This is a genomic window from Phaeobacter sp. PT47_59, from assembly GCF_028890025.1.
In the GTDB taxonomy this organism is placed as follows: domain Bacteria; phylum Pseudomonadota; class Alphaproteobacteria; order Rhodobacterales; family Rhodobacteraceae; genus Phycobacter.
In genome coordinates this window covers 1-54781 of the sequence record NZ_JARCJL010000021.1, presented here as the reverse complement: position 1 = coordinate 54781, position 54781 = coordinate 1, and the positions used below count along the sequence as shown (strand labels likewise).

The following is a 54781-nucleotide window of genomic DNA, read 5'->3' as shown; positions in this document are numbered from 1 at the left end:
GCAGGTCGATGGTACGGGCGGTGCTGCCATGGGCAGCAATGTGATTCTCTTCCCCCTTCCGGCAAACAGGAGCAAGACGATCCGTTACGGCTGATGGGCCGCGCACTGGGGTCTATGGCGTGTTTGGCCCGGGGGGCGTCGAACCCGGAGTGACACTGAGGCAGGGGTGATACCAGGCCACAGGTGATGCGGTATAGAAAAAGGGCCGACCCGGGTGGGCGGCCCTTTTTGTGTTCTTGTCTGTTTTGCTTGCCCGCTCAGCACTGCAGGCTGCATGGGACCGGCGGTCAGCTGCCCCGCAGCAGGGCTGCAACGCCCGTGCGAGCAATCTCTGCCAGCCCAAGCGGACGCATCAGCTCGGCAAAGGCATCGATTTTTTCCGGCGCGCCGGTGATCTCGAAGATGAAGCTTTCCAGGGTGCTATCCACCACATTGGCGCGGAAGATATCTGCCAGGCGCAGCGCCTCGACCCGCTTGTCGCCGTCGCTCACCACCTTGAGGATGGCCAGTTCGCGTTCGACCGAGGGGCCTTCGACGGTCAGATCGTGGACCTCGCGCACGGAAATGATACGGCCCAGCTGCGCCTTGATCTGTTCGATCACCTGTGGCGTGCCGGTGGTGACAACGGTGATGCGGCTGAGGTGACCGGTGTGATCCACCTCGGCCACGGTCAGGCTTTCGATATTGTAGCCACGGCCCGAGAACAGGCCGATGACACGGGCCAGAACGCCCGGTTCGTTTTCAACCAGCAGCGCCAGGGTGTGGCGTTCCTGTACGTCGGAAAACGTGGGGCGCAGGTTATACGCCGAATGCTTGGAGGCGCCTTTTTTGATGTGTAGGGCAGACATGGGATTGTCCTTTTTCCTATCGGTCCGCGGCTCAGTCGTCGAACCCGTCAATTTCGTGAAAGGGGGCAGTGTGGATCAGACCAGCACCGCGCCACCTGCCTGAATGGCGCCCTGGGTCTCGGCGTCGCCCAGCAGCATTTCGTTATGGGGTTTGCCCGAGGGGATCATCGGGAAGCAGTTCTCGTGCTTCTCCACCAGGCAGTCAAAGACCACCGGACCGTCGTGGTTGATCATCTCCATGATGGCATCGTCCAGATCCTTGGGATCGGTGCAGAGGATGCCCTTGGCGCCAAAGGCCTCGGCGAGCTTCACGAAATCGGGCAGCGCTTCGGACCACGAATGACTGTAGCGTTCGCCATGCAGCAGCTCCTGCCACTGGCGTACCATGCCCAGGCGTTCGTTGTTGAGGATGAACTGTTTCACCGGCAGGCGGTATTGTGCTGCGGTGCCCAGCTCCTGCATGTTCATCAGCCATGACGCCTCGCCTGCCACGTTGATCACCAGCGCATCCGGATGTGCCATCTGCACGCCGATGGAGGCCGGGAAGCCATAGCCCATGGTGCCAAGCCCGCCCGAGGTCATCCAGCGGTTGGGATCCTCAAAGCCGAGGAACTGCGCGGCCCACATCTGGTGCTGGCCCACCTCGGTGCAGACATAGCGGTCGTGGCCCTTGGTCAGCTCTTCAAGGCGCTGCAGGGCATATTGCGGCTTGATGGTGCCTTCGGAGGGTTTGTAGGCAAGGCAGTTCACCTTGCGCCAATCGGCGATCTTGGCTTGCCATTTGGCCAACGCTTCCTTGTTGGTCTTGCGGCCGCGCGCCTTCCAGACCTTCAGAAGGTCTTCCAGCACATGGCCCACATCACCCACGATCGGGATGTCCACGCGGATCACCTTGTTGATCGAGGAGGGGTCGATATCGATGTGCGCCTTCAGGGATTTGGGGCTGAAGGCATCGATGCGGCCGGTGATCCGGTCATCGAACCGCGCGCCGATGTTGATCATCAGATCGCAGTCGTGCATCGCCATATTGGCCTCGTAAAGACCATGCATGCCCAGCATGCCCAGCCAGTTTTCGCCCGAGGCCGGATAGGCGCCCAGCCCCATCAAGGTGGAGGTCACCGGGAAGCCGGTTGCATCCACGAGTTCGCGCAGCAGCTGGCTGGCGCCGGGGCCGGAGTTGATGACGCCGCCACCAGTATAAAACACCGGGCGTTTGGCGGTTTCCATGGCGGCGACCAGCTCGGTGATCTCCTCCATGTCGCCCTTCACGGGCGGCTGGTAGTGCGAGGCGGCAGGCTTCGGCCCGCTATAGGGGCCGGTTGCAAACTGCACGTCCTTGGGGATGTCGATCAGAACCGGGCCGGGGCGGCCGGAGGTTGCCACGTGGAAGGCTTCATGCAGGGTCCCCGCGAGCTTGTCGGTGTCTTTCACCAGCCAGTTATGCTTGGTGCAGGGGCGGGTGATGCCGACGGTATCTGCCTCCTGAAAGGCGTCCGAGCCGATCATGAAGGTGGGTACCTGGCCGGTCAGAACCACCAGCGGAATGGAATCGAGCAGCGCATCCGTCAGGCCGGTCACCGCATTGGTGGCGCCGGGGCCCGAGGTCACCAGCACAACGCCGGGCTTCCCGGTCGAACGCGCATAGCCTTCGGCGGCATGTACCGCGCCTTGCTCGTGGCGGACCAGAATGTGCCGAATATCGTTCTGCAGGAAGATTTCGTCATAGATCGGAAGCACGGCGCCACCGGGGTATCCGAATACCGTGTCCACACCCTGATCCTTCAGAGCCTGGACAACCATTTTTGCGCCGGTCATTTCACGTTTCATCTGCTTTTGCTCCAGTTGGCGGCAACGTCCATTCCGCATAAAAAAAGCCCCCGATTTTCTGGTCGGAGGCGCATGGGTCAGATTATGGTCTACCGTTACCGGCCCATGCGCTTGGTTCCTACAATGACGACTAGGGAAGTCATTTGCCGTGAGGCTCCTCTTTTGCGTTGCAGCGCAGACTAGGACCGGCAGTACGGGGCGTCAACAGGCAAACCCATCAAAAATGCCCATCCGGAGACATTTTCTTGCGCCAAACCGGGGGAGTGGCGACATTTCCGTAAACATCGGGGCGGGTGGCAGGGCGGATAGCCATGCTGCAGTGCAACAGCGGCGCAGATGGCGGGCAGGGGGGCGGGCAGGCACAGGCGCTTAGGGCCAGTGGGTCAGAGCCCCACCCCAGTACCCTGAAGAACGCCATGTTGCAGGGCGTAGCGGGTCAGCCCGGCGGTGCTGGAGATCCCCAGCTTGCGCTTGATGTTCTTGCGGTGGGTTTCAACCGTGCGCACCGAGATATCCAGCGTCAGGGCGACCTCCTTGTTGGATTTGCCCTGGGCAAGTTCCAGCAGGATGGTCTGTTCGCGCCCGGTCAGTGCCTCGCGGGCCTCGTTGTCCTTGGGTTTAAGCGAGCCTTCGGCGCCGGTGCAGAGATAGCGCTCCCCGCGCATCACCGCATCGATGGCGTCCTTGATGGCTTCGGTGGGGACATCTTTCAGCACATAGCCCATGGCCCCATGGCTGAGCGCGGTCGAGATATACTCGGGGCTGTCATGCATCGACAGGATCAGGATGCGGGTGCCGGGGCTGCGTTCCAGAATGATCTCGGTGGCGCTGAGCCCGCCCAGGCGCGGCATGTTCAGATCCATCAGGATCACATCCGGTGTCAGATCGGTGATACGGGCGACGGCCTCTTCGCCGTCGGTCAGGGAGCCAACCACCTGGATGTCGTCATAGCTTTCCAGGATCGACTGAATGCCTTCGGCGACCATCGGGTGGTCATCGACGATCAGCACCCGGACCGGTTTGTCATGCATGTCTTGCAGCAAAAGCCATCCCCTAACAGCCTGTTTGTCGATCAGAGACGCCCGACGGATCGGATCCCCCGCGACACCGTTACGATACCCGTTTCGACGATGCCTCGTTGCCCGGCGGCAGCAGGTGGCTCAAAGGCAGTGTGGCCTCGATCACCGTGCCGCTTTGGGTTCCCCCTGATGACAGAATCCGCAAGCTGCCGTCAAGCTGATCGATCCGTTCCTGCATGTTGCGGAGCCCGATTCCCGGCCCCGATGACGGTTTCTTGAGGGGCAGGCCACGGCCATTGTCGCTGATCCGCATGGTGGCGCCGCGGGCATGGCCGCGCAGGTCAATGCTGACCCGGGTGGCCTCGGCATGGCGTTCGATATTGGTCAGCGCTTCCTGCGCGATGCGATAAAGGGCGATCTTGGCGTCCTGATCCAGCCGGTTGCGGAAGACCACGGTGGTGAATTCGGTTTCTATCCCGGTCCGGGTTGCAAAATCATCCGTGAGCGCCTTCAGCGCCGGGCCAAGGCCGAGATCATCCAGCACGCCGGGGCGCAGATCGCGGCTGATCCGTCGCACCTCGGCGATGGCGGTGCCAAGGTGTTCGATCCCCTTGTCCAGCGGATCGGAGGCGCCATCGTGATCGCCGCGCATCAGGCGGCGGCGGGCGTTGTCCAGCGCATAGCGCACGCCGACCAGGATCTGGCTGATCCCGTCATGGAGTTCTCGCGCGACGCGGCCGCGCTCTTCTTCCTGGGCGTCAAAGACCCGCTGGGTGAGTTCCTTCAGCTTGGCATCTGCCAGGCGGCGCTCGCGAATGTTCAGCCCCATGCCGGAGGCAAAGACAAAGAGCAGCGCCACCAGGGTAATGCCGCCGATATAGAGGAAGGTGCGCTGGACCCTGCTTTCCACCTCGGCACGGGCGGCGGCGACCGAAGCGAGGATATCGTCGATGAAGACGCCGGTGCCCACGGCCCATTGCCAGTCCTGCAGGCCGACCACATAGGTGATCATCTGCGCCTCTTTGCCGGTCGAGGGTTTTTCCCACATGAAACTGTGCCACCCGGCGCCCTGGCGGGCCTGGTCAATGAAGGTATCCACCACCGGCGTGCCCTGGCTGTCGGTCAATCCGCGCCAGTTCTGGTTGATGAAATCGGTCTGGCGCGGGCTGACCAGGTTGTTGCCGTCGTAGTCATAGACAAAGAAGAACCCGTCCTGCCCGTAGATCATCGCGCTGAGGATCTGGGTCACCTGTTCCTTGGCCTCTTCGTCGTCCGGGCTGGCCAGACCGTAGATATAGGAAAAGCCGTTGCGCGCCTGGGTCACATAGTTGCGCAACTCGGCCTTCTTGGCCTCGATCAACTGCTGTTCCAGCGCCTTGATCTCCCGCTCGGCCAGGGCCCGCGACTGATGGGCAACCAGCAGGGCGATCGCCGCCACGGCGAGCACCAGCGGTATCGCGGCCAGCAGGGACAGTTTTTGCGCGTAGTTTGGCCGAAAGAGGCGGTGAAGCAGGGGCATGAGGCTGTCCGGGCGTTGCAACGTGATGAGATGCGAATCGTTATGCAATCAAAAACCGAAAGCAAGGGCAGAGAGTGCCGGAAAACGCGCTTGCTTGCGTAACAAAAGAAGTCTCAGCCGGAATTTTGTGCAACATATGGATCTGAAAACACCAAAAAAGGTCCGGAACTACGCAGTACTAGGTATTCACAAGGCCGGTGGTCTGGCTAGGGTAGCTCCACTCGAACCGATCCGCCTGCGGCATGTCCGTGGGCAATCCATATACTTTGGGAGGAAAAAAACATGGATCGTCGTTCCTTTCTGAAAACCTCTGCGCTGGGCGGTACCGCCGCTGCAGCATCCACCCTGGCAGCCCCGGCCTATGCCCAGGGCAAGCGCACCCTGACCATGGTGACCACCTGGGGTCGTGGCCTGGCTGGCGTGTTTGACGCTGCACAGCGCGTTGCCGACAACATCACCGCAATGTCCGACGGCAACCTGACCGTCGACATCAAAGCGGCCGGCGAACTGGTTGGCGCCTTTGAAGTGTTTGACGCCGTTTCCTCGGGTCAGGCCGACATGTACCACGGTGCCGACTACTACTTCGTGGGTCAGCACCCGGGCTATGCCTTCTTCACCGCGGTTCCCTTCGGCATGACCGCGCAGGAACTGGCCAACTGGTACTACCAGGACGGCGGTATGGAGCTGCATGACGAGCTGGGTCAGATCTTCGGTCTGAAATCCTTCCTGGCGGGTAACACCGGTGCACAGGCAGGCGGCTGGTTCTCCAAAGAGATCAACAGCCCCGACGACTTCAACGGTCTGAAGTTCCGTATGCCGGGCCTGGGCGGCAAGGCTCTGGGCAAACTGGGCGCTTCCGTCCAGAACATTCCGGGCTCCGAAGTGTATCAGGCCCTGTCCTCCGGCGCCATCGACGGCACCGAGTGGATCGGTCCCTGGGCGGACGAAAAGGCCGGCTTCCAGGAAATCACCAAGACCTACTACACCGCTGGTTTCCACGAGCCGGGCGCAGGTCTGTCGGTCGCAACCAACCGTGACGTCTTCGAGAGCCTGAGCCCCGCGCATCAGAAGATCATCGAAATCGCCTCGGGTGAATGCCACCAGTGGAACCTGAGCCAGTTCCTGGCCAACAACGGTGCAGCTCTGCAGCGTCTGCAGGCCGGCGGCGTCAAGGTCATGGAATTCCCCGACAGCGTCTGGGATGCCTTCGGCCAGGCCTCCAAAGAGGTCATGGAAGAGAACATGGGCGACGACCTGTTCAAGAAGATCCACGACAGCGCAATGGCTTCCATGAAGTCCTCCTCGGCGTGGCTGAACCTGTCTTCCGGTTCCTACACCGCGCAGCGCGACCGCGTTCTGGGCTAAAGCGCCTCAATCGCATTCATCGGATCCTCCGCCACCCGTGCGGGGGATCCCTTTTCCGTTGCATCCGGGTGAAGAGCAAAACGCGGTAAGGAACGCGTGATGCCGTCTGACCCGTGGCAATCAATGATCCCGGGGGAAAAATGCAGGAAGAAACTGGCATTTCCGCTTTCGGCGCCATAGGGGGTGGTCTGCTCTGGCTAGGCCAGAACATCGCCGGCGCCTTTTACAATCTCGGCTATGCGCTCTCCAATACCAGCAGCTGGCTGGCCTGGACCGATGGGCTGAACTCCGTCGAGGACAAGCAGTCGCTGATGCGCTTTGTCTACTATGGCGGCTCGGTCGAGTTCTTCTTTGTTGTGTTCACCGCCTTCCTGGTGCTGACCGGGGTCGGTCTGTACCGACGTCAGGTCATGTGGGCCGTGGTGCGTGGTCTGGAAGGCTTTGCCAATGGCACCGGGCGTCTGTTCGCCTGGGCAGGCCTGTTGATGGTGATCCAGCAGATCATCATCGTGTTCATGCAGCGGGTTTTTGCCCGTCCGGACATGAGCTTCGGCCTTGGGATCGAATTGCAGATGGACATCTCCTGGTTCGCCGAGGAGCTGAAGCTCTATAATGCGCTCGTCGTCTGCATGTGCGTTGCCTACACATTCGTGCAGGGCGGTCACGTGCGCGTCGACCTGATCTATTCCGGCATCAGCTTCCGGGCCAAGCGCGTGGTCGACATGGTCGGATCGCTGATCTTCATGATGCCCGCCGCCGTGCTGACCTGGATGTATGGCTGGTTCTTCCTGTGGCGCCACCTGATCGTCCCGAAACCCTCGGCGTCGGACGCGCTGGATCGCCTGGTGATGAAAGCCCGTGCCCTGCGCTGGAACGTGGAAACCATCGGCTTCAGCCCCAACGGGTTCAACGGGTACTTCCTGTTCAAGATCCTGCTGGTCACCTTTGCCGGCATCGTCTTCCTGCATGCCATTGCCTTCTTCTACCGCTCCCTGCTGGAGTTCATCGAAGGCCCGGCAAGTGAAAACAAATACCTCGACAAGGATAGCCTTGGAGAGGGTGAAGAAGCCTATGAAGGCGCGCATTAACCTAAGGGACAGCTGACATGCTATTCGGTCTTGATGGCGTCGAAATCGGCCTGATCATCGTATTTCTCTGCCTTTTCGGAGGCATTCTCTCCGGCTTCCCGGTGGCCTTTGCCATCGGCGGTGCCGGCATCATCTCCTTCGGGATCATCGCCGCACTCGACAGTGCCGGCCTTCTTGTCCACCAGGCGATCGATACCTCGTCGCAGGTCTATCGGGATCTGGTGAACTCGGGCGTCAAACCCGATACGATCTCGATCTTCCGATATCCGGATCTTCCACGCGTTGCCGAACATGTGTTCGTGCAGGGCTGGGAAACCGCGCTCGATCGCAACGTCTCCTTCATCGTGAACCGTATGAACGAGCGGGTTCTGGCCGGGGCGTCGATCGAGACGCTGCTGGCGGTGCTGATGTTCGTCCTGATGGGCATCACGCTGGAGCGTTCGAAGATCGCCAACGATCTGCTGACCACCATGGCGCGCGTCTTTGGCCCGCTGCCGGGCGGTCTCGCGGTCTCCATCGTGGTTGTGGGCGCCTTCCTGGCGGCCTCCACCGGGATCGTGGGCGCAACCGTGGTGACCATGGGCCTGCTGGCCCTGCCGACCATGCTGCGCAACAACTACAGCCCGGAACTGGCCACCGGTGTGATCGCGGCCTCGGGCACGCTGGGGCAGATCATTCCGCCCTCCATCGTGATCGTTCTGCTGGGCACCCTGGCGGGCGACCTCTACTCCACCGCACAGGAAACCCGTGCGCAGGAAGCAGGCTGTACCGATGCGCTGACCTTCCTCGGTGAACCTGCCGTGGTGTCGGTTGGCACCCTGTTCCAGGCCGCCCTGTTGCCGGGCATCATGCTGGCGTTGCTCTATGCGCTTTATGCCTTCGGCTTTGCCCTGCTGAACCCGGAAAAGGCGCCTGCCGTGGAAATGGGCAGTGCCAGCGATGAGCCGATCACCCGCAACGAGGCCCTGACCTGGTTCCTGGGCGCGCCCGCGGCCATCATCGGTGGTGCGCTGCTGCTGGGATCCCTTGGCATCATCGGGTCGCAGAACATCAGCGTCTCCAGCTTCTCCGATGCCGGTCAGACCGCATCGCTGCGCACCTCGGTCGGAGAAGAGTGCAAGGCGTCGATGATCGACCTGCACGGTCAGGAGGCCTGGGATGCCGCGGTGGCGGAACAGGAAGCCATTGATGCCGCAGGTGGTGTTGCTTCGGCCGAGCGTCTGACCGAAGAGCAGATCGCCGAAGCCAAGGCTGCCAAGATCGCCAATGCGGCGCCGATCGGCACCGGCATCACCGTGATCATGGTGCTTCTGGGTCTGGTTCTGGCCGTTGGTCGCGGGGTTGCCCCGTCGCGCGATGGCAAACCGCTGATCCTGGGGGCCATCGGCCTGTTGCTGCTGGCGCTCGTCGATATCCTGCTGATTGCGCCGACGACCTCTGCCGGGGCGACCGTGCTGCTGATCCTGCTGCCTTTGGCGATTGCGCTTTATGGCTGCAAGGAGGCGGCGATCCGCTGCGCGCGCAACGATCTGATCCGGGTGGTCTTCCCGCCGCTGGTTCTGATCGTGGCAGTGCTGGGGTCGATCCTGGGCGGGATCACCAACCCGACGCCCGCTGCGGCGCTGGGGGCCGGTGGTGCCATCATGCTGGCGGCCTATCGCCGTCTGCAGGACGAGGGACGCTCGGGCAAGATCATCATCGGGTCTACCTTCGCGGTGATCATCTGCATCCTGATCGGGGTGAACTTCGACCTGCGGATCAACCAGGACAATGTCTCCTTCGAGAGCTGGGTGGCCTTCTTCTTTGCCTATGCGGCCTATCTCTATGCGCTGTTTGGCCTGTTGTTCGGCTGCTGGGTCCTGTTCCGTGGCGGGGTGCTGACCCCCATCGTGCGGGAGACGGCCAAGGTGACCTCGATGGTCTTCACCATCCTGATCGGCTCGCAGCTCCTGAACCTGGTGGTGATCTCCTTTGGCGGGGAACACTATATCCAGCAGTTCCTGAAGAGCTTTGACAACGAGATGACGGTCTTCCTGATCGTGATGCTGGTGCTGTTCTTCCTGGGCTTCGTTCTGGACTTCCTCGAGATCATCTACATCGTGATCCCGATCGTCGGACCGGTGATCTATGGCGGGTCCTTCGATCCGAAATGGGTGACCATCATGGTTGCGGTGAACCTGCAGACCTCGTTCCTGACACCGCCCTTCGGCTTTGCGCTGTTCTACCTGCGCGGGGTTGCACCGAAAGAGGTGACAACGGGTCATATCTATCGCGGGGTTCTGCCCTTCGTGCTGATCCAGGTGGCGGGTCTGGCGATCCTGTGGCTGTTCCCCTCGATCGTGACCATCGTACCGGCACTGATGCCAAGCTGATCAGATCAGCCTGCGAGAAAACGAAGGGGCCCTGCATGGGCCCCTTTTTTGTTCCGTTCATTGCGCTGGCCTTCAGCCCATCGACAGGGTCCAGGCCCTGTCGGCAGGGGTGCGTCCCTCCAGGACCTCCTGATAGGCGGAGGTCACAGCCTCGGCTCCGCTGCCGTGGGAGAGGGTCAACCACTGGGTGCTGGCTTTGGCGGCCCGTTCCCAGAAGGCCGCCGAGCGGCGATCGAATTCGCCTGCTCCCCAGTCCTTTCCACGTTTCGCAATATGGCCGGGAGCAAAGAACATGGCGCTGCGGTCGCGGATGTAATCGGCCCCCATCCCGGCATCGTCGTAATGGGTCAGCCCCACGTGGCTGGTGTAGCGCATCGCCGCCCCCAGGTGCCGGTGCAGGCGGTTGATCACCGGGCCGGATCCGGACATGTCGATGATCAGGGTCGGGCGCTCCGCCGAGAGGGCCGTTTCGATGTCGTCATAGGTCATGACCTGATCATATAGGTCGAGCGCACGAACCTTGTCTGCATTTCCGGCCGAGGTCAGCGCCAGCACCGGCGGGGCCTGCGGGTCTTCCTTAAGGGCATAGGCGGTGCCGATCCCGGTCTTGGAGGAGGCGGAGACGATCAGCACCTGCTGGGCGCCGAACCAGTCATTGTCCTTGGCAAAATCATACAGGCAGTAGGAGGTCGCATAGAGCGGCCACAGGACCATGCGCAGATCGTCGAGATCCGGGTCATAGGCCGGGTCGTTCGACAGGCGAAGATAGCGATTGTAGACGGCGGGCAGCGCCTGCCGGTGCGCCGCGCCATCGAAGAAGCGCTCTGCGGTGACCTTCTGCGGTTGCAGGGTCACCTGCGACGCCATGGGCCAGTAGCCAAACAGCCTTTCCCCGGCGGTGATGCCCGTTACCGAACTGTCTTCGACGATCCCCAGGCCCCAGACCGGAAGAACGCCCCAATCGCTGTCTTTCGTGGGGAAGAATTTCCAATATCCGATCCGCTCCCCGACCACGCCATAGGTGATATTGTTGGCGGTCAGGCCAAATCGCTCAATGCGTACGGTGATCTCTCCAGCTGCGGGCGTGGCTGTCGCGCAAGCGGTGAGGCGATGCTGCGCCAGGTCGGTCTTGCAGACTTCGAAGGTCTGCGTCTGTGAAGCGTCCGGTATCATGTCTCATAGTCTCCCTTTGTCCCAAGCCTATGCGGCGCGCGGGGACAAACGAAAGCACCGCATGAAGCCGGGACGCTGCGTCAAAGCGAAAGGGGGCGCTCAAGCAAGGCCCGTCACCGGGCGCGCGCCTGGTTCAGCCGGGCTTGTGCGCCGGTTGCTGCGGCAGCTGGATATTGGCGACCTCTTCGGAAATCGTGCGGGGCGCCGGGCCGGTGGCCGCCTCGCTCTCCTCCTCGATTTCCCGCAGCGGCTTCCAGGCGCCGCCGTGATAAAGCTCCAGCCCGGAGAACTTCATCTTGTATCCCATCTTCGGGCTGCCTTTGACCCAATAGCCCAGATAGACATAGGGCAGCCCGGCCTCGCGGGCGATCTCGATGTGATCCAGGATCATGTAGGTGCCGATGGAGTTCTGCGGCTGATCCGGATCATAGAAGGAGTAGACCATGCTCAACCCGTCTTCCAGAACATCGGTCAGGGACACGGCGGTCAGGGCGTTGCTGCCGCGGTCGGTGTATTCGACAACCCGGCTGCGGATTGGCGTTTCCTCGATCATGGCGGCATATTCGAAGACATCCATATCGGCCATGCCGCCATCGGAATGACGGCTGTCCAGATAGTGGCGGAACAGCTGGTATTGATCTTCGGTCGCCCAGGGGGAGGTCGCACGCCGCATCAGATGCTGGTTGCGCCGCATCGTCCGCTTCTGACCGCGACTAGGCGTGAACTCCGCCACGTTGATCCGGGCCGACAGGCAGGCGGAACAGTCCGAGCAGGACGGGCGATAAAGCACGTTCTGAGAACGCCGGAACCCCTGTTGCGACAGGCTGTTGTTCAACTGCTCCACCCCGTCGCCTTGCAAGGCCGTGAAGAGCTTGCGCTCCATCAGCCCGTCCAGATAGGGGCAGGGCTGAGGCGCCGTCACATAGAACTGCGGTGCTATCGGGAGGGTGTGACGCATGGGGGCGGGATAAGGTCCAGAACGGATGTACGAAACGGCAAAGTGTTACCTATCAGGATAACAACGACCAACCCGCGCGCCAAGGGTGGATGGGCAAAATGGTTTCACACTGGTTTCTTTGCGGCCGAAGCACCGCGTTCAGCCGCTGCGGTGGCGCCTGTTCAACATGACCGTGCCGAGAAAGGCATCGCCCAGGCCCTGGCCGCGTGCGGATGTCAGCATCATCAGGATCGAGACGATCTGCAGGATGGGAACGATCAGCGCAACCGTATAGGCGCCCGAGTGCAGGGTCGCCATCTGCAGATCCAGGCGGTGCCCGGACAGGTCGCGCAGCTCGATCCCGGCAAAGCGCATGCCAAGGGTTGCGGAGCCACTTGCAATGGTGAGGGTGCGATAGGCAAAGCCGATGGTCAGATAGAGCAGCGGCCAGATAAACAGTCCGACAAAGGCTGTCAGCACAACCGCCACGGCGGCAAGACCCATAATGATGACGCTGTCGATCAGCCAGGCAAAGAGGCGCTTGGCGGTGACCATTTCGTAGAACTCGGCCTGGTAGTCGGGGTCGGGCAGGGCGGGCATCTCGGGATCCTGTGGTGTTGAACGGGCGGTGTAGCAGGAATGCCCCGCCCTAGACAGGCGGGGCTTTGGCGGTGTGGCAGGGATCAGGCGGTTTTCTCGTCGCCGTCGCTCGCTTCCTCGGCCGCCGCAGCTGCACGTTGCGCCATGAACTGGTCGAACTCGGCCTTGTCCTTGGCTTCGCGCAGGCGCTCCAGGAAGGCGTTGAAGTCGTCCTGTTCCTGTTCCAGGCGGCGCAGGGTGTCGGCCTTGTAGGCGTCAAAGGCGCTGTTGCCGCTGGAGCGCATCGCATGCATGCCGTGATGGGCCCAGGGTTTGCGGTTGCGGCAGGATTTTTTGAACATGCGTTTGCTCCAGATCATGTAAAACAGAAGGGCAAGGCCGATCGGCCAGAAGAACACAAAGCCCAGCACCATGGCGGCAATCCAGGCGCCTTTGCCCTTGCTGTCCAGCCAGGCTTCGCTGCGCGAGAACCACCCCTGTGGATGGCCCGGCGCATGAGGGGCGGTTGCGGTGGGGGTGATACTTGTCATCGGGACCTCCGGTTTGGGTTGATGTAAATCTCTTTTACATCTCCAATATTGAGGCGCGGTGGTCGCATCGCAAGAGGGTATGTGAATGTTTTTTACATTAATCGTCTACCCATTTGAAAGAATACAGTAATTTATCGTGCCAGTGTGTGTAGTGTAGCGGGACACTTCGCGTTGCAGTGCGGGACACTTCCCATTGCAGCAACTCGTTTTTGCGAAATCCCCACCTTTCTAGGGCTTTTGCCGGTGGATTTCTAGCCTCGGGGCGGTGTGCCCCAACGCTTTCGGCACGACGGCTTCGGGACACCGCAAATTGCAGAAATCGGAAATTCGCAGCCGAAACCGTTTAAACCTGCCCGACGGCGGGCCGATTAAAGGGCGTTTAAAGGGCAATTGAAAGGGGGGTGAAAGGGGGCCTGCCGAGGCCCGCTTTCGCTATAGGGGAGGGGCATCACCGGAGGATGGAACAAGCGCCCCTATGCAAAAGGCCCGCGCCCAAGGGGGCAAGGGCGCGCTTCCAAAGGCCCAACGCAGTTTCACCCGGCAAGACCTGCACCCTGTCCTGCAGTCGGGTGCCGTCGGCTACTACAGTCGGGCCGCCGTCGACCTTTTCCGTCAGCCAGTACACCGTCCCCCCCGTGATCCGGGCGCCGTCTGCTAGGCAATCCCTGATCGCGTTGCGCCCAGGGTACTTGGGCAATAGGGACGGGTGGTATCCGATGGCGCCCAGGTTGGCGATCCCTATGAACCAATCCGGCAAGATCCGGAAGGAATGCGCCGATACGATCAGATCCGGCCGCCACGGCAAGTCGGATGCTCGGAGCGGTAAGCGCCTATCCTTCACGGCGTAGCGCAGTCCTAGGCAGTCTGCCGTTTCGATTGGCTTGCGCTCTCCGGGCTCGGTGATCAGGCATACCTCGAAGCCGGAGGCTGCGATGCGCACAAGTGTCTCGGCCGCCAGCCACGAGCAGCCGACTACCGCGACGCGGCGGGGGTCATTCTTCGACATAGCGGAACCCCTGTACTGCGCGCATATGACCGCCAATTTTGCCTTTCAACGCGGCCCCTCTGGTGCCCTTGCTCCCCAGCACGGCCGAGGTCTGGTGCCAGAGCGGTTGGCCTCGAAGCGCGGCAGCGAGGCCTGGGTGGGACGTGTGGAAAAGGGTCGGCAGGGGTTTGCCGTAGCGGTTAACGCCCCGCCGCCAGAGCGCGGCCAACTCGTTTAGGAAGCGGATGCCCAGCCCCGCGCCTTGCCATTCGGGCATGATGACTAGGCGGCAGGCCCTTGCTTCGACCAGGCCGGGGCGCGGGCTGAAGGCGATATGCGCGACGGGGGCGCCGTCCACGAAACCGACGTAGTAGTCGGCCGCCACCATGCGGGGCAGCTTTAGGTAGTGATGCGGCTCAAACAGGGACCAGAAGGAACCATCGGTTTTGTGAATGTCCATTGTGAGGCTGGGGGGACGTCGAAGACGCCTCCATTTGAACTCGGCCGAGCGGGTATCGATCACCCAGTCGGGCTGGAGCCAGGGCACAACGTCTTCGTGACAGGTGACGCCCACGAACTGCCCCTTGCCCCGGCGCCAAGCCTTGGCAAAGGCGGCCGCGCCGATCCGGGCCACGTGCCGGTCGATGGTCGAGGTGAACTCATCGACTACGGCCAGCTTGGGGCGTTCGCACAAGAGCCGCGCCAGATTTGCCCGGAACTGCTCGCCGTTTGACAGGCAATGGAAAGGGCGCAGCCAGCTCGGAACCGTACCGAGGCCCACTGCGGCCAGCGCGGCGGTCACACCGTCCATTTCCGATTCGGGTGCAATTGCGTCGATCAGGGCCGCGTCCTTGGGCCAGCGGGGCGCGCGCTCGATCTTCCGGCCGAACAACTTGCGCCCCAGGGAGGTCTTGCCGGTTCCCGATGGGCCGACGATCAGGCCGACCTGCCAGGGCCGCGCCGACAAATCAGCGTCGACGGACAGGCGGAAGTCCGCGTCCCCTTCGACGTTGAACATGCTGGAGACGCGGGCTGCGCGGTAGGTCGCGGGAATGGGCGCGGGGTGGTGGATCTCGATTTTCATGTGTTCACCACCCGGCATTTATGGCCTTGCGCCTTCAGGTCTTCGAACAGGGCTTTTTGGGCGGGTTCGTCCTCGGCAAGGACAATGACGCCGAACTGGCGCTTATACCGCTTTCCTGTGGGTTTGCCGGGCGACTTTGCCGGGAGCGGGGGAAGTTCGATCTTGCTGGATGCGGGCATGTTGGCCCTCCTTTCCGTCGCGCTCGGTGGTCTGGCGCTTGGGTGAAGGGCTCGTCTGCGGCCTCAGAATGGTATGTGCCTTGCATCTGGGGCACTTGATAGCCAGGGCGCCGGATAGGGCGCCAGGCTCGATCTTGAATAGCAACCTGCGACAGTTGTCGCAACGCTGGTCTTGCAGGTTCAAGTGGAATCACTCCATTGATACCGCACCCTCGCGAGGGCAGGGGGCGGCCATGAAGCTATTGCTGGTCGGCGGGGTCAGGTGTAGGAATTTGATCCCCGTGTCGAGGGGCGTTGGTGCGCCCCTTGGCCCCCCGCTAGGGGCGGGCGGTTTGGGGCATCATCGCACCAGCCACTCTTCAACGTTATCGCTGATATCTCGCATCTTGATCCAGCGGGCGCCTACGGGCTGGCCTTTGAGAACCCGCAGCTTGCCCATAAGGCCCACGGTGTCCCACTCGACCCGCTCGGCGCGCGGGGTGTATTCTTGCGAGGGATCGAAATCGGGGTTCAGCTTGCGGCGCCGCTGCGTAACACGCACAGCATCAGCCGGAATGGTAACGCCCTCGGGCACCTCATCGGCAGCATAGGAGCGTTCTTCCTCCTTGGTGGTTTCCTTGACCACATCGACCATGCGCGGCTCCCGGTGGACCGCCTGAACCTCGATATGGTTTTCTGAGCCATCAGCCATCTTCTCCACGCGCGTGATCATCACCGGATTGCCTGTCTCATCCACCAGCGGGAACTCATCAAACAGCGGAACCTGCACGGTCTCGGTGACGGTTTTCTTGACCGCCACCCCATCCACCACCTCGATCACCTCGTGGGTGATGACTTGTTCCTCTGTGGCCTGCTCCAGAACCGTCTCCGCCTCGGTGACGATCTCAGTCCAAGTTACGGTCTCATATTCCTCCCAAACGTGAGAACCAAAATCGTCCCGCAGGTACTTTCCGCGCCACTGGTCGTTGTCGGTATCTCCCACAACCGAGGGGGTGGCAGAGACGACGCCGAAAGGATCTTCCCCCTGCTGGGCCGGGCGGATCTTGTTGCCGACCAGGACCACGGAAAGCCCCCGCCGATCCTCGCCAGCCGGGTTCCCGTCCAGCCACTCAAAGAATTCGGCATAGTCCGCGCCAGTGGTTCCCCAGGTGCCATCCGTGGTATTGGTGCCATCGCCGCGCATCAGCGTGACGTTGTCCGCGCCACCGCTGGCCTGACAAACGAGGAAGTAGAAATCGGACGATGCCGCCCGCGTTACCTCAGCGCGCATAACGTTTGAACTATAGGCGGCATTCGTCATGCTTGCCCGAAAGCCGATATCCCATTGGCCTGCGTTCGCGGCATGAACCATTGCCGTGGGGCTGGCCACCCCGACACCAACCTTTCCGAGGCTATCGACGACCACCCGATCAGCACCAAGTGTGCGCAGCTTCATTTCGCTGTGGTTGCAAATAATGGAATCGTATGAAGCGCCTGCGTTGTCAGCGGGGACGCGGAGAACCATTCTTGGAGATCCACCGCTATTGGACGCAAGAAATAGCCCACCTTTCCATTGGCCGCCTGTCGAGCCGATCTGAATGCCGCCGGATTGACTATGGGAATAGGCGACTGGTCGGATATCGATGTAGTGGTCTGGATCGGTCGTCCCCATACCCATTCTACCAGCATTGGAGAGGGTCATCCTGACGGCATCATTTGTGACAGCCTGCAACCCTACGGCACTGGAATGGCCGAACGATTTCAGGCCGCACGACTGGCTCCCATCCGTCCGCTGATGCTTCAAGAGCCAGCCGTCAGCGTTGCGCCGGATGTTGAGAAAATCTGCAAGGGTGAGGCTGCCCTCCAGCCCCGCAGCGGTGCCAATGCCCACGGCGCCGTTGGCAAGAAGAAGGCCCAGCACGCCCCCGGCCTGGAGGCCGATCTGGTTTTCACCGACCAGCTTAACCCCTGTGTCGCGATCCGTGTTGAAGGCAGCGAGAGAGGTGCCGAAATACCCGCCCGCCAGCAGGTCCTTGGCGGCCTGAAAATCACTCAGCAGCGCCTGGGCTGATGCCCCGAGAGCGTGAGCCATCGCCATCGTCGGAATGGCTGCATAGAACTGATCGGTTGCCGTAGCCCCCCGATAGTTCTGCGCCAGCGTGATCTGCGTTGCGCTATCCACGGTCAAGATCTCGTAGAGGCTGAAATCTGCCCCCATGAACACCCAGCCCGATTGAAGGCCCGAAAACCAATTCGTGCCGGTTCCGGTCACGATGGGTGACCCTTGTGTATAGTCGACTGTTCCTGTCTTTTCCCAGGCCATTCCCCAGCCCTCCTATCGTTTGAACTGCGTTGCGTAGATTGAAATGTCCCGCACCAGCGGCGCGGTTTCGCCAGGGTCCAGGCTGCCGACCCTGGCCACATTCACCCGGTATTTCGTGTTGCCACCGGCGGTGTTGGCGTCTTCGATGGTCAAGGCCTCCAACCGGCCAAACTCACCACCAAAGCCCAATGTGAAGGACCGCAGCACGGTTTCAGAGCCGCTGCCGATTTGGCGCGTGATCTGCACCTGAAGGCGCGATGATGCAGCGATCCCGGTATGATGAAAGCTAACGTCAACCTTCGTCGGAAACCCCGCGTGACGGGCAAACGTCAGCTTGCAAGCCTGGGAAAAGCTGCCCCCAGGTGACACCGGCCCCGCCTCAAACTGGTGCCCCGGAACCGTGACCGCCTGACCGGCCAAATGGAGGGTGTCGATGGAGGCGTCCTCAATTTCCGCCGCACCTATAATGGCGCGCTCCAGCATGGCGCGGGTGATGAAAGCATTTCTGATCGCAGCGCGTCGCAGGTAGACGCCCGCCGGAACCGTCACGCCATCCACCACGAAATCGCTAGTGTAGACGATGAAGGGGGATCGGCTATGCGCGCCATCTGGCGAAACGATCCGAAAAATATCAGAGACGAAACCGATCTGACCAACCGGCACGTTGTTATCATCCAGATCAACGCGAGCTACCATGCCAGCCACGTGTCCGTTGACATTCAGCCGCCAGGCCTTCTCGGCCATGATGCCATCTACCGTTTGGCTCACCTCTTCCACCTCGGACCGGTTCTCTCCTACCTCGGTGGCCAACTGAACGCGTGCGGCGGTCTCAGCTTTAATATCGTCGCCCTGTTGAACCACCTGCGCATCCACCTGGTGGATCGCAGTGGCCAGAGCGGTGGTGCCGGTGACGGGGTCGTCAATCTCGGCCCGGAGGGCGTTCAACTCCTGGCTATGGACAGACAGAGTATTCTCATTACCTGTCACCCGTGCGGTGATCTGTTGTTGCGCCTGTGCCTGCCCGGCGAGGCCGGTCTCGGCATTGGCCAGCCGCGTGTTCAGATCCAGGGCGTATTGACTGACTGCCAGAATATCAGCCTCATTTGCGGTCACACGGGTGATCACCCCTTGGAGCGCATCCGCCGTGGTCGAGATCTCGCCTTCCACGGCTTCAACGTCCAACTGCATCTGATGCACAGCGCGGGCGATGCCGGATGCGCTGTTAGCCGCGACCCTGTTGATCTCGGTAATGGCGCCCGCCTGCGCGGCGGTGGTGGCCTGCAGCGTTGTGATCTCGGAGACACGCGCGCTGTTTTGATCCGCGCGTACCCTTTGCTCTTCCTTCAGCAGGGCCAGATTGCCTTCGATTTCGGCACCGAGGCGAGTTTCTGCAGCGGCGCGGGCCACGCGATCCGCATCCACCCGCGCCCGAATGTCCTGGGCCGCATAGGCAATATCGCGGCGCAAGGCCTCGCCTTGCTCATAGCCTGCGATCAGATCCGCCAAAGAGGCCATGTCTGCCATGGCCTGGGCATTGGCCAGATACCGGGTATCCGCCACAGATTGGCTGATGGACGGGCCATTCAAGCTGTTGAGAATGAACTCTGCGGATTGCTGACGGGCCTCCAGGGTGTTGTATTCGTCCCGCGTCACCCCTAACGCCAAAGTAGCCTTTGCCGCGTTGATCTCGGTCCAGGCGCTTAAAAGGCTGGCAGAAAGGCCATCCACGATGGTTTGATCCGATTTCAGATCGATCCGTGCATTTGCTGCATTCAGATCCACCACTACACGGTTGACGATCAACTGCAGGTCATTGAGCAGCGGGATCTGGGTCGGATCCGTTACGGCATAGCTGATTTGCTGGTTGACCCAGGCCCGGGTGGCAGACTGCGTTAGCGAGGCCTCCGCCGCCGAGACGCGCAGCTCTACCTCGCTGATCTGCCGGGCGCTTTCCTCTACACCGTAGACCCGCACACTACCGGTTTCAGGATCCACGGTAATCCCGGCATCGGCCAGGCGGCTCTCTACATCAGAAAGGCGCGTATAGGCCCAAAGGATGTTGTCCCCGATGATCGCCAGTGCCTCGGCCGAGGAGCGCTGCTGGACCGCCTCCAGCTCCAGTTGGCGGTCCACGCGCTGGATTTCGCTTTCCAGCGGCGCGATGCGGTTTTCTTCAATCGCGGCAAGCAGGGTGCCCGTGACGGTGGCGGATTGGACGCCAATGGCCTCCCATAGTTCTTCAGATATCTCGCCCGATGAAATCCGCACGTCCGGCGTGGTGACCGGAAGCCAGACCGACCATTCGACGCCACGGCGGCGGCTAAGGGGCTTAGCACGTACCTGGTAGTCGGTGGCGGGGATCAGCGGGCCAAAGGTGAATTCGCCGCTCGACAGATCGGCGGTGCTGGCACTGGCCTTCTCACTTTGGCCACTGGCCTTGACCTGAAACACCAACCCTTCGGCGATGTCCTCAAGGCTTGCATCCCAGACAAAACGCACACCCGCGCCACGGATGTTCCCGGCGTTGTCCCGATAAGAGGCCCCATAGGCGGCGAGGCCCGAAACGCTCACATTGGCAGGCGTGACCGGGCCGGTGACAGTGGGAACGTCTGGCAGCTCGAGGGCAAGATCCGGGTCAAAATCCGTGGGGTCACTTTCCCGCAAAGAGACCGAGACATTCAGGGTCAGGAGGTCATAGGCAACCTCGGTGATGCGGAAGGACTTGGAGGCGTAGCCATAGTCCGCGAGGGTCAAGTTCAGGGCGCGAAGCGGGCGCAGGCCAAAGTATTCACCGGGCAGGGGGAGGCGATGAGACCGAAACCGGCGGTTTTCCTTCAGGAGGGCGTGGCCCAATTGGCGCCCTTGGGCCGAGTTGAAGACCATCGGAAGCTTCAGCTCGAACAGCCGTTGTGTCCCGTCCTCTGCAATCAAGTCGTCCATGACGATGGTTTCCAGGGTGGTCGAGTTCCACAAGGCGCCAGGTGATGGGTGGGAGATCGTGACAGCGTTAAAGGTGCCTTCCAGGCCGGGGAAGGGATCGTGCTGCCAGCTTTCCGAAACCAGGAGGTCGTCGTCGGTGATTTCGGCGTCGGCCCCGATTGGCCCGCCTACCAGGGGATACCAATAGCCGCCGAGTTCGACCACTTCGGCGTTTGCGGCCGAGAACAACTCGTCCAGGAAATCCGCCGGGGGTTCCTGAAACCGGACCTCAAACCCGGCGCGGAAGCGAGGCCGATTGTTCGGGCCAGTGACGACGTCGCAGGCGTCCATTGCCGCGACCCATTCGGCAAAGGGCAGATCCTCGGCGGGGAAGTCGCCGCCCCAAATGCTGCCGCAGGGCAGGGTAATCCCGCGCAGCACATTGTAGGCAATGACCATGGGATTGTCGGTCGGCTCCCAGGTGCTTTTGTCGGCCCAGCGGTGAGTGCCAGCGCCGCCAGCGGTGCTGTCTTTGCGCAGGTCATAGAAGGCGGGGCCATCCAATTCGAAACGATACTCAGGGCGCCCCTGGGGGAATACACGGTCGCGCCGGTAGAAGGTCAGAACGGCATAGTTCAGCCCGGTCAGAATGTGGTCGCCGGTCCAGGGACGTTCTTCATCGTCACCATAGTGTTCTACCAGCTTGGCGTCGGCTTCGGTCTGGCTGCCGTCATAGTAGCGGATCCAGGCGCGGTTCGTTACGCCCTCGGATTTGGTGAGGATCGGATAGCCCAGGCCGTCTTCCCATTCGCCCAGCTCAGAGTATTCGCCGTCAATGATGAGCCTACGGAGGGAGGCACCGGGAAGGTCCCCGAGTTCGACAACATGGGTCAGGTAGACATTCGCGCCGCCGTGGCTGTTGTGGTAGTTCAGATGGCCGGCCGTTGCATAGCGGCCCAGAACGGTTCCTTGCGGGTCGGTTCCGCCGGTGGTGGTGTGGCTCGTCTGTATGCCCGGCTCGCGCTGTTTGCGCTGCTGGTACTTCTTGAGCGCCATGGAGAGCGCCGTGGACACGAGGAACCGAATTGCCGCCGCTTTCAGGGCTGCAACTGTAATCGTCGCTTTGAAGGCGGTCCCGACGGCGGCCAGAACCGCCGTGACGGGATCGGCGGAGGCCGGGCTTGCGAAGACCAGGACAGCTAGGACGGCAAGGCCGAGGATATGCAGGGTGCGCCCGATCATGGGCGGAACACCCGGGTAGCCCGGCCCAGATGCACATAGTCGAGCCCGTCCAGGGTCATGACGTGGATTTGCGGCCCGCCCACGATGCCCAGGGCAATCTCTCCGCCCTCATCGATGGCGGCAATATCGCCCGGCTGCGCCTGCTCCCATCCGTCGATCTCTTGCAGATGCCGGGCGGCAAGGGCAGCGAGGTCTGGGAGGCCCTGCGCCTTCAGCTTGGCCTTGCCTTCGTCCAGTGTGCGATAGGCACCGGCCCAATCTGTCGCCAGGTCTTGGCCGGTGCAGCGGGTGACCCAACCGGCGGCAAACAGTGCACAATCAAGGGTGCCAGGGCGGAACCCGCGCCGACTCTGGCGGATCTCTGTCAGGTAGGCAAAAAGGAGTTCGACACGTGCAGTCATCAGCCGGTCCCCCAGGGCACAGTCCAGGACCCGGCGACGTCGCTATACTCGCGGCCCCGATCCTTTGCGTTGCGGCGCTGCAATTCGGCGTTGGACCTTTTCAGGGGCAAGCCAAAGGTCAGCTTGCGCGCGCCCGAGACAAGGACCAGCTCCGTTCGGCTGGTGCCGCCCTTTCTGCCAATCTCTTCCGGGGCCTGGTTTAAATAGCCTTTAAACACCCGTTTTGGCGCTCCCATTGGCAATCCCGTGTCAATGTCCAGCGGAACGGAATGGATCTGTACGGCGGCGAGGCGTGGTTTGTACTGCTGCAGGAGTATTTTCACCTCATCGGTGAAGGGGGGCACGGTCACCCTGTAGTGACGGACCTGAAAACCCGGTCGGGCAACAATCGGCGGAACGTCGATCACGTTGCCCGCGCCGTAGTAGGTGCGGATCTCGCCCCCGATCAGAAACTCCTGGTGATCGTCCCCGCTCCAAAAGCCAAGGGTTTCCGGCGCCCCGGTTTGGCGGTTCTTCGCCTGAAACCACAGCAGGACCTTGGCGTTGGTCCCGCGCCGTTCTGAAAGCTGGGCTTGTGCGACTGCGTCAAAAACGGGCATCAGCTCACCTCAATGTCTGGATCCAGTTGAAAGACCCGCCTTCGCTGATCGCGGCCCGGCTGGCTCCGTAGTCAGCTTCCGATAGGCGAGCTTTCAAGACCGGGGTGCCAAGGGTCACAAAGGTGCCAACGATCGCGCCAGGGCGCAGGAACGGCGTAACCTCGATGTTGCGGGCCGTGCCGCCCAAACTTGCGGTGTCCCCGGTGACCACGCGGTGGTAGGCGTAGCGCTTCGGGTTTGAGCCGTATTGAAACCCGAGCAGATCCCCGCGCTGCAGGACGTATCCGGCTGGCAGACCCGACAGATCCAATTCTCGATTGTTGGCGGCCACATCAGCGATGACCGGGGTTGCCGCTCCCAAGAGTGTCTTGTCGGGGTCGGCAATCGGGCCGCGCATCCGCACGTCCCAAAGAAGGAAGGACGCACCCGCTTCCTCCAGGAGAGAAAGGACAGCCTCGGTCGCGGCCCAAAACCTGTGGTGGTCCTTGTCCAGGACGACCTTGCCATGCCAGAGCCGCGCACCGCGATTGTGTGCGATGAATTCGCCGCCTCCGGTTTCTGAGGTCGTGACGGCTCGCCCCGGTCGCGCGATCACGTTCTTGACGGGCAACGTGTCAAAGAAATCAGCGAGAGAAAGGGGGTACTGCAGGGGCATCAGCCGCGCCTCCATGGGTCGTTCAACTGGCGGTCAATAGTGTCTGGCGCCACGGTGCGGTCATAGTGGTCGATGGTTTCGACCGAGACGCGCCCTGCGGTCTCCTCGACGTAGGCCTCAAACAGAGGGCTCGGGGCGATCCGCACCAGGGCTAAGGGCTGGTCCTGGGCGCTTCCGCTCGATGTCGGGGCGGATGTGGTTCCCCCGGCGGGAACAGTGCCGGATGCGAAACCGGGGATCTCGACACCGTCGTTCATGGCCTGCAGCAGGGGGCGGTATTTGCGGGTTGCCTTGGCGGTGATGACACTTTCGCCAGGTGACAGCCAGGCGGGCACCTTGTCGTCCCGGTTGCCGCCATCGCCGTAGACCATCATCCCGACGGTTCCATCTGCGAAGCCAAATAGACCCGAAACGAACTGGCCCAGGAGGCTGGTTTTTCCATCGCTACCGCCAAAGAGACCGCCTCCGGTCCCGAGGATCTTGGCGAAAGGCCCATCGCCGAACAGAACCGCCTGGGCTGCGGCCCGGATGATCGCCTCCCTGACGCGATCCCAGGCGTCGGCGGCTGCATCGCCGCTGGACATTAGAGCGACGCCCAGGTCTTGCCCTGTGGCCTTCAGCCAATCGGCTGCTTCCTTGGTCTGTTGCAGGGCCTTTTCTTCTTCCAGCCGTTCACGGACCAGCGCTTCAACCGCCTCGCGTTCGGCGTCGGTCGCGCCTTTCAAGGCTTCCCGATGCCGGATCATCTCCTGCATGACGGGGTCGGTTTCCCTCAGGATATCTAGGCGGCGGCGCTCTGCAGCTATCAGCCGCTCAATGGCCTTGCGTTCCTGCTCGAACTGGTTCGCGCCGCCACGACCACGAGAGCTGCGCGGGTTAGCGGGCAGGTTGACCCTTGGCAGATCCATATCCTGATAGACATAGTCCTGCTTTCCGGCGCCGGGGCTTTCGCCGCGTGGATCGTGGTAATCGGGGTTTGATCTGATGCGGCCCAGGATTTCATTTCCCCGAGCCGCCAGGAGGTTGGTTTTCAGCCGGTGGGCTTCATCGGCGGCAAGGGTAATGTTCCCCGCCATATCGGCTTCGGCAACGCCATTGGCTGCGTCCCAGGCGGCCATCAACTCGGTTTTCAGCGCCTCGGATATTTCCTGACCATCGACCTGCTGCTGATAGGCCCGCCGCTCCGCCTCCAGGCGCAGTTCCGCCGCCTCTACACTCCCCGCGCCATGGGCCTTGATTGCCTCCTGCAAGGCAGCTTCGGTCTGGAGCTGTGCAATTGTGTTGCGAGCAGCGGTTTCGATCTTCAGGCGCTCATTGAGGTAGGAACCGGCAGAGGTCTGCAGGCTTTTCCAGAGGTCTGTGCCCGTCGCCTTCAGCTCTAGCCAAGGCTCCTGGATGCGACCGCCGAACACCTCCAGGTCACGGATTAATGCGGTCAGCCCATCGTAGAACTCGCGCTGTTCTGAGTTCAGCCCCTCAAGGCCGCCTGCGGCGTCCAGGAGCTGGCTTCGCACGTCCAGGGCAGCGGCGTATTTGACCGCCATATCCTCGCTGCGGCTCAGCAGCTCCAGATTGCTGGCAAAGAGGTGCCCGGCTTCCCGGTTCGCGCGGCCGACCGAGCCGATCCCGAGAAAATCCTGTGCCATGGACATGGATGAGCGGCCATCCAATAGCCCAGCTTCCAGCACCAAATTGCGCAGGCTGTCGGTCGTCTTGTCGATTTCGTGGAAAGCATCGATCTTGGCCAGTGCGGCCATGTCTGCAAGGACCTGGCGCAGCACCGGGGAGGCGCTGCCAAACTCTTCAATCATGTCGGCAACGCCAAGACGCGCCTTTTGGGACTTCTTCTGGAATGCCTCGATGGCATCCCCCGTTGCTTCAATACGATCCTCCAGGGTTTCGGCAGCCTCGGCCGAGCCGAGCATCCACTGGATCGTTGCGGCCCCTGCAGCAAGCCCTCCGATTGTGATCAGGTTCAGCGGGCTGATCATGCGCAACAAGCCCTGGCGCAACATGTTCACCGCCCCGGCAGCCCCTACATCGCCAAAGGCCTGGGTGATTTGTGTGCCTTGCTGAATAGCGAGCTGCAGCGGGTTCTGCCCGGCGGCAAGCATGACGCCAATGTCATTGAACTGCGCAGTGATATTGCCGATTTGACCGGCTGCGACTTGATGGGTGCGGCCTACCCGAACGGCGCGGTTTGCCAATCCGTCTTGAGATGCGTCCAGAGCGCGGGTTCGCGATGCCGCTGCATCGGCGGCCGTGCCGAGCTGCTTGATCTTTCTGGCAGCCTTTTCCTCCTCGAAACTGAGAACCGTGGCCGATTTCGCCGTCGCGTCCTTAGTGCCCTTCAGCTCCACCAGATCCTGCTTGGCCTGGGAGGCATCCAAAAGGACCTTTCCTGAGACAACAAAGGGCATGGTCAGGTTCCGCTACTCTCGGCAATCACGCCGCTTTCGATCATCTGGACCTTGGCAAAGAGGTCCGGGGGCATATCTGTGCCGCTGAGTTCCCAGCCCGCCCGCGCGCGGCTGTAGTCCAGGCCGGTGATGCGGGTGCGGCCGTTTGCCAGGGCGATGTGGTTGAACTGTGTGACGGCTTCCAGGAAGGCCTCCACGGCCGCCACGTTGTGCCGCCAGACCCCGCCCATCTCCTGTTGCCCAGGCCGTGCTGCGTTCATCAGCTCCCTGGGGATGCCGAGCGAGGCGGCGTCCTCGTCTTCTGTGCGCCGGGCGGATGGGGCAGAGAACAGTTTGCCCCGCGCCCATGCCCGCCCGGCCCAGATCAGTTTCCCGGCAACAGCCCATTCATGCCGAGGTGATAGGCACTCATGAGGGCGATCCGGGCATAGGGACGGGCGATCACCGCCTCGCGGATCTCCTCGCTGTAGGGGATCGACTTGCCATCCTCGTCAGACAGATCATCCATCGACAGGATGGCACGGCGCAGGAAATCCTTGGTGCCCTCCACATCAGCCATTGCCAGGGCTTCGGTTGCGTCATCATCCAGGGCGTTGAAGGTGGCCTTGAAGGTCTGTTCCTCGATGCCATCGCCCTTCGGAACCTGAACCGGGACCGGGCGGGTGAAGGTGGGGTTTTCAAGCACATTGAACATGGAAAGGTCCTTCGGATCAGGTGAGGGTCAGCGACCACTGGCTGTTTTCGGTGGCGGCGCGGGGCACCAGGCGCAAAGGCCATTCCGTGACCCCTTGGGACTGGCCGAGACTGGGGCGCTGCATTTGCGCGGTGGGCAGGCTGAGGGTGGCGATTTTTCCGCCTTCGGTGCCATGGGTCAGAACCACGGGAACCTTCGCCATCTCCGATGCCATCTGGAACGGGTTGAAGTTGGCAAGATCCTGGGCTTCGACGGTGGTTTCAAAGAGTTCCGACTTGTCGGTGATCAGGACGCGCTCGGCCCCCACAAGGAAACGGGGCTCGACCTTGTTCCCGAGGGCCAGCTTGGCGGTTTTCATGGCCAGGCTGGTGCCACCGATGGTGAACACCGGGGTGTTGTTGTGGCTGACCAGCAGGGGTTCGGTCCAGGACGCCAGATCCACAGTGGGCGGGGCTGTATCCGTGGGAAGGGTGAACAGCCCGGTCAGATCGAACTTGATCTTGGGCGTCTGCTGGGCATCGAGCATGAACTCGGCGGTGCCACGGGTGCCGAGCATGACATAACGGGTGCCGCCGATACTGATGTGGACGGTTCCGGCTTCCTGGCCTTGGACGATGGGGCTGTAGACCACGTTTGTGCCAGCGGTAATGGTCTCAGCCACAGCGCAGGCCCGCAGCAACGGTCCCCAAGCCGGGGCGGTGCCAGCGGTGCCGGAAGCGCTCAGATCCACGGTCAGCTCCAGCTTGGCATGGATATCCGTCGGGATGGTGCCATTTGCGCCCATGCCGGGCTGTTCCAGATCGCGCTCCTGGTCCTGGCCTTCCATCGGCTTGAAGGTCACATCATAGCCAAGGATCGCATTGGCGGCTCCTGTCGGGGCGGCATCGGTGCCGTAGGTGCCTTCCAGCTTGAAGAGGATGCGCTTGTCGCGCCAGTAGATCGGGGCGGCCATTTACGCCTCCTTGCCTTTGCGGGACGGTTTGGTGGTTTTGGGCGCAGCGGCCGGTTTGGGATCGGCTGCGGGTTTTTCAACCTGCTCGAGGCCGCCATCGGGTTTCCGGATGAAGCTGCCGCCGGTTTGGGGCAGGGGTTCGGTACTCATTGCGTTACCCTCAGTTCGGTGTTGATGGAAAAGACCAGCTCGTAGAGAAGCCGCCCTTTGGTGATTGACAGAAGGCGCCCCCGGTCCACCTGGAACACGCCGATGCCTGGCTGCGGCGCCCAGCCCGCAAGCGCCCCGGCCACGTCGGTGATCAAGGGGTCGATCCGATCCAGAGCCTTGCGCCCGGTCTTGTCGGTGCTGCGGGCGATCAGCAGGACGGAGTAACCGCGCCCCAGTACCTGGGTGAACACCCCGGTGCCGTCATTGGGCTTGCCGCCCTTGATGCCCGCCGGGGCAACTGTGGCGGTCGCCTGTTCCGGCAAGCGGTTGGCGCGCATCATTTCGACCAGATCGGCAATGGGTTCGACGCGGCGATCCAGATCCGGCACCTGATCGTTCAACCTGGCGACAATCGCATCGAGCATCAGATCAAGCCCTTCATGTTGGCTGCGGTCAGCGGGCGTTCCCGATCCGTCACGCGAACGCCGTTGCCGGGTTTGGTCGCGGGTTCAACGCCCTGAATGGGCAGGCGGATCTTTCCGTCCGAGATTTTGCCCAGCGTGGAGAGCGCGTCCTTGTACTCGTCCTTGATCTTTTCCTCGGGCGAATAGCGGTGCAGCCTGTAGATCGCGATGGCTTCCGCCACTTCTTCGATGAGCGGCGGTGTCTCTGACAGGGGCAGGGTGTAGCGCCCCTGAAGGTGCCCATCGATCAGGGCGGCTGCCCCGCCGATGGCATCGGTGACCGTCGCGGCATCGATCAGCCCGGTCGGCACTTCGGCGCGGTCGGTCAACTCGACCAGCAGGCTTTCGCCATAGCGGGCAATCAGCTTGTCCTGAGTGGTATAGGCCATTGCGCCCTCGGAATTCTGGATGGGTGGGGCGGCGCGCGGGGCGCCGCCCCAAGGATCAGAGGATGGAGACGATCAGCTCCGGGTCATCCTCCAGGGCCGCCAGCTCGGCGTCGGTAAGGTCGGCGCGCTTGATGCGGGTCTTTTCGCGGGTGAACTTCTGCCCGATCCGCCAGCGTCCCCGCTCCGGCCCCTGGACAACCACCACGCCTTCCGGCTCGGCAGGGGCCTTGCCCTGGTCTTCCTGGCCGCCCTGATCGTCGCTGTTCCCGGCAGCCGGGGTAGTGTCCTGAACGGCCGGGGTGGTTCCGGACTGTCCTGTCTCGGGATCCCTGCCACTTTCCCCGCCGCCCGCCGTTTTTGCTGCGGCCTCGGCCTCTTCGATCAGGGCCTTCAGCTTGTCGGTGGGCATGTTCTTGGCAGGGGACAGCTCCAGCTCGGCCGCGCGGGCAAAGAGGTCTTTGCGTTCCTTGCTCATCTGTTCAGCTCCTTATGCCAGCCAGGGAACCATCAGCACCTCGGCGGTGCCTTTCCACTCGTTGTCTGAGCCATTGATCTGCTCATTCTTCATGAGCCGGTTGGCTGCGCCCTCGTTGGAGGGGCCGACGACAAGCAGGTTCGGGATGATGCCCAGCGGGCGGCCGTGGTCGCCTTTCATACCGGTCAGGCTGATCCGGGCGGCCTCGTAGTTGGCGGCGTCCAGCGTCTGCTTGGAGCCATGCGCCATCTGCCAGTAGCCGAAGCCGACATTCGAGCGCCCATCGACCCCATAGATGAACTTCTTGTTATTGAAGACATTGGGATCCTGCGGATTGTCCAGGGCCACAAAGTTCGGCTTCTCCCGCTCCTGGAACAGGATCGGTTTCAGCGCGCGGCTGGTGTCCAGGAGGAACCACGGGGCACCGCCGCCGCCGCTGGTGTTGGAAACGGTGGTTTCATTGCCGTTTTCATCCAGGACAGGGTGATCGGTGTCGAAGAAGTTCTGCCCGTCATAGCAGGGCGAGGTGAAGCCGTTCTTCAGGAGACCAAAGACCAGCTGATCCGGGTGCGCCTTGGTGGAGCGGCCCATCTCTTCGAACATCGGAGCATAGACGCCGATCTTGTCATCCTTGATGGCGTTCTTGTCGACGCCGATGGTCAGCTCGTAGTCCTTGTTCTTGATGGTGTAGCCGTGCTCGGTGATGCCATGGACATGGCGTTCGCCGACCCATTCCCGCATGTTCGGCATCTGGCCGAGCCAGCCGTAGGTTTCTTCCCCGGTGGTCGAGGGCACCACGGTGGCGATGCGCTCGTACTGCGAGGCCGCCTGGCCCAGGCCGCGGTTGAAATGCGCTTTGAAGCCCTTGCGGACGGCTTCCAGGGTGCTTGCGTTGATGTGCATTGCGGCCTCCTTAGCCTGCGTTGGTCAGCGCTTCATCGAAGCGGACCCAGACGCCCTGGGCGTCAACATTTTCGATGAACCCTGCGCGGGAGCGGGTGCCTGTGCCGTCGGTCTTGGCAACCGTCTGGTCATCCACCACGAAAGCCATCTGGCCGATGTCGGCCATGGTGACTTCATCGGCACCGGCGCTGTTGGCGAAGCGGAAGGTGCCGGGATCATAGAGGACGTCCAGGCTTCCATCGGCCCCAAGGCGGTTGTCCACATGAACATGCGCCCGACCCACAGCCACCAGGTTAAGGGCGGTCTGCCCCTTGGTCAGGTAGCCGGTCGCGGTGCGCATGACGATGGCACCGGCGAAGATCTGGACGGCGGCTGCGGCTTTGCCGACCTTGTTGTCGCCGATGGCTTGCGGCGTGTTGCGGTCACTTGTCAGGGCGGTCATCAGCTTTCCCCGTCAGCTTTGGCGAAGTCTTCAGCGTTCAGGCCCAACTGGGTTGCGACGCTGTTTTCTTCTGCGTTGAGAGAAACCTCCCCCTCTTTGGGCGGGGGCGGCAGGATGGTGGTTTCGGTGCGATCAAGCTTGGGCAGGCCGTTGATGATCGCCTCGGTGCGCGCGGGATCCGCCTGGTGCATCTCGATGTAGTGATCACGGCTCGGCTGCACGCCGACGCGCCGGTCTGCAATCGCCTGATCCACGAAGGTTTCGGCAGCGGACTTTTTCTTGCCCTCCTGCATCGCGTTCACGGTGGCCGACAGGCTGCTGACGGTGGACTGAAGCGCGACGATGGTGGCGTCCTTGCTCTCGTCCGATCCGGCGGTTTTCGCCGCCGCCAGAATATCGTCGGGCTTGGCACCTTCGGCACACCCCAAGGCCACGCCGATTTCTCCCATCTGCGATTGCAGTTCATCGGTGTTGTTGGAAAGGCGCGCATTCAGCTCGGTTTTGATGTCGCCCTCGCTGGCGTCGGGCTTGAGGCCCAGTAGCTTGGCGACGAGTTCCTGAAACTCCATGGTTTCGGTCTCCTGGTGGTGAAGCGCAGCCATGCCGCGCAGGTTTGGCCGGTTGACCAGCGAAGCCCTCGGGATGGCCAGGATTTCCCGGCCCTTGGATTTTTGGAGGGTGATCACGGGAGAAATCCCGTTGTAGGCGCGGTCAGCCAGCAGCTCGCGGCCTTTCCTGGTCCATTCGACCCGGCCATAGATACCGTCTTCACGCGCCTGCATTGCGACGATCCAGCCGCGCGCCGGGGCAGGAAGCCCCTTGGGCGCGGCAAGATCCAGTGCATGGTTTTCGTCAATCGGCAGCTTCTCTGCATGGGCAAAGCTGGCGTCGATGACTTTTTGAGCGTTGCTTACATTGTACGGCCCCCGGCTGTCGTTGGTATGCACCACGCCAGCCGCCGACGGCAGAAGCTGCACCCAGTCGGGCACGTCACCGTCGGATACCGTCGGGATCTCGGATTGCAGCGCTATTGTGGTGGTTTCAAGATCATTTCCCATGCCCGCCAATCTGGCAGTGCAGGAACCCGAATTCCTCCCACACCTATGTGCGGGTCAATGAGACAGGGGAAAGGGGAGGGGCTGGTGACAGGTTGAACGCGACAGTGGCGTCGGTCAACCCCGACCATCAGCAGCGGCCTGCAACCACTCTTCAAGATCCAGGACCATGTTGTCCTGGTCGTCATCAGAAATGCCAATGTATTCGCGTTCCGGGATATCGCCCCAGGGGATTGAAGACCCGTTTGAGGCAGTGCCAAAAGCACCCTTGGCGGCACCGAATTGCATCACAGCCGCCTGGATCGCATTGGAGCCATATTCCAACCCGTCCTTGTCTGCCTCATAGAACAGGGTGGCGCGCATGTTGCCTGACTGGTTCAGGGGGGCACCATAGGACAGACCGAGCCGGGCGTATCGATCAAGGGTGGCCTGCGAGCGCGGTGCAAAGGGGGCGCCATCGGGGGTCTCTCCCTTCAGCATCCGTTCCTGGGTGGCGTTGACCAGGTATTCCCCCAGATCCGCCATCGCTTCCGATGGATCGTCCAGGGCTTCGCGCATGGCTGCCAACATGGGATCAAGCGTGTCGGTGTTGAAAATACGTCCGGTCATGGCTATATTCTCCTTGCTTTCGTAGGGGGCATCAGACCGCCAGGCTCATAACCTGGAACCGTGTTCGGGCGTTCAGGTCGGGGACCCTTCGGAAGCTCTCCTTGCCCACATTGTTTGAACCGCAAGCATCCGCCGCTTCTTGCCCCGTACCTCCAGGGCGACCGAGTATGTGACCTGCCCGATCCTCCGGGAAAACCTCAGCACCGGCAGCCCGACGCGGGATTGACCCGCCTCCTCGATGAGGTCGGGTCGATCCAGAATGGTTGGAAGCAGCGCGTAGGTTTCCGCGCTGATCGGCACCTGTCCGCGCAGGGCTTCCGATGTGCTGCCGTGACTTGCCAGGATGTGACGGACTGCGGGTTCGTCCAGGGTGAAATGGTAGTTTTCCAGGTCCAGCCCCAGAAGTTCGTTCACGCGCGCGCGGTGCACCTGGGGCAGGCGACCCATGGTTCGGACAGGTTGCACCTGGCGGCCTTCCTCCACGGCCTTTGCATAGCGCCGCAGATCCGTCATCAGGGATGGCAGTTTGCGGTATGAGCTGGAAAGGGCGTCCTGCTGGACCGCCGGGAAGTCATCCAGGAAGGCGCGGGCGATGGAATAGGGCCAGTTCACGGTCTTCTGTGCCATGACCTGCACCAGATCTGCGACCGACGAGCCGGGCGCATGGTCCCAGCCCTCATCGATCCCGGCGGGTGCCCCGGTTTCAGCCAGGGGGGCGTCCCACCCCTCGCGCAGCTTTACGCCCACCTTGCCGCCCCGGCGGATCGCCCCGGCGATGGAGCGGGCGCCTACCACATAGCAGTTGCAGCCAAAGCCGTTCGGCGGGAAGGCATAGGGCCAGAACTGGTGGTTCGAAGGCAGGATCAGCCCATCCCAGGATAGGTGCTGCAGCCGAGGTTCTGCAGATCCGCCGTGCCGGTAGACCCAGAAGGGGAAGTTGCCGCTGCGCAGCTGCGCCAGGCGCCCGGCCATGAAGCTGGTGCGCATGTTGGTGCGGTAGATGGTCCGCATCCTCCACGCCTGGCCTTTCTCGCTTCCTTCACCCGTCCAGCCCGTCCAGCCGTGGCGGGCGACAGCGGCGTGGAAGTCCTCTTTGAAGGCTTCAAAGCCGGTGCCTTCGGTGATGGCCCTATCCACGGCGGCCGCCAGATCCGCCAGGAGATCCGCTTTGACCGCCCCGGCGACTGCAAAACCCCGGTCATGCGCCGCGCCGGGCAGATCATCCCAGGCGCGCGTCGGCACCAGGTCACCAAGCCGCAGCCGGAACGCTGCCACCTGCTCGGTGAACGGCTGGCGAAAGATCCCGGCGATCTGATCAGTCACCGGCTTCCTCCTCGGTCACGGCCCGGCCTCCTGCGACCGCTGCGGCAATACCCTGGGCTATGACGTCTGCAAGCGCATCAGCGCGCAGCTCGGAATATGCACTCAGCAGGTTTTCGCGCAATTCATCCAGGCTCGAGGAGGCCGCCATCATGATCTCGATCTGCTGAAGGATCCCGCGCATTGCAGGGGCAGCTTCTTGCTCCATTCTGTCCGTGAGGGCGGAAACAGGCGAAGCCGCCTCAGAGGCCCCAGAAAGGGCCTCCTCGGCCTGTAGCGCGTCTTCCCCTTCGGAAACCCCGCCTCCCCCTTTTAAACCCCCTTTAAATTCGCTCTCAGAGCTGGTGCCGCCTTCTTCCGGGGGGAGCGCTTGCGAATGCGGCGGGGTTTCGGGCGTTTTGCCCAGGATCTTCTCTCCCTTCTGTGGCGCGGCGAGACCAAACTTGGAGCGCACCTCCTGTTCCGAGACTTCCAGCCCCCGATCCACCCACGGCGTGACGCCTTCGGTCCAGGCAACCAGGTCTTCCTCTTCAGGTCGGCCGATCTTCAGGCGCGGATAGATATCTTGCGGTCCGAAGTTCAGATCGATGAAGGCCCGCACCAGCTGCTGGTTGAGATGGCCGCGAAGCTGCACCGCGTCGGCGCGTTCGATATCCTCCTGGACTTCGCGGTGTTCCTTGCCTGATCCAAGCCCGCCCGTCTTGGCGTCCGTGGTCGCTGTCTGGCCGAGAACCGCTTTTGAGGTCTGCTCGTCCAACCAGACGGCGCGTTCCTTGTAGAGGTCGTTTGACGAGCTTGCGCTCTTGGCCTCGATGAACTCGATGGACATGCCCTCGGGAATGATCGCGGCGCAGTCGCCTGCGATATTCGCGACGGCGCCAAAGAGGGTGTCTTTCTCTGCTTCGGATGCGGCTGAGTTGTATTTGCCGACCCGTATCGGCTGGCCATAGGTCTGGGTGAAAATCGCCCAATCTCGTTGGGTGAATGCCTTGAACATCCAGGTCCAGGCCGCGACACGGGCCAACCCGCTGCGCAACGGTAAGCCCGATTTCGCCTTCATGGTGGCGAAGATGAACTTGAAGGCCGGAAGGTCTTCCTCCTGTCCGCCGCTGGTGAGCATGACCGGCGTTTGCAGATCCTCGCGTTTGAACCGGAACCACGTCGGATTACGCCATTCAAGACGTGCCGGGACGGTCATTCCGCCGGTATGCTCCCAGATGATTTCGGTAAAGGAGTAGCCCTTGCCGACCGCATCAAGAATGTCGAACAACTCGGTTTGCAGCTCGTCGCGGGTCAGCCAATCGCGCAGCACGTCTGCGTGCTTGCTATGGGCCGCAGTTGTGCCTTTCGTCTCCACGGTAATGTCGAGCTGGCTCACGGCGCGCTTCCTGGTGCCCAGAACGGCCAGGTAATGGGGATCCCGCTCTTCGATGATTTCTGCCAGCTCCAGATAGCTGACCGGATCACCTTGGTCTGCCTGGCGCAGAATTGTTGCCAGGCGCACCGGATCCAGCCCGTCGGCCGGGTAGCCTGAGACCGGCGACCGCACGGTTCCGAATTCCGCCTTGGCGATTTCCTGGGTCAACAGCTTGCGCTGAAACTTCCGACCATACTGATCCACAAGCTGGTAGCGTTCGGCCATTAAATCCCTCCTCGGATACGGGTGCCCAGCGGTCCAGCCCAGGGGCTGCGGGCGGCGTGGTCTGCGGCACGATTGCGGGCCAGTCTTTCGGCGCTGGTCATGGCCATGCCGGAAGCTTCCTGTGGCCTCTTCACGGCGCGGTAGTCGATTTCACCGAAAGGCTGATTGCTGGCGTAGAAGGCCAAGGCGCTGGCGATGGCGCTGTCGCCGTGACGGTTCAGCCCATCCGAACCTTTGATGCGGAAATCGTCAGGGACCTTGATGATGCCGCCCACGAACTGGAGCGATTGGTGGTCCTGCACCACGTCCACATGCGCAACCAGCACGATGGTCTTGTCCCCGAAAGCCTCGATGTAGGGGGGCATTTCGCGGGCGTACCATTCGCGGCTAAGGCTCACCTCAATGATCCGCTCGCCGCCATATCTCTGCGTGGCCTTTTCGGCCAGGTAGGCGCCGTTTCCTGTCTTGTCCAGGGCGCCCTTGACGAAGTTCGGAAGCCGGTCGCAGATGTAGTAGAGGATATCCCGCTGCTGATCGAAAGGGATATTGCGTAGCTCCACCAGAAGCTTGGTTTCGCGAACCAATGTCTCGGTGATTTCCTGAATGACAATGTCGGTCGCGTCGCCAGATCGGGCAAAGTCCTCGCCCATGACGTGCCTGCCGTTCTGGTTCAGCGTGTCCAGCACCGGCTTCAGGTGCTTTTCGCACCATTCCAACGCGGCCCTTTTGCGGAGATCATCGGGCTTGTTCTTGAATTCGTCTGGTTGCGCCCAGCGGTGAAACGGAATGCCCTGCCGGGTGCAGGCCTCGATCTGGACGCGGGTCAGGGCCGCGCCTTCCGACTCGGCCGGAATGGCATCCAGCTCCTGGGCCATAGCGGCAGTGCGCGAGCCATAGGAGCTGCGGATCTGCTTTTCCCAGGCATCCTGCGCTTCCTGGGACCATTTCTTGTCCTTTATCAAGCAGACCCGCTTGAACAAGCCGTTTTCAACCGCTTTGCTGAATGGGATGGGGTGGACCTTGAACCCATTCTTTCCGGCCTTTGCCTCCCGGATCAGCTCGTTGAAGGGGTTCAGAACACCGTTGTGGGTGGAAATCACCCGAACCTTGCCGCCCCAGATCAGAAGCGCGTTCACCGCGTCGATCACTTCGCGCACATCTCGGTGGAAGGCAGCCTCATCGATGACCACGACGCCCTGAAGGCCCCGGATGTTTGCGGGATTGGAGGACAGGGCTTCGACCCGAAACCCGCTGGCGCAGGTGATCCGATAGGCCGAAATATCCTTTGATGTGCCGTCTTCGCGCAGATCCTTGAAAACGTATTCTTCTATCTGTGCCAGCTCTCCGGCCACGACCTTCAGGAAATGGGAGACGTAGCTGATGAATTCCCGGCCCTTGTCCTTGGTGTCGCCGATGTAGAACACGTTGTCACCGCCGCCGGTGCGGCTGGTGGATGCGGTAATTGCGCAGTCCAGGGCCTCGGCAAATGTGATGCCCGTTCGGCGCCCTTTTTCAGCGATTTTAAGATCGCTCTTATCCTCGAGCCAGGCTGTCTGATGCGCCATCAGGATGCCGTCAGCCAGTGGATCAAGATCCCCAGGCAGGTCGGTGCCGAGTTTCAGCTCGTTCGGCAGGTTTTCCGCATCACGGGACAGGATCGGTTTTTTGGGTGCGAGGTTGGCTTCAGCCTGCGGTGTCACGTTTCACCCCCAGGATCATCTCGCGCAACTGCGCCGCCCGCTCGGCGCTTAGGCCAGCCTCGGCAACGGCGCTGTCCACCTGGTCGGCCATTTCCCTTTGGGCCTGGCGGCGAGCCTCGGCCGCGATGCGCTCGCGCTCGTCATCCTTCAGCTTTTCACGGATGCCGGAACTGGCCATGACGTCCTTCAGCATCTTGCCCAGGAAGCTCAGATCGCGCGGATCGATCTCGCCCGCGTCCTTGCCCATTTTGCTTTGCATCGACTTGAAAGCCAGGGTGGTGAGCATCTGGAACAGCACGTTGTGGCGCTGTGCCTCTTCCTCCAGACCGTTGTCCGTCAGCCAGCTTTCAGCCCATTGGCTGGCCTGCTCCTGGTATTTGACGAACTCCTGGTATTCCGAGCCGTATTCATGCACCGCCGACTTGCCGATCCGCAGCTCCAGCCCGGCGTCGGCCAGCTTGAAATTCAGGTCTTCGGCAAGCTGTTCATAGCCGCTGAACCCGCGTTCCTGCAGGGCCTCGTGCAGCCAGTCCCGGAACTCGGGCGGCATCAGGTTAATTTTGCGCGGCGGGGGCATAGTCAGGCCCTCGGGCTGGGGCGTTGGATCTCCGGGTGGGTTGAGCGGCCCCGTGCAATCTCCACGCCGTTCAGAGTTGCCGTCGCAACGACAAAATCGCCATTGACCTGCGTGGTGATGAAGCCGTTCTCCTTCAGCCACTGCAATTCGGTGATGACCTGCGAGCGGGTAGAGGCAACACCGACATGATCCAACACGTCGGTTAGGATCGAAGCGTTGGAGGTGTAGTCCGTGCAGGCCTCCAGATGGCGGAGAATAGCGAGACGGCGATGTTTGCGGACGGTATCTTCGTAGCTCATGGCGGTCCTACTTACTTAGAAGGGGATCTGTGTGGTGGGTTGTTCAGCAGGTGATCTTCGTGACGGGTCACGACGGTCTCCAGGCGCGCCATGATGTTCTGGTTTCCCTCCATCACCGCTTCCATGCGCTGCATGGTGCCGGCCACATTGGCGAGGGTCAGTTCGATCTGGTGCAGATCGTCTTTGCTGGGCAAAGACTGGACGGACTGCTCGACACGGGCGATGCGACCTTCCTGCCGGTCCATCCGGTCAGATCCTTCTTTGAACCGCTCATCCACGCGGGCAAACCGTGCTTCCACGTTGGAGCGGCGGGTCGCGATCCAGGCAAAGATCGTGGTGCAAAGCGAGACCAGCAAAGCCAGTCCCGCCAGAATGTTGCCCATGGTTACGGTCGGGTCGAAAGCCATTAACGCAGCTCGCCCCAGGTTTCGAAACAGGCTACAGCGTTTGCCCCAGCCTTCTGGGCGGCCAAACCGAGAACGATGGCGACGGTCAGCAGGGCGATCCTGATCATGCCGCACCCCCTTTCATCCCGGCGATGACGGCGTCCTTGTTCTTCGACCCAACAGAGCTGCCGAAATAGAAGTTCAGAACCTGTGTCAAACCGGCAGTGAGCGCACCGATCAGCAAAGCGAGGATTTGCTCGCTGGCGGCGGGCAAACCATAGGTGATCAGATAGGCGAGCACCGAGAAGTAGCCGATCAGGATTACGGCAGCCAGGAGACCGGGAACCCGGTCCTTGGTTGCGATCTGGCGGTTCCGGGCGCTGTCGCGGTCATTGGCCGCGACTTTCTCCAGTTCGATGCCCGCGTCGATCAGGTGGCGTTCCAGATCTGCGTCGGCCTCTTTCAGCTTCAGGAGGTCCTGCGGTGCAGCGCCCAGGATTGCGGCCTCGACCTCTTCTTCTGTCGCATCGGGGCGGTCCAGTAGTTTCGAGGCCAGGGCTTTGGTTGCAACGCCCGCCAACGGCCCCCCAAGGGCGGTGGCAATGGTCGGAGCGATGCCACCAAGGATATTCAGGATCTTGTCCTTGTTCTTCATGCCTCTGCCCTCCTAGAAGCTTGTTTCGGAAGTGATGATGGGGTCGGCGTAGCGCGCCACGATCCAGCCCGTGACGCCGCCGTACAAAACCTTGATCCAATTGCGACCGTTGACGGTGACGGAAGACAGCACGGGCAGCCGGGTTTCATCCGGGATCTGGGCAACGACATTGGGGTTGAAGCTGGGCCAGCGGCGCATATTGAGGGTGTCACCCGGTGTGCTGGTGATCACCATCTCGTCAATGGCTGACAGGACTTCCTGTTCTGCCAGGCCTTCTTCAGCGGGATCGGAGCGACCGAGGATCCGCGAACGGATATGGTCCAGGGGGAATAGCGGGTTCGTGTCAACCTTGCGGCCCGGCGAAACATACCAATGCGTGGTGATATCTCTGAGCGTGGACACATTCGCGAATAGTTTTTGCAGAAGCCCCAGCAGGGCTTCGAGCTGGGCCTCAGTGTATGGCATCCAGAGGCCGGATCCGTGTTCAGCAGTAGCAACTTCCGCTATGTTGTGAGTGCTGCGCGAGAAGGCCTCCCCGTACCAGGTACGTGCCCAGTCTTCCCCATCGGCGCGCATTCGGCCTGGGTTCACCAGTTCGATGCCGATGGCAAACCCATTGCACCATTTGCGACCGTGATATTCGGAGCGGCCCGCATGGTTTGCCTGGTGGTTGACCGGCACCTGCTGGACAACCTTGCCGTCGCGCTCGATCACAAAGTGAACCGAAACCTTCGCGTCGTTGTCTTTCAGGTAGCTGGCTGCGTTGCCTTCCTCAAGGCGACTGGCGGTGTCGTGCAGGACGACAATGTCGGGGGTGATTGCGGGGCCGATCCAACGCGCCTCCTGGAATTCAACCCCGGTGAGCTTCCCATTTTGAATACCCATTTTCGGCCCCTTTTAACCCCGTTTGAATAGGGATCAAAATGCCGGGCAGGGGGGAGCGGATACACCCGCACCTATGTGTGGGGCAGGGGCGTCAGACGCCTGGGAAGAGGGGGAGTTGGTTCGGTTCGGGTTTTCTCCGAACCCCAGGCTTCTTAAGCCAGCGCCGAACGCTGACGTCTGTTACGCCGAGCTTGAGGGCAATTTCCACAGTTGGCAAGCCCTGTGAATGATAGACAGCAGCTCGCCATTCTTTGGCGAGCGGAACCCGCCGTTGCAGGCGGCTACCGTTCTCCGCCAGCATTTTCGCTTTTGGAAGTCCAACAAGCTGAACGACCCGCGAGCGCGCGGACGGTTGATTGGCAATGTAAGCTTCCACCCCGCCGAAAGCGTCAAGGAAGCGCAGCGTGTCTTCCAGGCCCAAAGCCTCAATATAGGGCTCTACCTGGGCAGGCGGCTTGGGGTAGGCCAGCTCTTCCGGCATTAGCGTTTCCCCCGGCGGTGCTTGCGGCTGCCGCCCTTGTGCTTGCCGTTGGAGGGAATGACAGTGGTGACCACGCCGTCCTTGAGCCGGTAGGAAAACCCGCCGCTGATCACGCCATTTGCTCCGGGAAAATCCATCGCGAACTCGACCTTGCGGCGGATCTTGCGACGCAGGGCGGCGATATTCATCCCTTCCACCAGCTCCAGGTGACGGATCACGGCATTGTCGGATACAGAGACGCGGGGGGGCTTCATGGCTATTCCTCCAGCTCGATACCAGCACGGTGACACCACGCCTTCAGGGCGTTGATCACGTCGCTGATCTGGTCATGATCGCGCAGGGCATCCACGTCCACGAGGGTGGCGCCCCAGGTGGCGCTGAACCGGGATCGGATGAACTTGTTCAGGCCCTCGCGGCCTGGTTTCTCCAGCTCCCCGGCTTCGCCCAGGAGACGCCACAGCACGTGGATAAAGCGAACACCGCCGTGCTTTGAGGGCGGACGCATTTTCTTGCCGCCTGGGCGGGTGCCAGCTCCGGCCTGTTTCAGGTGGCTGACCACCTTTAGCAGGTCGGTTTCTCTCATGTCGGTCAGGGAAGCCTTGCCGGTCACCTGCATCTGCATGCCGTGGCGGGCATCGCGATCCAGGCCGAGTTCCCGGCACTGGGCAAAGATCTGGCGGCGTAGGGTCGTGGTCTGCTCGTCAGTGAGTTTCATCGCCGACACCTTCCACCAGGACCAGCGGGACAACGGGGTGTATGGCGGGCTGGGCCTCCATCCGGCGCATGGGTTTCTGCATCTCTTCCCGAACGAGGTCGGCAAATTCCTCTGCACCGATCTTTGCCAATGCGGCTTCCTTCTCAAGGACAGACAACCTTCCGCCCAAAATGATGCCATCGCGCAGGTTCTTGGTGACGTATGCGCTGAAGCAGCCTCTCAGCTCCTCGCGGATCTCATCCTTGGTCATTGCCATGGTGCGCTCCTTCTCAGTCGATATCTGCAGGATCGCTGTTGGGCATGATCCAGTGGATTTCGAAACCTGCGCGCTCCATCTCGTGGGCCTGGCCGATAGGGAGTTCGACGCTCCAGCGGCGGCCCTGGCTGTCCTTGAGGCAAAGCGAGGCCCCAACAGGGGGGGCGGTGAGGGCCGCGTGGCTGGCGGAAAGGGCGTAGTAGTCAAATACGGGTTCTTGTGTGGTGGGTTCCGACATGTCGGCTCCTTTGTGGTGCAGCGGGGTTTCTTTCGGGGTCAGACTGGTTTCAGATGGGGAAAAGTCAGCGTTCAGACTTTGGCCATATCCAAGGGAAGGCGTGTTTCGCGCTTGGCCGGGTCAGGTTCCTGCGGATCGACGCGATACCAGCGCACATAGGTGTTTGCCGTGTCCTTGATGATTGCCTTCTCAATGGCGTCCATTGCCTGGCGCCACAGCGGATGCTCGAACCTGTGTTCGCGCAGACCAAGAATGCCGTAGGTGTCAACGCGCCCTTTGCCGTTCAGTTTGAAGACCTTTCCGACGATCTCCTTCACAGTGTCGCGACTATCCTCCAGTTCCTCTTCCAGAAATTTCGAGATCAGCGCCTTTGCAGCCTCCAGTTCCGGCCCAAAAGTGACAGATTTGGCGACTTCACGGCGGATGGCAAACCGTCCGCAGATGCTACGAAGCGTGATATTGCCTTCGGCACCGCCGACCGTAACGCCGTGATCGTTCATCATCATTTCCGAGAAGGCGGCAATTTCCGAAAGCGTTTCGGCCTTCAGCCTGGCCAAGCCTTCGTTGCATTTCTCCGCTTCGGGGAAAAAGCGCATCACCAAGTCATGTGCTAACTGCTGACGTGGCTCCATGTCGTCATAGGCCACATAAGAACCGTCGGGGCGCTGAATGAGGTCCTCTTTCTTAGGGTGTTCAGTCATTGTTGAGTCCTTGTGTGAGTGGTGGCAAATGCGTGTCAGTTCTCATCAATTCGCTTCTTGAACTTCGGGCAGGCCCGGCAGGCCCGTTGCATCCGAACGCGGAAGGGGTTGGAGTGGGTCCAGGTCTCAGCGCGGCGGCGGTAGTCCAGGCAGGTGGCGCTGGGGATTTCCTTTTTCAGGGCGGGGCAGTGAATAGGCGCGTTCATGAAGACGTCGCGCACCAGCTGTTCGACCGTCGTCATGCTGCCGGGGTAGACATTTCGGATGGTCTGGCTGACAACGGTCCCGCTGACCTTCAGCTTTCCCGCCACCTGGTTCTGCGAAGACTGATCGCATTCCCGCACTAGGGTTTCGACCCAATCGGGAAGCTCCTCGCCCCAGGCATCCTTCGCCACAATCATTCGGTCGCTCATTACAGACGCCCTCCAGGTGCATAGACGATCTTGTCTTCGTTGCTGTCGATGACGACCGTCATGCTCCGTTTCTTGGGCGGCAGCGGCCCGGTGTTCTTTGTCAGCACCAAGGGGGTGTCGTTCTTCAGAACGCGGGTGCGCGCCGCTGTGCGCAGATATCCCGCGAGCCGGAGGGTCTTGCAGTAGTCCCGGATATACACCTGGGAAATGTCCGGGCGCGCCGGGGACAGGGCTGCAAAGAGATCGACGGGACGGAAACGGCGCTGCAGGCGGATCGCTGACCAGATTGCTCCCTCTTTGGTCTGCCTCTTGCCTTCAGCGTCTTTCCGGGCCTCCTCTTGCGTCTTGACGGTCAGGAAGGTCTTGCGCTGGCTGCGCCCCCAAACCCTGACTATTCCGGCTTGCTTCAGGCGGGCCAGGAACCGTGCTCTGATGGTCTCCGATGCGCAGATGGACGCCACATCATCAGAGGTGAAATAGGTCCGATCGGAGATGTATTTCCAGATGGCCTGTTCCTCGGGGCCGCGTGGTTCGGCGGTCGGTAGCTCGATGGCGGCTTCCGTCTGGTGCATCCGTGCCAGGAGCTTGCTCAGCCTCGCTTGCGCCCAAGCAGTGTCCAGCTCTTGGCCGTTAGCAGCGTCGACAATCTCTTTCGCTTCTTCTGCGCCCCAGGCGGTATAGAACTGCGCATGGCGGTCTTTCCCACATTCGGTGATGACGCCCTTTCGTTGCAGGGCGCGCAGGAAGTTCTGGCGGACCCAGTCGCTGGCCTCGCAATAGGTGGCAACCTCCTTCTGCGTGAACCGCAGCCGGGTCTGGATAAACTCCAGGATCTCTTGTTCGGCAGCGTTGCGGGGGGTGATCATTACCATTTCAACCCCCGACGCGGTGCAGGTGCATCCTGTTGGCGAAACTTGATGTCCCCCCAGTCCTGCAATGACATGCTGTTCAGGCCGAGCTTGCCCGCCTCGCTTTTTACCTGGGCCATATCCACGACCATGCGGCGGGCATTGCCCGTGTTGCGCTTGAGGATCTCGTTCAGGAGATCGTCGTGGATCTCGATGCCTTCCGCATAGACACCAGCCAGCAAAGTGGCGTCTTTCAGGGTCGCGGGCTGCGCGGCAACCCAGGACATGACCCGGCTGTCGATCAGTTCGTACCGCTTCAGTTTTTGGGGGAACTCCTCCATTCCGATCATGACAACCGGGGTGTCCGATCCATCGTGCAGGTCGCGGATCAGCTCGATTATTCCGCGCCGGAAGGCATAGTCGGCCTCGTCAACAATCAATGTGCGACCGTCCTTTGCCAGCCCTTCGCAGGCTTGCAAAACCATATCCGCGACGACCCGTTTGGGAGGTAGGCCGAGTTCCAGCAGGAGCCGCTCCAGGAACGTCTTCTTGGTCCAGTCACCCTGGAGCGACACGTGGATGACGTCGAATGTTGTGGCGCAGAAGATCGCCCCGAAGGTCTTGCCGTAGCCGGGGTATCCGAAGAACACACCCAGACCAGGCATCCCGAAGGGGCGCTTCTGCAGCTCTTTCACCAACGTCGCCATTCTCGCGACGTTGGTCAGCGGCTGTACGCTATTGCCGGTTTCCAATGTCTGTGTCATGATCGCTCCTAGTCAATCTTTGCCGTCGCCTTGGGGACCAGCCGGGCGGCGGCTTTCTTTTGTGATCTATCCGGCGTTATTTCCGCCGAATGCCTGCATCAGGGCTGCCATTGCCTCGTATTCCGAATGGTTCTGGTAGCCTTCCAGCCAGGCCGCTTCGCGTTCCCCGACTGGCTCGCCGTGCTGCTGCCGACGCTCGATGTCCTGTGCCTGGGCGAACCGCTCTTCCTGCGTTTCAGCCACCTTGAATTGCTCCTGCTTTTTGGCCTTTGTGGGCTTCTTCTTCGCGCCCAGCTCAAGGATGAGCGCCTCTTGCGCGGCCTCTGCCCTGGGGTCAGATGGCTGCTGGAAGGTCGAGGCCCTGGGGGATTTCGCAAACACCGGCTTCACAACCTTTTCGGCCATCAACGCGGTGGTCTCCTGCCGGTCTTTGTTCAGATCGGCGGCAAGCTGATCCGGGGATAGCGGCGCGTGAAGGTCGGCCAGCCTCTGTTCTGCCTTGCGGATCTGGCGCTTGCGTTTGGCAGTCGCTCGTGCGCCTTCCAGATCGAAGAAGCCGACCTTCTGCTGGCATTCGGCAAAGCCCAAATGCTCGCCTTCCGTGCTGTAGATGTGGACCCCGCTGTGCAGATCCTCAGGGTCAAATCGCACCACGATCTTGCGGTTTGCCTCCTGGCTCATCCAGGCGCAGTGGTAGACATTGCCGTGGAACTTCAGACTGCCGTTCTCCTTGTGGAGCTTGGCCGTGTCTTGGCCCATCAGCCAGAGATTGCGCTGTTCCTCTGTCGCTTTCAGAACCGGCGCGGTGGCGTAGCTCTCGGCAAAGGTTTCATCAAAGGAGCGTCCCTTTGCGGTGTCTGAGCGGCGCCCTGTACGGGCGTTATGCTCTTCAATGCCTTCTTCCAGAACTGCGAGGAATTCGTCTGCGGGAACGGCGCGGCTTCCGTAGTTTTCCGGTTTGGCGGTCGGGCGGTTGCCGACATATGCGCCGGAAAAGCGCGGATCCTTCGCGATGATCCTGGCAACGTCCCCGAAACCCCGCTCGATAGGCTTGGATTGTCCGCTTGCAAGGTTCGCCCAGTGCATCTTGATGCCCAGGAGCGGCAGTACCCCGACCGGATCGTCCTCGCGGATCTTGAACCTGAACCGGGTCGGGGCGCCTGCGGTCATCCATTTGTTTGCGAACTCGTGGCCGTTGTCGAACAGGCAACGTTTCGGAATGCCCCAGTTGTCCACCATCTCACCAAAGGCCGCCATCACCATGACCTTGTTGGGGTCGTGATCGACGCGCCAGGAGAGGAACTTGCCCGAGTAAAGATCCTGGAACACCACGATCTGGGGGCGGTTCACGGTGCCATCCGGCCACCGAACAAAGACGTCGATCTTGTGGCAATCCGCGTTGACAGCTTCCATTGCATGAAGGCCAGAACGGTCCCGGATCTGCGCGGGATAACACCGCTGCAATCCGCGTTCACCTTCGCGCATGTAGACCTGGGTGGTGCGCTGTACCTCGGCATCAATCCAACGCTTGGCGGTCTTCTGGATGGGGTAGGGCCAGCCTTCCTTTTCGGCCTTGATCACAGCAGATCGGTAGCAAGGCGCGAAATCGGGGCCTTCCAGCCGCAGGTACGCGCTTTTCAGCCAATCCATGAAGGGCCTGTATTGGGCGCGGTCTTCCCTTTTCGTGCGTTTCTTTGGCGGCTGCGGCGCCACGTAGGCGAGCCGATCCGCATCGGCAACACCTTCAACCAGGGCAATCCAGTTATAGAGGGTGCGGGGGCTGACGTTCATCTCCGCCGCGACCACCTCGACCGACAGCACGTGCGTGGTGCCGCTGCCGTTCAGCAGCTCCACCTTGTTCAGGGCATTCAGCCGCCGCTTTGCATCATCTTTCTTCTTCTGGGGCAGCCGTTCATAGGCCAGCCAGGCGGTTGTCCGGTCAGGGCGTTCATCAGGGGCTTTAACGTCCGTGTGAAGCAGCTTCAAACGGGCGTCCAAAGGCAGCAGAGACCAGTGGAACAGCAACCCGCCGCCGCGCCCTGGACGCCGCTGTAGATTGGCCAGGTCTTTGGTCCAGCCTTCGCGCGCGGCATAGGCATTCACACCGCGCACAGAGCCGGGCAGGCCGGGCAGGCGCGCGTCGGCAATATCGGCCGCCGACCACCATTCCTGTTTGGGGGACAGATTGTCGGTCATTGCGCCGCCTCCCGCTTGGTGGAGAACGACACAACCTCGCCCGCTGTGTCTGTCTGGGCCTCGGTTTCGGCCAGAAGTGCCTGCAGAGCCTCGCGGTGAACACGGACAAACTGCAGCCGGGCGGCTTTGGAGGCCCTTGCGAAGGCATCGCCGATCTTTCCCGCCTGCGCGTCCGGTCCTGACTGGACCGTCGCACCTGGGGCCTTTTTCCGGTCCAGAACCTCTTTGGCGCTCTTTGCCTCGCCCTTGCCCAGGGCGGCGCAGATCGCGCTGCGGTCTGCCGCTTCGCCGCATTTGGCGATCTGTTCCAGATCCTTGAACTGCACCTTCTTCGGTGCGCTGCGAAGCTGGGCGATCTCGTCAACGGACAGGCTTTGCCCGACGCTGATCAGGCGGAAAATCTGGCGTTCCCCCTTGCCAAACACTTCGGCAGCGTTGGCGGCGAACGATCGTACTGACATTATGTCAGTATGATCCGCGCGCCTTGCGTGGGCGGCTTTATACGCCCTCGTTGCCTCTGGGTTGTCCAATTCATAGAGCTTTTTATGCTCTGCCAGGAAAACGGCCATATCCAGCGGGGTCAGAGGGGCACCAGCCAGGTTGGCATCCACCTCCATGCGGATTGCCTCGTCGTTGGTGCATTCGGTCACCCTGACGGGGACCTCTTCTAGGCCTGCCTCTTGTGCGGCGGTCAGGCGGTGCAGCCCGTCAATCAGCCGGTATCCGTCCTTAACCTTGCGGACCAACAGCGGCTTCAGGATGCTGCCGACCTCGTGAATGGAGGAAAGGATACTAGCGACTGCAGTAGGAGAAGCCGTTCTCAGGCGCTCTTCGACCTGAATGTCAGAAATCGAAAGTGATTGAATGTTCAGCCAATTTTGAGAGGTCATCGGGGGTTTTCCATCTCGTTGAAAATCAGAAAGTTGCAGGGATGGCCCGCCGTTCTCTGCGACGTGGCCGGTGGAGGTCTGGCGCGCATCGGGCTTGAAAACGCCCGTTATGATCTGCGCGCCGGTCATCAGGGGCGGCCTGCCGTTTCGGCGGCCAGCAATTCGCAATAGGCGTCAAAGGTGCCGTCCGATGTCAGAGCCAGGGCAAGGTCTGCGACCCGCTGTTGGGTAGCGCCGAGCTGATCCGCAGCAGCGTCCAGCTCATCACAATGAGGCCCCACGGCATGACGCTCCGAACCCATTGCCTGGTCGGCCTTGGCAAAGGCTTCACGCGCTGCGCAGTACTCCTTTGCGGCGTCGATCAATGCTGCGACGCGGTCATGCGAGGGCATCGGGAAATCGAAAGTCTCTGCGTTCATTTCAGGAGCGCTCCAAACAGAAGGAAACCGAGCAAGGCGATCCAGCAAAGGCAGCCGGTTACGTCACCAGCGAGGTCTTGCCAGCAGGGCCACAGCGCACGGAAGCGTTGGCCCCAGCCCGCCAGAAATGCGGCAAGGCTGGGACCGTCCCCCGTGAGTGGCGGGTGGGAATAAAAAGACCCCGGCTGGACACCCCCGTGACCGCCGGGGAGTTGGGCCATTCCGTGGCGAGCAGGCACACGGTCACGGCCAGAAGAGTTGCTGTGTTCACTGGTCATCAGCTAGTAGCCTCTCTGCTTCGAGAGGATGCAGGGACATCGCTTGCGGTAAGCTGGCGACGCCGGCGGGCCGGGCCGTGAAGATCCTCGCTGAAACAACCCTTCCTTATTAGGTGAGGCAGGACGTCTTGGTCGGGATCGCTTACCTCGTATCCGAGCGTCAAAAGAACCGACCGAATTGTGAGGGAAGACGGGTTGCCGGGCTCTTTGGCCAGCTTGCGAAGCCACTTTCCCGAAAAGCCGCAGGAACGCCCAAGTTCCTCATACGACAGCCTTCCCAAGCCCCGATTAGCTGCCTCGACTTCCGTTTGCAGGAGGTCTGCGAACTGGCGTCCACTCAGTTGGGATATTGTTGTTTTCGTCACGGTCGTTCCCTCCAGTACTTCGGTACGATAGAAGTAAAGTTCTAGTAATGCAAGGTCTGAGGGCGATAAAATAGAAGTATATTTCTATTCGCGTGCTGATCGGGGCGCGTGGTGGGACTTATGTTTCCAATTGCGGGAATTATAATTCCATGTATGATGTTCGCATGGTTGGACCTACACAGAACTTGCGACCCGCCGATGGCGAGGACGATGATCGTTGGCGTAAGCGTCTACGCCAGGCGCTTGATGACCGAGGCCTCGACTATGACGAGGTATCGGCTGCGGCTGGGTACAACGCAGAGTATGTCAGTAAGGTTTTGAACGGACGTTTTAATCCGACCGTGGCGAGGGTCTTGCGTATTTGCGAAGTCGCAAAAATAGATATGGCGTATCTGTTTTCAGGTGATCCGAGCGCAGACGAGCGTAGCATTTTGGAAAAGGCTGCGGATCTCCCAGAGGAAGATGCACAGTTAGTCACCAGGCTCATCGACAGCGCCAGGGCGCGCTAACTCAACCTCTCTTACAAATTTTCTAAACAGGAAGGTGCCTTTGCCCGGCTCTCCTTGATTGGCTCTTGCTACCGCACGCAGGAGCTTTTCAAGGGTTGCCGCAGTTATTGTATTTGATTTCATGAACCTGCTCGATTAAAAAATATCACTTGTGATAATCGCCCTATGCGGTATCAATGACATAACTTGCATACCAGGCGTGTGGTTCACAATATGAGAAATGATATTCGGGGTGTTCTTTTGAAGTCTCTGGAAGAGATTTCACAGAAGGGCTTTTCTGTTGGCGTTGGCTTCAACGATGCGGGGGAGCCGAGTTTTGTCCACAGCAGCTACGAGCGGGCATGGGTGGACCGATATGTGGAAGCATCATACCTTTTGGTTGATCCGACAATTCAATATGGGCTGTGTAGTACGGGCCATATTACCTGGAAGGGCCTAGAGCGCCTCTACCCGGACACGAAGGCGTTTTTCGCGGATGCCGCAAGCTACGGTCTTACTGAAGGAAACACCCTTGCATTTAGCCTTGATGGCACGACCTCAATCCTTAGCTGTTCGGGGCCTGAGTGGAACAAGAACGAACTCTGCGTCGCGCGTGCGGCTCTGTTGGGGCTTCACGGATTGCAACTGGAAGAAGGGCAACCAAGTCAACTCAGCAGCGGGGTAAAAGATGTCCTTTGCCTGATGTGCAGCGGATGCCGAGATGAAGAGATATCCATTCGGCTGAATGTGAAGATTGAGACGGTTCGGTCAAGGCGAAGAAGTGCAATGATTTCGCTGGATGCGAAGAACAGCGCACAGCTGATATCAAAAGTCATAAAATTCGGGCTGATCTGACTTTTCCCAATTCCAATAGGCTGAGGCTCTTTGAACATGGTACTCCAAACAGGAGAACGCCGTGCGACTACATGTTTTTTCTTTTGATGAGCGATGCAGATTTGAAAAGGAGTTTTTGGGCTTTCTAGCGCTGCGTAAGCGAAAGCTCGTGGACGAACTTGGCTGGTCTTTGCACCACTTCGGCGGCCTGGAGAAAGACCAGTACGATCGGACTGGCGCGATCTATTCAGTGGTGACGAACCAAGGAGGGGTGGTTGCAGGTGCGCGGGCCTCCTCATGCCGGAGCAGCGACGACAAATGGTCCTACATGCTGAAAGATGCTTCAGAAGGAAAGCTGCCGGGCATTCCCGGAGGGCTACTCTCTGAATACCCAGAAACGAACGAGACATGGGAATGCACCCGCTTCGTCATGGACGAAACTCAAGCAGACCAGGAACTCCCCTCAATTGAGACGAAGCTCGTCGTTGCGGGCCTCTGTGAAGCGGCTTCCACGATGGGGGCGACTGAACTGATTTCCTTGTCCCCTCCAGGGCTTGGGCCGTTGCTTCGGCGATTTGGTTATAGGGTTTACAGGGAACCGGCCCGCTATGTCTGCGACGATGACGGGAGGGAGTACCGGGCTTTTCGCATGAAATGCGATCCCAGAGTGAATAGAGACCTGGCCGTGACTTATGGCCTAGAGGGGGAAGGGGTTGGATGGGGACTGACTGGCGCTGCGTAGCGGCCAAGTTCAGATTTAACATAAGGGTGCTTATCGGACTTTCGGGTGCCGATAGGGCAAGGCAGGTGGGGCAGGTCACAGCCGAAATGCGACATTCATGCGAAGTGCAGCCTGTGATCAGATACCAATATGAAACATCTAGTCGGAGGTGGAGGCAAAATCCCCGTGATAGGCCAACCGACATCATTTTCGCGGCGGCGGTGGTCTGCTGACTATGAAACCTGCCCCTAAAGAGAGCGCCGAACAGCGAAAGACCCTTTCTGCTTGACCAGTGTTCGTTCCTTTGTAGGGTTTGGTTCGAATGTTTTTTGGAGTGATAAGGTATGCCAAGGATCAACGGCACTCGATTTGATGACGAACTCGCAGCGACTTCCACAACGCGGGAGGCACTTTATGGTCGGGATGGAGATGACACCCTCATTTTCTACTCAAGCGACTTTTCAGATCGCTTCTGGGGACACGCGGGAGATGATGTGTTGGAAGGCCCGAACTTTTCGTTTCAAGGTGCTGAGAGTTACTCGTTTACTAGAAACCTCCATTTCTCCGGAGGTGCCGGCTTAGACACAATCGAGTTGGACATAGAAATTGATACTGACGCAACCACCACACTTAGGCTCGGAACCTTCGCTATGGATCGCGTCTCAGCTGAGATAAGGCACTTTGATCTAGACGCAGCTGGTTCTGGTGACTCCACGGACACACTTACTATCCAAGGAAGCCGAAGGAACGAAGAGGTCGAACTAGTTGACACAACGGGCTCAGGGGCCGGAGAAATCATTGTCAATCTCGGAGGTGGCAATGACCTTTTTAATGCTTACGGGATCAACTCGAACTGGGCCTCGCTGCGGGTCAACGCCGGTTCCGGTGATGATGAGGTCTATCTTAACCAATCGGCTGACGGTGCCCGCATCAACACTGGTCGAGGCGATGACATCGTCTACACAAATGGCTTTCACCGTGAAACAATTATCCTCGGTGGGGGTGACGATAATGTTGTGGTTTCAGAAGGTTCGTTCAATACTCAACCCGATCTCATTAGGACCGGGGGCGGTCATGACAGGATCCATCTGAGTGTCTCCACTTTTAGCACTTTAGCCCAAATAACTGATTTCTCGGAGGGTAAGGATACTCTTGTCTTTTCGGAAGCGTTTGAAGGTCGAGTTTTCTTCGACGATGAGCCAATTACATCCATATTTCGACCGGTGCTAATCATGGACAATGAAGAAGGTGTGCTCCGGGTCGGAGACAACGTCCTCGTCGATTTCGGTGGAAGCACTAATCTGACTATCGACAACTTTGAATTCAGCGACTCTTTGCTCTAGAGATTTGGCTTTGCCGCACTACTCCAAAACGTAAAAAAGGCCCCGGAATTCCGGGGCCTTTTTCTTCAACTGCATTGCCTGTCACTCTCGCTACCCTCCGTCGAACAGGAATAGTTTGCCTCGTACCTGTTCTTGCAGGATAGTACCTTACGGCGGCACGAATGGCCGTTTTGGTGAAGCTGTTGTAGAGCGGTGGCCCGTCTGTGAAAGGTCAGGAAAGGGCCGGTCAGCTCGGTCCCGATGCATCCTGGACCTGACTTTGCAAAGGTCAGTTCCTTGCGCAAGGCTGACGGCAGCTCCTAGGCTGGTTCCGTCAGTTTTCGAAAGATAACATAAGTGGCCTTATCGGACTTTTGGGGACCGATAGGGCCAGTGCCAATCTGGTAGGGCAGGTCACAGCTCGAAGAAGACGTAGGAGAACCGTTCAACAGATGGCTTGATGGACACAACTTGCTAGCCGCAAACCTAGCCAAACTCAGTCGATCTCGATTGCACTAGCTCAGATAGGCCTTATCTTCGCAATAAACCTTGCAATGGGTCATAAAGCTGAAGACCTCTTCACTAGTTATTCTGAAGAGATCTTGAAGCCCCTCAAAGTTAAATCTCCCGCCAACAGAATGTGGCGTTTCCCTTCCGTGAGCTACGGCATTGCGACGTTCTTTTAAGTTGTTCAATCGGCCCCGACGTCCGACCTCAATCTCGTGGCCTTTTAGTGAAAGCAGGTCGCACAGTAAGTAAATTGTCTCGGCATCAACGTTCTGTAGCTTGTCTGGCAATGGACTGCTTGACAGCTTCACATTTTCGGCTGAATGAGACGCCCGCAATAGTTCCAATGATTTTTCTATGACAGCTCTGTCACCACAGCTTTTTAGAGCTTGGATCTTGGGGAAGTGAAAAACACCATGTAGAGAAGGTTTGAGAGAGGAACTGGCAACTGCGTCATTGATTATGCAGTTCACAATTTCATCAGCGATCATGTTCACTGACTTTTCCATCACACCATAGAGGTTCACGAGCCAAAGCCCGCGCAGGCTTCTGATTTCTAACGGTGCAGGGTGCAAGCCCGCATTGGGCAGGCCTTGCAGGTATATGAGCATACGCTGACAGTCGACAAATAGCTCGCGAATATCTGCTTCCAAGGTATCGAACATTCAGGCAGCAATACTATTCTTCACTAGATTGATCCTAGCAAGGAGTCTTGGTTTGGAGTTGGTCGCTCCTGTCATCAGGGCTTTCAATTCCGCGTTGTCTAGGACAGCCCTTAGAGCTCCCCCGTCTATCTCCGTGCCCTCTGATATGAGGTCGCCGACTGCGACCATCACACACTCGAACAAAGCCAACGGCGTTGTATTTGGTCTGTCCTGTCTAACCACACCGTCCGGTAGCTCTTGGTCTATGACTGCGAGGGTCTTGTCAAAAAGATTGCGTAGGCTGCCCTCGTTACTAAATTTTTGTGTTTTTTCTTCCATGTAGTCGTTCAGAAAGCCTCGAACGCTATGTACGAATTTTTCCCGGTTTTCGTAGTAGGCGAAGAATTTTAGAATTTGTTCTTCAAGATTTCCTCGCGTTGAACGGTCCCTCCGTTTAAACGCTTTTGTCAGCCTTTCGTCTTCAGCACATTCTTTGATAAGATCGTTAAAACGACCTTGGAAAACGCAATTTCTAATTTCTTGTTCATGAAGCACGATACCTCCCGTATTAAGTCTCTCGAAAAGGTCAAATCTGACCTGATGGTCGCTGAGATCGTTGAGTACCGTTATCCGTACTGGTCTCGTCATGAAGTTGAGCTTCATGGAAGTGCTGAAATCTCGAAAATATGCCCCGTTTAGTGACGGAATTTTCTCCAACCCGGACAGTCTTAGCTCTTCGATACCGCCCGCTGCTTCTCCGTGTTGATCGAGCGGGTACGTGAAATTTAGAAGAGTGGTTAGGCGCTGGAGGCCGTCAATGACTTCCCAAGTGGAGTCGTCGTTTGTCGCCATGAATAGACTGGGAACAGGTATCCCCAGCAGAAAGGATTCGATTAGCTGAGACTGCCGTTTAGCATCCCATACAAAGTGACGTTGGTATGATGGGGCGATGTTGATAGCCTGCTCTGCGACCATATCAATGAGCTGTTTAATAGTGATGTCATAGCTGTCGAAACCAACGGAGCGCCTTTGCTCTTTGATTTCCAGCTGAGCTTTCTTTTCATTCATGCGAATTTTGACCTTTTGTTCCAGCAACACGGTACACTACCTCGGGTAAAAGGTAAGACCTCACAGAGCAGACACTACAAGTGTAGATGCAGCGATTGAGCTACAGCAAGCGCCGAATGCGCCTTTGGTCTCGTGTGGTGGCTGCGCAAATGCCTTTGTAGATTCCGCTTCCTGCGCAGGAAAGTTGACAGCCGAACGCGTCGGCAGAAGCGCCAGAAATCCGTTCCAAGTTTGGAGTGCTTCATCCTGGGCGCTGTTTCTGCCTACCTTCCTGTTTTTGAAGAGTGTTTCGCATTCTTGGAACTGTCAGCAGCATTTTCGAGGCTAGTTCCGAGTTCGGAGGAACGTGCGCCTTACCGCCTTGGCCGCTTTGAACGCCTCAAAACGCTGTTAAACAGGGGTATTGGGTCCGCTTTAAGGTTTGCAACGGGAAGTGTCCCAGATTTGCGTGTAGGCCCCGATTGGGGCCTCTTCGGCGGGTGTTGAAGGACAAACAGACTTCTGGCTCTTTTTGCCTCACTTCCTTCTGAGTGGCCTTTTTTATATGACGCATCCGGTTTCTTCCGGGTTCATCCGGCCTCTTCCGGTTACTGCAATATCGAGTGTCTCCTAACAGTGGCTGTTGTGGCGGTGTGGCGGGACACTTCGTTTTGCAGTGCGGGACACTTCCCGTTGCAGCAACTCATTTTTCGAAATTCCCTGATTTATAGGCCCTTTTTTGGGAAAAAACCAAGCCAGGAGCAGCACGGAAGGCAGCTCGCGACGCCCCGACCTTGGGACACTTCAAATTGCAGTACCGGGAAATCCGCCGCCCGAACCGTTTAAATCGGGCGGGCGGCAGAGGCGTTTAAAGGGCTGTTGAATGCCCTTTGAAGGAATTGCTCTGGATATTCTCTAGGCTCAGGACCCATTGATTTCCGGTTGGCGGCATGATCCACGGCTCGAAAAACGAGCGGTAAACATGTCTGATCT

59 protein-coding genes (1 of these 59 cut by a window edge) are annotated in these 54781 nt (G+C 60.3%); 8 read left to right on the top strand and 51 right to left on the bottom strand.

Translation table 11 applies throughout. The features are described from left to right. Positions 1–94, top strand: partial view of a hypothetical protein gene (locus tag PXK01_RS16795; protein WP_274860987.1) — the end only. The gene continues 254 nt to the left of window position 1, outside the view; only the last 94 of its 348 coding nucleotides appear in the window; the start codon falls outside the window, past its left edge; it ends in the stop codon at positions 92–94. A gap of 193 nt (positions 95–287) precedes the next feature. Here the strand turns inward: PXK01_RS16795 and ilvN are convergent, their stop codons facing one another. The 4 genes from ilvN to PXK01_RS16775 form a co-directional block, all read right to left on the bottom strand. Beyond that, a complete protein-coding gene (gene ilvN, locus PXK01_RS16790; RefSeq protein WP_274849237.1) occupies positions 288–848 on the bottom strand; it encodes an acetolactate synthase small subunit in 561 nt (186 codons plus the stop codon). Between the two features lie 75 nt (positions 849–923). Next, entirely contained in the window at positions 924–2675 is a 1752-nt protein-coding gene (locus PXK01_RS16785; protein WP_274849238.1) for an acetolactate synthase 3 large subunit, read from the bottom strand. 383 nt (positions 2676–3058) lie between these two features. Then, positions 3059–3706 (bottom strand): response regulator transcription factor, encoded by a 648-nt coding sequence (locus PXK01_RS16780; RefSeq protein ID WP_274849254.1) that lies wholly within the window; start codon positions 3704–3706, stop codon positions 3059–3061. A gap of 79 nt (positions 3707–3785) precedes the next feature. Continuing rightward, positions 3786–5213 carry a cache domain-containing protein gene (locus PXK01_RS16775; RefSeq protein ID WP_274849240.1) on the bottom strand — a complete coding sequence of 476 codons (1428 nt, stop codon included), beginning with the start codon at positions 5211–5213 and terminating at the stop codon, positions 3786–3788. A 282-nt stretch (positions 5214–5495) separates the two neighbouring features. On the opposite strand from PXK01_RS16775, the gene PXK01_RS16770 reads away from it, so the two are divergent. The 3 genes from PXK01_RS16770 to PXK01_RS16760 all read left to right on the top strand — a co-directional run bounded on the left by PXK01_RS16770 (position 5496) and on the right by PXK01_RS16760 (position 10038). Continuing rightward, positions 5496–6578, top strand: a complete 1083-nt coding sequence (locus PXK01_RS16770) for a TRAP transporter substrate-binding protein (protein WP_274849241.1) — start codon at positions 5496–5498, stop codon at positions 6576–6578. Positions 6579–6718: 140 nt separating this feature from the next. Further along, complete coding sequence (locus tag PXK01_RS16765; RefSeq protein WP_274860986.1) at positions 6719–7666, top strand: TRAP transporter small permease subunit; 948 nt, start codon at positions 6719–6721, stop codon at positions 7664–7666. 17 nt (positions 7667–7683) lie between these two features. Continuing rightward, positions 7684–10038 (top strand): TRAP transporter large permease, encoded by a 2355-nt coding sequence (locus tag PXK01_RS16760; RefSeq protein ID WP_274849244.1) that lies wholly within the window; start codon positions 7684–7686, stop codon positions 10036–10038. A 72-nt stretch (positions 10039–10110) separates the two neighbouring features. Here PXK01_RS16760 and PXK01_RS16755 read toward each other — a convergent pair whose 3' ends face one another. From PXK01_RS16755 to PXK01_RS16545, 45 genes are all read right to left on the bottom strand, one after another. Beyond that, a complete protein-coding gene (locus tag PXK01_RS16755; RefSeq protein WP_274860985.1) occupies positions 10111–11211 on the bottom strand; it encodes a DUF2855 family protein in 1101 nt (366 codons plus the stop codon). A 133-nt stretch (positions 11212–11344) separates the two neighbouring features. Beyond that, positions 11345–12169: an arginyltransferase gene (locus tag PXK01_RS16750; RefSeq protein ID WP_274860984.1), complete on the bottom strand. Its 825-nt coding sequence runs from the start codon at positions 12167–12169 to the stop codon at positions 11345–11347. 138 nt (positions 12170–12307) lie between these two features. Next, entirely contained in the window at positions 12308–12748 is a 441-nt protein-coding gene (locus PXK01_RS16745) for an RDD family protein (RefSeq protein ID WP_274860983.1), read from the bottom strand. Between the two features lie 83 nt (positions 12749–12831). Then, entirely contained in the window at positions 12832–13278 is a 447-nt protein-coding gene (locus PXK01_RS16740; protein ID WP_274860982.1) for a DUF2852 domain-containing protein, read from the bottom strand. A gap of 448 nt (positions 13279–13726) precedes the next feature. After that, positions 13727–14284 (bottom strand): formyltransferase family protein, encoded by a 558-nt coding sequence (locus PXK01_RS22020; RefSeq protein ID WP_446728461.1) that lies wholly within the window; start codon positions 14282–14284, stop codon positions 13727–13729. After that, positions 14271–15347 carry an ABC transporter ATP-binding protein gene (locus tag PXK01_RS16735; protein WP_274860981.1) on the bottom strand — a complete coding sequence of 359 codons (1077 nt, stop codon included), beginning with the start codon at positions 15345–15347 and terminating at the stop codon, positions 14271–14273. Before PXK01_RS16735 ends, PXK01_RS22020 begins: the two co-directional genes overlap by 14 nt. Further along, the gene (locus tag PXK01_RS16730) at positions 15344–15526 is read right to left on the bottom strand and encodes a hypothetical protein (protein WP_274860979.1); all 183 of its coding nucleotides are present in this window, start codon (positions 15524–15526) and stop codon (positions 15344–15346) included. Before PXK01_RS16730 ends, PXK01_RS16735 begins: the two co-directional genes overlap by 4 nt. Then, complete coding sequence (locus PXK01_RS22015) at positions 15450–15710, bottom strand: Com family DNA-binding transcriptional regulator (protein ID WP_446728460.1); 261 nt, start codon at positions 15708–15710, stop codon at positions 15450–15452. Before PXK01_RS22015 ends, PXK01_RS16730 begins: the two co-directional genes overlap by 77 nt. A 156-nt stretch (positions 15711–15866) precedes the next feature. Further along, positions 15867–17828 (bottom strand): peptidase G2 autoproteolytic cleavage domain-containing protein, encoded by a 1962-nt coding sequence (locus tag PXK01_RS16725; RefSeq protein ID WP_274860976.1) that lies wholly within the window; start codon positions 17826–17828, stop codon positions 15867–15869. Between the two features lie 12 nt (positions 17829–17840). Beyond that, entirely contained in the window at positions 17841–21989 is a 4149-nt protein-coding gene (locus tag PXK01_RS16720; protein ID WP_274860975.1) for a hypothetical protein, read from the bottom strand. Next, positions 21986–22390 (bottom strand): DUF6950 family protein, encoded by a 405-nt coding sequence (locus PXK01_RS16715; RefSeq protein ID WP_274860974.1) that lies wholly within the window; start codon positions 22388–22390, stop codon positions 21986–21988. The genes PXK01_RS16720 and PXK01_RS16715 overlap by 4 nt, the downstream gene beginning before the upstream one ends. Then, positions 22390–22989, bottom strand: coding sequence for a hypothetical protein (locus PXK01_RS16710; protein ID WP_274860973.1), 600 nt, complete (start codon positions 22987–22989; stop codon positions 22390–22392). Before PXK01_RS16710 ends, PXK01_RS16715 begins: the two co-directional genes overlap by 1 nt. 4 nt (positions 22990–22993) lie before the next feature. Beyond that, positions 22994–23659, bottom strand: a complete 666-nt coding sequence (locus PXK01_RS16705) for a hypothetical protein (protein WP_274860972.1) — start codon at positions 23657–23659, stop codon at positions 22994–22996. Then, positions 23644–26064: a phage tail length tape measure family protein gene (locus PXK01_RS16700; protein ID WP_274860971.1), complete on the bottom strand. Its 2421-nt coding sequence runs from the start codon at positions 26062–26064 to the stop codon at positions 23644–23646. The genes PXK01_RS16705 and PXK01_RS16700 overlap by 16 nt, the downstream gene beginning before the upstream one ends. Before the next feature lie 2 nt (positions 26065–26066). After that, positions 26067–26324 carry a DUF1799 domain-containing protein gene (locus tag PXK01_RS16695; protein ID WP_274860969.1) on the bottom strand — a complete coding sequence of 86 codons (258 nt, stop codon included), beginning with the start codon at positions 26322–26324 and terminating at the stop codon, positions 26067–26069. Positions 26325–26428: 104 nt separating this feature from the next. Further along, positions 26429–26758 carry a hypothetical protein gene (locus tag PXK01_RS16690; RefSeq protein WP_274860968.1) on the bottom strand — a complete coding sequence of 110 codons (330 nt, stop codon included), beginning with the start codon at positions 26756–26758 and terminating at the stop codon, positions 26429–26431. A gap of 16 nt (positions 26759–26774) precedes the next feature. Further along, complete coding sequence (locus tag PXK01_RS16685; RefSeq protein ID WP_274860967.1) at positions 26775–27710, bottom strand: phage tail tube protein; 936 nt, start codon at positions 27708–27710, stop codon at positions 26775–26777. Beyond that, positions 27711–27860 carry a hypothetical protein gene (locus tag PXK01_RS16680; protein ID WP_274860966.1) on the bottom strand — a complete coding sequence of 50 codons (150 nt, stop codon included), beginning with the start codon at positions 27858–27860 and terminating at the stop codon, positions 27711–27713. Then, positions 27857–28285: a phage tail terminator protein gene (locus PXK01_RS16675; RefSeq protein ID WP_274860965.1), complete on the bottom strand. Its 429-nt coding sequence runs from the start codon at positions 28283–28285 to the stop codon at positions 27857–27859. Before PXK01_RS16675 ends, PXK01_RS16680 begins: the two co-directional genes overlap by 4 nt. Further along, positions 28285–28713, bottom strand: a complete 429-nt coding sequence (locus tag PXK01_RS16670; RefSeq protein WP_274860964.1) for a gp436 family protein — start codon at positions 28711–28713, stop codon at positions 28285–28287. The genes PXK01_RS16675 and PXK01_RS16670 overlap by 1 nt, the downstream gene beginning before the upstream one ends. Positions 28714–28768: 55 nt before the next feature. Then, complete coding sequence (locus PXK01_RS16665) at positions 28769–29188, bottom strand: hypothetical protein (protein ID WP_274860963.1); 420 nt, start codon at positions 29186–29188, stop codon at positions 28769–28771. 12 nt (positions 29189–29200) lie between these two features. Further along, complete coding sequence (locus tag PXK01_RS16660) at positions 29201–30091, bottom strand: Mu-like prophage major head subunit gpT family protein (RefSeq protein WP_274860962.1); 891 nt, start codon at positions 30089–30091, stop codon at positions 29201–29203. Between the two features lie 10 nt (positions 30092–30101). Continuing rightward, positions 30102–30533 carry a hypothetical protein gene (locus PXK01_RS16655; protein WP_274860961.1) on the bottom strand — a complete coding sequence of 144 codons (432 nt, stop codon included), beginning with the start codon at positions 30531–30533 and terminating at the stop codon, positions 30102–30104. Next, positions 30533–31591: a phage protease gene (locus PXK01_RS16650; protein ID WP_274860960.1), complete on the bottom strand. Its 1059-nt coding sequence runs from the start codon at positions 31589–31591 to the stop codon at positions 30533–30535. Before PXK01_RS16650 ends, PXK01_RS16655 begins: the two co-directional genes overlap by 1 nt. Before the next feature lie 114 nt (positions 31592–31705). Continuing rightward, complete coding sequence (locus PXK01_RS16645; RefSeq protein WP_274860959.1) at positions 31706–32197, bottom strand: phage virion morphogenesis protein; 492 nt, start codon at positions 32195–32197, stop codon at positions 31706–31708. Between the two features lie 72 nt (positions 32198–32269). After that, positions 32270–33520, bottom strand: coding sequence for a PBECR3 domain-containing polyvalent protein (locus PXK01_RS16640; protein ID WP_274860958.1), 1251 nt, complete (start codon positions 33518–33520; stop codon positions 32270–32272). Continuing rightward, the gene (locus PXK01_RS16635) at positions 33513–35159 is read right to left on the bottom strand and encodes a DUF935 domain-containing protein (RefSeq protein ID WP_274860956.1); all 1647 of its coding nucleotides are present in this window, start codon (positions 35157–35159) and stop codon (positions 33513–33515) included. The genes PXK01_RS16640 and PXK01_RS16635 overlap by 8 nt, the downstream gene beginning before the upstream one ends. Further along, positions 35159–36859, bottom strand: a complete 1701-nt coding sequence (locus PXK01_RS16630; RefSeq protein WP_274860954.1) for a hypothetical protein — start codon at positions 36857–36859, stop codon at positions 35159–35161. Before PXK01_RS16630 ends, PXK01_RS16635 begins: the two co-directional genes overlap by 1 nt. Next, positions 36843–37436 (bottom strand): phage protein Gp27 family protein, encoded by a 594-nt coding sequence (locus tag PXK01_RS16625; RefSeq protein ID WP_274860953.1) that lies wholly within the window; start codon positions 37434–37436, stop codon positions 36843–36845. The genes PXK01_RS16630 and PXK01_RS16625 overlap by 17 nt, the downstream gene beginning before the upstream one ends. 2 nt (positions 37437–37438) lie before the next feature. Beyond that, a complete protein-coding gene (locus PXK01_RS16620) occupies positions 37439–37735 on the bottom strand; it encodes a VpaChn25_0724 family phage protein (RefSeq protein WP_274860950.1) in 297 nt (98 codons plus the stop codon). 11 nt (positions 37736–37746) lie between these two features. Further along, the gene (locus PXK01_RS16615; RefSeq protein ID WP_274860948.1) at positions 37747–38142 is read right to left on the bottom strand and encodes a DUF2730 family protein; all 396 of its coding nucleotides are present in this window, start codon (positions 38140–38142) and stop codon (positions 37747–37749) included. Positions 38143–38245: 103 nt separating this feature from the next. Continuing rightward, positions 38246–38776, bottom strand: coding sequence for a hypothetical protein (locus tag PXK01_RS16610; RefSeq protein WP_274860947.1), 531 nt, complete (start codon positions 38774–38776; stop codon positions 38246–38248). 12 nt (positions 38777–38788) lie between these two features. Beyond that, positions 38789–39661 (bottom strand): N-acetylmuramoyl-L-alanine amidase, encoded by an 873-nt coding sequence (locus PXK01_RS16605; RefSeq protein ID WP_274860946.1) that lies wholly within the window; start codon positions 39659–39661, stop codon positions 38789–38791. Positions 39662–39752: 91 nt separating this feature from the next. Next, positions 39753–40142, bottom strand: coding sequence for a helix-turn-helix domain-containing protein (locus PXK01_RS16600; protein WP_274860945.1), 390 nt, complete (start codon positions 40140–40142; stop codon positions 39753–39755). Continuing rightward, entirely contained in the window at positions 40142–40396 is a 255-nt protein-coding gene (locus tag PXK01_RS16595; protein ID WP_274860944.1) for a hypothetical protein, read from the bottom strand. The genes PXK01_RS16600 and PXK01_RS16595 overlap by 1 nt, the downstream gene beginning before the upstream one ends. A 2-nt stretch (positions 40397–40398) precedes the next feature. After that, positions 40399–40857: a regulatory protein GemA gene (locus PXK01_RS16590; RefSeq protein WP_274860943.1), complete on the bottom strand. Its 459-nt coding sequence runs from the start codon at positions 40855–40857 to the stop codon at positions 40399–40401. Continuing rightward, a complete protein-coding gene (locus tag PXK01_RS16585; protein ID WP_274860942.1) occupies positions 40844–41113 on the bottom strand; it encodes a hypothetical protein in 270 nt (89 codons plus the stop codon). The genes PXK01_RS16590 and PXK01_RS16585 overlap by 14 nt, the downstream gene beginning before the upstream one ends. Before the next feature lie 13 nt (positions 41114–41126). After that, the gene (locus PXK01_RS16580) at positions 41127–41351 is read right to left on the bottom strand and encodes a hypothetical protein (RefSeq protein WP_274860941.1); all 225 of its coding nucleotides are present in this window, start codon (positions 41349–41351) and stop codon (positions 41127–41129) included. A 71-nt stretch (positions 41352–41422) separates the two neighbouring features. After that, positions 41423–42052: a DUF3164 family protein gene (locus PXK01_RS16575; protein WP_274860940.1), complete on the bottom strand. Its 630-nt coding sequence runs from the start codon at positions 42050–42052 to the stop codon at positions 41423–41425. Between the two features lie 35 nt (positions 42053–42087). After that, the gene (locus PXK01_RS16570; protein ID WP_274860939.1) at positions 42088–42465 is read right to left on the bottom strand and encodes a hypothetical protein; all 378 of its coding nucleotides are present in this window, start codon (positions 42463–42465) and stop codon (positions 42088–42090) included. Beyond that, complete coding sequence (locus PXK01_RS16565; RefSeq protein ID WP_274860938.1) at positions 42465–43331, bottom strand: hypothetical protein; 867 nt, start codon at positions 43329–43331, stop codon at positions 42465–42467. The genes PXK01_RS16570 and PXK01_RS16565 overlap by 1 nt, the downstream gene beginning before the upstream one ends. Beyond that, on the bottom strand, positions 43331–44077 hold the full coding sequence (locus PXK01_RS16560; protein ID WP_274860937.1) for an AAA family ATPase: 747 nt from the start codon (positions 44075–44077) through the stop codon (positions 43331–43333). The genes PXK01_RS16565 and PXK01_RS16560 overlap by 1 nt, the downstream gene beginning before the upstream one ends. Before the next feature lie 66 nt (positions 44078–44143). Further along, a complete protein-coding gene (locus tag PXK01_RS16555) occupies positions 44144–46273 on the bottom strand; it encodes a transposase domain-containing protein (RefSeq protein WP_274860936.1) in 2130 nt (709 codons plus the stop codon). Then, positions 46270–47163 (bottom strand): ParB/RepB/Spo0J family partition protein, encoded by an 894-nt coding sequence (locus tag PXK01_RS16550; protein ID WP_274860935.1) that lies wholly within the window; start codon positions 47161–47163, stop codon positions 46270–46272. The genes PXK01_RS16555 and PXK01_RS16550 overlap by 4 nt, the downstream gene beginning before the upstream one ends. Before the next feature lie 128 nt (positions 47164–47291). Continuing rightward, on the bottom strand, positions 47292–47582 hold the full coding sequence (locus tag PXK01_RS16545) for a hypothetical protein (protein ID WP_274860934.1): 291 nt from the start codon (positions 47580–47582) through the stop codon (positions 47292–47294). A gap of 792 nt (positions 47583–48374) precedes the next feature. Between PXK01_RS16545 and PXK01_RS16540 the strand changes: the two genes are divergently transcribed. From PXK01_RS16540 to PXK01_RS16525, 4 genes are all read left to right on the top strand, one after another. Beyond that, positions 48375–48734, top strand: a complete 360-nt coding sequence (locus PXK01_RS16540; protein ID WP_274860933.1) for a helix-turn-helix domain-containing protein — start codon at positions 48375–48377, stop codon at positions 48732–48734. 213 nt (positions 48735–48947) lie between these two features. Further along, a complete protein-coding gene (locus PXK01_RS16535) occupies positions 48948–49568 on the top strand; it encodes a helix-turn-helix transcriptional regulator (RefSeq protein ID WP_274860931.1) in 621 nt (206 codons plus the stop codon). Positions 49569–49629: 61 nt separating this feature from the next. Continuing rightward, a complete protein-coding gene (locus PXK01_RS16530; RefSeq protein WP_274860929.1) occupies positions 49630–50289 on the top strand; it encodes an acyl-homoserine-lactone synthase in 660 nt (219 codons plus the stop codon). 323 nt (positions 50290–50612) lie between these two features. Beyond that, on the top strand, positions 50613–51611 hold the full coding sequence (locus PXK01_RS16525) for a hypothetical protein (protein ID WP_274860927.1): 999 nt from the start codon (positions 50613–50615) through the stop codon (positions 51609–51611). Between the two features lie 494 nt (positions 51612–52105). Here the strand turns inward: PXK01_RS16525 and PXK01_RS16520 are convergent, their stop codons facing one another. Next, positions 52106–52762 carry a HEPN domain-containing protein gene (locus PXK01_RS16520; protein WP_274860925.1) on the bottom strand — a complete coding sequence of 219 codons (657 nt, stop codon included), beginning with the start codon at positions 52760–52762 and terminating at the stop codon, positions 52106–52108. Then, a complete protein-coding gene (locus PXK01_RS16515) occupies positions 52763–53839 on the bottom strand; it encodes a DUF262 domain-containing protein (RefSeq protein WP_274860924.1) in 1077 nt (358 codons plus the stop codon). It abuts the gene before it with no gap. Between the last annotated feature and the right edge of the window lie 942 nt (positions 53840–54781).

Excerpts from the sequence above, each read along its gene's own strand:
- PXK01_RS16560 (WP_274860937.1), bottom strand. The coding sequence starts at position 44,077 with ATGACACAGACATTGGAAACCGGCAATAGCGTACAGCCGCTGACCAAC.
- PXK01_RS16615 (WP_274860948.1), bottom strand. The coding sequence starts at position 38,142 with ATGGCTTTCGACCCGACCGTAACCATGGGCAACATTCTGGCGGGACTG.
- PXK01_RS16760 (WP_274849244.1), top strand. The coding sequence starts at position 7,684 with ATGCTATTCGGTCTTGATGGCGTCGAAATCGGCCTGATCATCGTATTT.
- PXK01_RS16595 (WP_274860944.1), bottom strand. The coding sequence starts at position 40,396 with ATGAAGCCCCCCCGCGTCTCTGTATCCGACAATGCCGTGATCCGTCAC.
- PXK01_RS16520 (WP_274860925.1), bottom strand. The coding sequence starts at position 52,762 with ATGTTCGATACCTTGGAAGCAGATATTCGCGAGCTATTTGTCGACTGT.
- PXK01_RS16565 (WP_274860938.1), bottom strand. The coding sequence starts at position 43,331 with ATGATCACCCCCCGCAACGCTGCCGAACAAGAGATCCTGGAGTTTATC.
- PXK01_RS16675 (WP_274860965.1), bottom strand. The coding sequence starts at position 28,285 with ATGCTCGATGCGATTGTCGCCAGGTTGAACGATCAGGTGCCGGATCTG.
- PXK01_RS16645 (WP_274860959.1), bottom strand. The coding sequence starts at position 32,197 with ATGACCGGACGTATTTTCAACACCGACACGCTTGATCCCATGTTGGCA.
- PXK01_RS16655 (WP_274860961.1), bottom strand. The coding sequence starts at position 30,533 with ATGACCGCCCTGACAAGTGACCGCAACACGCCGCAAGCCATCGGCGAC.
- PXK01_RS16720 (WP_274860975.1), bottom strand. The coding sequence starts at position 21,989 with ATGATCGGGCGCACCCTGCATATCCTCGGCCTTGCCGTCCTAGCTGTC.
- PXK01_RS16715 (WP_274860974.1), bottom strand. The coding sequence starts at position 22,390 with ATGACTGCACGTGTCGAACTCCTTTTTGCCTACCTGACAGAGATCCGC.
- PXK01_RS16570 (WP_274860939.1), bottom strand. The coding sequence starts at position 42,465 with ATGAGCGACCGAATGATTGTGGCGAAGGATGCCTGGGGCGAGGAGCTT.
- PXK01_RS16555 (WP_274860936.1), bottom strand. The coding sequence starts at position 46,273 with ATGACCGACAATCTGTCCCCCAAACAGGAATGGTGGTCGGCGGCCGAT.
- PXK01_RS16605 (WP_274860946.1), bottom strand. The coding sequence starts at position 39,661 with ATGGGTATTCAAAATGGGAAGCTCACCGGGGTTGAATTCCAGGAGGCG.
- PXK01_RS16650 (WP_274860960.1), bottom strand. The coding sequence starts at position 31,591 with ATGGGAAATGATCTTGAAACCACCACAATAGCGCTGCAATCCGAGATC.
- PXK01_RS16535 (WP_274860931.1), top strand. The coding sequence starts at position 48,948 with ATGAGAAATGATATTCGGGGTGTTCTTTTGAAGTCTCTGGAAGAGATT.
- PXK01_RS16710 (WP_274860973.1), bottom strand. The coding sequence starts at position 22,989 with ATGCCCGTTTTTGACGCAGTCGCACAAGCCCAGCTTTCAGAACGGCGC.
- PXK01_RS16740 (WP_274860982.1), bottom strand. The coding sequence starts at position 13,278 with ATGACAAGTATCACCCCCACCGCAACCGCCCCTCATGCGCCGGGCCAT.
- PXK01_RS16745 (WP_274860983.1), bottom strand. The coding sequence starts at position 12,748 with ATGCCCGCCCTGCCCGACCCCGACTACCAGGCCGAGTTCTACGAAATG.
- PXK01_RS16580 (WP_274860941.1), bottom strand. The coding sequence starts at position 41,351 with ATGTCGGAACCCACCACACAAGAACCCGTATTTGACTACTACGCCCTT.
- PXK01_RS16670 (WP_274860964.1), bottom strand. The coding sequence starts at position 28,713 with ATGGCCTATACCACTCAGGACAAGCTGATTGCCCGCTATGGCGAAAGC.
- PXK01_RS16705 (WP_274860972.1), bottom strand. The coding sequence starts at position 23,659 with ATGGAGGCGCGGCTGATGCCCCTGCAGTACCCCCTTTCTCTCGCTGAT.
- PXK01_RS16545 (WP_274860934.1), bottom strand. The coding sequence starts at position 47,582 with ATGAACGCAGAGACTTTCGATTTCCCGATGCCCTCGCATGACCGCGTC.
- PXK01_RS16585 (WP_274860942.1), bottom strand. The coding sequence starts at position 41,113 with ATGGCAATGACCAAGGATGAGATCCGCGAGGAGCTGAGAGGCTGCTTC.
- PXK01_RS16600 (WP_274860945.1), bottom strand. The coding sequence starts at position 40,142 with ATGCCGGAAGAGCTGGCCTACCCCAAGCCGCCTGCCCAGGTAGAGCCC.
- PXK01_RS16590 (WP_274860943.1), bottom strand. The coding sequence starts at position 40,857 with ATGAAACTCACTGACGAGCAGACCACGACCCTACGCCGCCAGATCTTT.
- ilvN (WP_274849237.1), bottom strand. The coding sequence starts at position 848 with ATGTCTGCCCTACACATCAAAAAAGGCGCCTCCAAGCATTCGGCGTAT.
- PXK01_RS16725 (WP_274860976.1), bottom strand. The coding sequence starts at position 17,828 with ATGGCCTGGGAAAAGACAGGAACAGTCGACTATACACAAGGGTCACCC.
- PXK01_RS16730 (WP_274860979.1), bottom strand. The coding sequence starts at position 15,526 with ATGCCCGCATCCAGCAAGATCGAACTTCCCCCGCTCCCGGCAAAGTCG.
- PXK01_RS16690 (WP_274860968.1), bottom strand. The coding sequence starts at position 26,758 with ATGTTCAATGTGCTTGAAAACCCCACCTTCACCCGCCCGGTCCCGGTT.
- PXK01_RS16665 (WP_274860963.1), bottom strand. The coding sequence starts at position 29,188 with ATGAGCAAGGAACGCAAAGACCTCTTTGCCCGCGCGGCCGAGCTGGAG.
- PXK01_RS16550 (WP_274860935.1), bottom strand. The coding sequence starts at position 47,163 with ATGACCTCTCAAAATTGGCTGAACATTCAATCACTTTCGATTTCTGAC.
- PXK01_RS16635 (WP_274860956.1), bottom strand. The coding sequence starts at position 35,159 with ATGGCCGAACGCTACCAGCTTGTGGATCAGTATGGTCGGAAGTTTCAG.
- PXK01_RS22020 (WP_446728461.1), bottom strand. The coding sequence starts at position 14,284 with ATGTCGAAGAATGACCCCCGCCGCGTCGCGGTAGTCGGCTGCTCGTGG.
- PXK01_RS16700 (WP_274860971.1), bottom strand. The coding sequence starts at position 26,064 with ATGCCCTTTGTTGTCTCAGGAAAGGTCCTTTTGGATGCCTCCCAGGCC.
- PXK01_RS16780 (WP_274849254.1), bottom strand. The coding sequence starts at position 3,706 with ATGCATGACAAACCGGTCCGGGTGCTGATCGTCGATGACCACCCGATG.
- PXK01_RS16770 (WP_274849241.1), top strand. The coding sequence starts at position 5,496 with ATGGATCGTCGTTCCTTTCTGAAAACCTCTGCGCTGGGCGGTACCGCC.
- PXK01_RS16765 (WP_274860986.1), top strand. The coding sequence starts at position 6,719 with ATGCAGGAAGAAACTGGCATTTCCGCTTTCGGCGCCATAGGGGGTGGT.
- PXK01_RS16680 (WP_274860966.1), bottom strand. The coding sequence starts at position 27,860 with ATGAGTACCGAACCCCTGCCCCAAACCGGCGGCAGCTTCATCCGGAAA.
- PXK01_RS16625 (WP_274860953.1), bottom strand. The coding sequence starts at position 37,436 with ATGCCCCCGCCGCGCAAAATTAACCTGATGCCGCCCGAGTTCCGGGAC.
- PXK01_RS16660 (WP_274860962.1), bottom strand. The coding sequence starts at position 30,091 with ATGCACATCAACGCAAGCACCCTGGAAGCCGTCCGCAAGGGCTTCAAA.
- PXK01_RS16785 (WP_274849238.1), bottom strand. The coding sequence starts at position 2,675 with ATGAAACGTGAAATGACCGGCGCAAAAATGGTTGTCCAGGCTCTGAAG.
- PXK01_RS16610 (WP_274860947.1), bottom strand. The coding sequence starts at position 38,776 with ATGAAGAACAAGGACAAGATCCTGAATATCCTTGGTGGCATCGCTCCG.
- PXK01_RS16755 (WP_274860985.1), bottom strand. The coding sequence starts at position 11,211 with ATGATACCGGACGCTTCACAGACGCAGACCTTCGAAGTCTGCAAGACC.
- PXK01_RS16525 (WP_274860927.1), top strand. The coding sequence starts at position 50,613 with ATGCCAAGGATCAACGGCACTCGATTTGATGACGAACTCGCAGCGACT.
- PXK01_RS16735 (WP_274860981.1), bottom strand. The coding sequence starts at position 15,347 with ATGAAAATCGAGATCCACCACCCCGCGCCCATTCCCGCGACCTACCGC.
- PXK01_RS16695 (WP_274860969.1), bottom strand. The coding sequence starts at position 26,324 with ATGAACGCAGCACGGCCTGGGCAACAGGAGATGGGCGGGGTCTGGCGG.
- PXK01_RS16620 (WP_274860950.1), bottom strand. The coding sequence starts at position 37,735 with ATGAGCTACGAAGATACCGTCCGCAAACATCGCCGTCTCGCTATTCTC.
- PXK01_RS16750 (WP_274860984.1), bottom strand. The coding sequence starts at position 12,169 with ATGCGTCACACCCTCCCGATAGCACCGCAGTTCTATGTGACGGCGCCT.
- PXK01_RS16685 (WP_274860967.1), bottom strand. The coding sequence starts at position 27,710 with ATGGCCGCCCCGATCTACTGGCGCGACAAGCGCATCCTCTTCAAGCTG.
- PXK01_RS16575 (WP_274860940.1), bottom strand. The coding sequence starts at position 42,052 with ATGACTGAACACCCTAAGAAAGAGGACCTCATTCAGCGCCCCGACGGT.
- PXK01_RS16775 (WP_274849240.1), bottom strand. The coding sequence starts at position 5,213 with ATGCCCCTGCTTCACCGCCTCTTTCGGCCAAACTACGCGCAAAAACTG.
- PXK01_RS16540 (WP_274860933.1), top strand. The coding sequence starts at position 48,375 with ATGTATGATGTTCGCATGGTTGGACCTACACAGAACTTGCGACCCGCC.